This is a genomic window from uncultured Thermosynechococcus sp., from assembly GCF_938074695.1.
In the GTDB taxonomy this organism is placed as follows: Bacteria; Cyanobacteriota; Cyanobacteriia; order Thermosynechococcales; family Thermosynechococcaceae; genus Thermosynechococcus.
Genome location: NZ_CALJEM010000020.1, coordinates 55457 through 113127 on the forward strand (window position 1 = coordinate 55457; position 57671 = coordinate 113127).

The following is a 57671-nucleotide window of genomic DNA, read 5'->3' on the forward strand; positions in this document are numbered from 1 at the left end:
ACATCCCAAAGGCAGGAGTCCGGCTCAAGCCGCAAATAGGAAAGCATCAATAACCGCGTTTCCCGTTGGGTGAGGGGAATACCTGGTAATCGCTCAAACAGACCATCGGGGATACCCGGAGTAACAAATGGCCAAGGATCCGCCGTCATGGAAACTGCCTAAAACACTTAAGCGTTGCTGCTTTGAGCGAGCAGCCGTTCCTTGAGTTGTGCTAAGGCATCTGCCCAGCGAGGATCTGGTTGAGCAGCTTCCGTATCTCCAGAGCCATACTCTGTCGGCGCAGCATTGGCTTGGGTACGCCGCCCATTATTTTTGTTATTTTTGCGATTGTTGCTGCGGTTGCTGGGAGTGGGTTTTTCTGCGGGTGCTTCTTCTTTTTCTTTTTCTTTAACTTCAGATTTGGGCTTGTCGTTGGCCTTCTCAATCTTGAGAGGATTGTCCTTAAAGGTGTAGCCGTTGAGTTTCTCAATCACCTGATCCGCTATTTCCTCAGATTCGACGGTAACAAAGCCAAACCCTCGGCACTTGCCAGTTTTGCGATCGGTGATCAGCTTAGTGGTACCTACTTCCCCCACTTCTTGGGTCAATAGGGCTTCTAGCTCTTCGCGGCTCAGTTCACGCGGCAGATTGCCCACATATAAACGCACGGACATAAAGAAACCTCCCTTAGACAGCTTAAAAACAACACAATTCAAAAATGGACAGTCGGGCGTGAAAAACCGCTCGCAACTGAGGCCTACATCCCACACCGGCACGTAAAGCCCCCGTCTCTATTGGTGGTGTAAAATGACTCATCTGGTTCACAGCGATTATTGCTAATTGAGAACCGTGATAGATGGGGCAGAGCAAAAGCAATGTAAGCATTTAGCTCTTAAGTTATCCCTATTTAGGCTACCACGGTTTCTCCACCTAGAGCTAGAATTTTGCGGAAAAATTTTGCTGTGGCAGGACAAACGCGATATGGCACAATAATCAATGCTGTTTTTGCGATGGGATGCCTGTGACTGCGACTGCTGTACCTCGTCGGCCTGTTTTCCCCTTTGCGGCGATTGTCGGTCAGGACGAAATGAAACTGTCACTGTTGCTCAATGTGATTGACCCCAAAATTGGGGGCGTCATGATCATGGGCGATCGCGGTACGGGCAAATCAACTACAATTCGTGCCCTAGCGGATCTGCTACCCGAAATCGAGGTAGTGGCCGATGATCCTTTTAATAGCCACCCCAGCGATCCCGATCTGATGAGCGATGCTGTGAAGGTGGCTGTGGCAGCAGGTGAACCGATTCACACCATTAAGAAAAAAGTGCCCATGGTGGATCTGCCGTTGGGGGCCACTGAAGATCGGGTGTGCGGCACAATTGACATTGAAAAAGCTCTTGCTGAGGGGGTGAAGGCCTTTGAGCCGGGACTCTTGGCAAAAGCAAATCGCGGCATTCTCTATGTGGATGAGGTCAACCTCCTCGACGATCACTTGGTGGATGTCTTGCTTGATGCGGCTGCCTCCGGCTGGAATACCGTTGAGCGCGAGGGCATTTCCATTCGTCACCCGGCACGCTTTGTCCTAGTTGGTTCTGGCAATCCAGAGGAAGGTGAACTGCGACCGCAACTCCTAGATCGCTTTGGCATGCACGCCGAGATTCGCACGGTCAAGGATCCGGCCCTGCGGGTGGAAATTGTGGAGCAGCGATCGCAATTTGATCAAAATCCCGAAGCCTTTTTGGCCAAATACCAAGCCCAACAGGAAGCGCTGCAAGCCAAGCTAGTGGCTGCTCAAGCCCTATTGCCTAGGGTCACCATTGATCACGAACTGCGGGTGAAAATTTCCCAAGTGTGCGCCGAGCTAGATGTGGATGGCCTGCGGGGAGACATTGTCACCAACCGGGCGGCCAAGGCCTTGGCTGCCTTCGAGGGACGTACCGAGGTTACCGTTGACGATATTGCACGGGTGATTGTCCTCTGTCTGCGCCACCGACTGCGCAAAGATCCGCTCGAGTCCATTGACTCCGGCTACAAGGTACGCAAGGTCTTCCAAGAGGTTTTTGGTGTGGAGATTGCCGCTTAGGCTGAGGATTGCAACCGCTCTAATCCCCACTCGTAGAGCGATCGCGCCACTCCTTTTTGAAGCTGTTGGTCTTGATTGAGAACTTGGCGAAGCATCTCTAGCAACCCTTGATGAATTTCTTGGGGGGATGCCTCTAGGGAAACATTTGCCAGCTTAGTCAACTCTTCAAGGCTGATCGCTCGATTGCAGTGAACAACCCCATTGCGATATTCATTGACGTTCGCCAGTTTTTTGACGAAGGAATCATCCGGCGATCGCTGCTCCACTTTTGCCCATGCCTGCCACAGCACCCCCAATGTCGGATCGCGATAGTTGCCTTTCTGCAAGAGTTCCTCACTTTCACTCAAGTATCCCTGCGTGCGCCAATTTTTCTGTTCACATTGCCAAAACAGAAGCCGTTCAAGCATCTGGGCAAATTGCATAAAGGCTAGGGTGTAGTTCTCCTGCTGTAAGCTCAGATCAATCAATAGCTCAAATTCCCAAATTTTCAAGAACTTGCTAGTGGCCGTTTCACTATTGGGACAATGAAGCTGGTTCCAACAATACTAACGCAAGTTAGCCAATTATCAATGCCGTGGTCAATCCCAAGAGCATTGCAGGCATTCAACGACACAGATGGAGTCTCAGGCCGTTGATAGACATACTCTGCATAGAAGCATCCATTGCGGGGCAATATTCGCACTTCTTTGAGCGAGTTCCAATCCAGGTTGGTTGGCATCGGCAAATGAATCGCATCAAGTCCAAACCAGGCTTTGACTTGATCACCTAATGGAATGCGAATTCCTCTATCTGTTAACTTCAACCATCGAGTCGGGTAAGAGACCGTGAAAAGTCCCTGCTTGCGATATTTGGGTGGGGCTGGTTTAGTTTCCAGCTGTCCAGCCCGCCACAGTTTTTGTAATGCCTTGAAGGATTTGAATGCTTCGGCCACAGCATTGCAAGTTTGTTGAGCCGAAGAAACATACATTGCAGCAAAATGTTTGTTCTTGCTCTTTACCATCTCTGAGCAAAGTTCAGCCCGATTTACGACTCGTTTTGTCTTGAAAAAGACTTGACGGGCGTAGTACAAGGCGCAGTTATAGACTTTGTTGGATTCTTGGCACAGGTACTCAAGGACAGCCTGTTCTTCTGGGTTGGGCGAGAGAAGATTTTGCCGGCAACCAAAGTCCATACTTGTGCACTGATAACATATATCATAACGATCTTCTAGCATCCTCAATTTGAATGTGCAAAGTATAACCACTACAATCACGCCGTTGGAATGGCGGGGGTGCATTATGTTTTTTGCCCGAAACGGCGCAAGAAAGTATTAATCGCAGACATCTGCACTCGACTGTTTCAAATTTGGCAAGAGTTAGCTGTTGAGAAGGGCTGGAACATCAGAGCCTTGGAAATTGCCCCAGACCATGTTCCCATTCATTTGGTTGTTAAAGCGTTCAAAGGTCGCTCCTCCAACTACTTGAGAAAAGAGTTTCCACAACTAACTCGTTTGCCTAGCCTCTGGAGTCGCTCATACTTTTTCTGTACCGCAGGCAATGTTAGTGCTGCCACAATTCAAAAATATATTGAAGACCCACATCACCGGTGATCGCCCTAACGCTTTTCCACCCAGCACTGAAGTACGGGGCTACCAAGCTGTTTTTAGGTGTTTTCACAGTTGTCTCCATTTGCGTTGGGTGCATGGATATTACTGAGGAGGATGCTCAAGGGCGATCGCCCCCAAGTAACCGCGGCGGTAGTCCTGCAACAGGTGTCGTGCCGCCCGTTCTAAGTCCCCATGGTAGCGGCGGTGGGCGAGATCATGCAGATAGGTTTCCCCCGTGTCAGTGACGGCTAAACCATAGCGATCGCTAAGGCGATCGGCGTGTCCTAACCGATGCAGCAACTCCACTAGAATCGGTGCCACCCGGCAGGGATCGTAGGCCGCTTGGCCAATATCATCACAAATGGCCAGTTTTACCGCCGCCTCTTGATTCTTAAAATTCATCGGCAAGACACCGGGGGCATCCAAAAGTTCTAACGTGGGCGACAAGCGCACCCAGCGCAGCTGCCGTGTCACGCCGGGACGGGCGGCACTTTCCACAACCCGCTGCTGTAGGAGGCGATTAATCAGGGCTGACTTGCCCACATTGGGAAACCCCAAGACAACGGCGCGCACCGCTCTTACCTGCATGCCCCGCTGTTGGCGGCGCTGGTTGATTGCTACCCCAGACTGCACTGCCGCCTGTTGGAGTCGGCGAATCCCCTCACCCCGTTGCGCATTGGTGAAAAAGACCGTCTCCCCCTGTGCCTCAAACCATGCCAGCCATTGCTGGCGATCGCGATCGCTAATTCTGTCCATACCATTAAGCACCAAAAGGCGGTGCTTGCCACTGGCCCACTGCCGAATTTGGGGATGGCAACTGGCGAGGGGTATCCGCGCATCCCGCACTTCTAAGATGACGTCCACTTGTTTGAGCTGTTCCTTGAGGGCACGTTCTGCTTTGGCAATGTGGCCGGGATACCACTGAATTATTGAACTCATAGAAATTCCACCCTCTTTCTTTGAAGAACAATAGAGCGATCGCCCCCATGGGTGCTGTTAAATTGATTTAAGGCAATGATTAGTCATTTTTTGATAGAGATCAGACTAGGATTATATCCTTCTGATTAGAAACCCATAAACAATTCTAAAGATTGATAACTCAAACCTATAGAATAATTAAGAATCTCCAAAGCAAAAGTTATTGCATTGGGTATCAACTAAGCTGATGCTTAAGCATAAGACCTACGACAACACTAAAGGCTTGTGGGTGGTTTTATCATCTCGCCGAGTCCCCTATTGCTAAGTTTTGCCCCATTTGGGGGAATCGTAGCGTTCATATTACCCATTGCAAAAGTTGCCCGTAGAGACTGCTCTATCTGGCACACTAACCGTTAAAGAGGAACAACGTCTATGGCCTACACGCAATCGAAATCCCAGAAAGCTGGGTATGAGGCAGGGGTAAAGGACTACCGCCTGACCTACTACACCCCCGATTACACTCCCAAAGATACTGATATTCTGGCGGCTTTCCGTGTGACCCCACAGCCAGGGGTGCCCTTTGAGGAAGCCGCCGCAGCCGTTGCTGCAGAATCCTCCACCGGCACCTGGACCACAGTGTGGACTGACCTGCTCACCGACTTGGATCGCTATAAGGGGCGCTGCTACGACATCGAACCGCTGCCGGGGGAAGATAATCAGTTTATTGCTTACATTGCCTATCCCCTTGATTTGTTTGAAGAAGGTTCGGTGACGAACCTCCTCACCTCGGTTGTCGGCAACGTCTTTGGCTTTAAGGCTCTCAAAGCTCTGCGCTTAGAAGATTTGCGTCTGCCGGTGGCCTACTTGAAGACCTTCCAAGGCCCGCCCCACGGCATTCAGGTGGAGCGCGATAAACTCAACAAGTATGGTCGTCCGCTTTTGGGCTGCACAATTAAGCCCAAGCTGGGTCTGTCGGCAAAAAACTACGGTCGTGCAGTTTATGAAGCACTGCGCGGTGGGTTGGACTTCACCAAAGACGATGAAAACGTCAACAGTCAACCTTTCATGCGCTGGCGCGATCGCTTCCTGTTTGTTGCTGATGCTATTCACAAAGCCCAAGCAGAAACCGGCGAAATCAAAGGTCACTACTTGAACGTGACCGCTGCGACCTGCGAAGAAATGTTAAAACGGGCAGAGTTTGCAAAAGAGCTGGGAATGCCCATCATCATGCACGACTTCCTCACCGCCGGCTTTACAGCTAATACCACCTTGTCTAAGTGGTGTCGCGATAACGGGGTGCTCCTGCACATTCACCGCGCCATGCACGCAGTGATTGACCGCCAGAAAAACCATGGGATTCACTTCCGAGTCCTGGCCAAGTGCCTGCGGATGTCCGGCGGTGATCACATCCACACGGGTACGGTGGTCGGTAAACTCGAAGGGGATAAGGCCGTCACCCTGGGCTTTGTGGATTTGCTGCGGGAAAATTACATTGAGCAAGATCGCTCCCGTGGCATTTACTTCACCCAAGATTGGGCCTCAATGCCAGGGGTGATGGCGGTTGCCTCCGGCGGTATTCACGTCTGGCACGTGCCAGCCTTGGTGGACATTTTTGGCGATGATGCCGTGCTGCAATTTGGCGGTGGCACTTTGGGTCACCCATGGGGCAATGCACCGGGGGCAACGGCCAACCGCGTGGCACTTGAAGCCTGTATCCAAGCTCGCAATGAAGGCCGCGATCTCATGCGCGAAGGCGGCGACATCATCCGTGAAGCTGCCCGCTGGAGTCCTGAACTGGCTGCCGCCTGCGAACTCTGGAAGGAAATCAAATTCGAGTTTGAGGCGCAGGACACAATCTAGGTGGGGTAAATGGGGTTCAATCGAAGCTGTGGCAACGATTTCCCCGCAGGTCTATGGATGTCAAGCACATTGCGAAGCAAACCACCAAAACCCTGATTAGTTACTTAACCTATCAGGCCGTGCGAACCGTGATCGGGCAGTTGGCCGAGACTGATCCACCGCGATCCCTCTGGCTGCACCAGTTCACGAGTCAAGAAAGTATCCAAGATGGCGAGCGCTACTTGGAAGCCCTCTTTCGCGAACAGCCCGATCTCGGTTTTCGCATTCTTACGGTGCGCGAACATCTCGCGGAAATGGTGGCAGACTACCTACCGGAAATGCTGCGGACTGGCATCCAGCAGGCCAATTTACAACACCGCTGTCAACAACTGGAGCGGATGACCCAAGTGTCTGACGCCAATGTTGAGAGCAACAACCGCGAAACTCCTGAATAAGTTGTTAACTGTGTTAATTGTGAACCAATTGAGGAAGCTATGAAGACCCTACCCAAAGAGCGTCGTTACGAAACCTTCTCCTACCTGCCTCCCCTTAGTGACGCCCAAATTGCCCGCCAAATCCAGTACGCCATTGATCAGGGCTACCATCCTTGCGTGGAGTTTAACGAAAGCTCTGATGCAGAAATTCGCTACTGGACAATGTGGAAGCTGCCCCTCTTTAACTGCACCAATGCCCAAGAGGTACTCAATGAGGTACAGCAGTGCCGTTCTGAGTATCCCAACTGTTTCATCCGCGTGGTGGCCTTTGACAACATTAAACAGTGTCAAGTGATGAGCTTCATTGTCTATAAGCCCAATCAGGCCAACAGCGGCTACAGTGGCTATCGCTATTAAGGCTGAGACCTTCTCAGTTCATTGCAGTTGAATTGCAGTTCAGGGGGGCGTTGCCTCCCTATTTTTTGTTTGGGCATCCCGTTCTCGGATCATTTTAATCGCCTCCCCTTTACCGTCATCATGGCACTGCTGGGTTTAAGGATGGACAGTCAGGGACTGGAGTCGGCGTTCGATAATGGTCAGTTGTTGCTGGGCAGCGGCCAGTTGGGCTTGGGCTGTGGCTACTACCTCGGGTTGGGCTTTGTGGACAAAGTTGGGGTTGTTGAGGCGAGCCGTTAAAGACTGGATTTCCCCCGTTAGGCGATCGCTCTCCTTCTGGAGTTTAGTTGCCAAGGCCGCCACATCCACGACCCCCGCGAGGGGAATGAGCACCTCACTCTTGCCCACCACACCACTAAAGACCTGCGAGGGAATTTGCAGTCCGCTGCCAATCGTCAGCGACTCCAGACGAGCCAAATGTTGAATATCGGCAGCCCCGGCTTCAAAAATCGGCTCTTCCTCGGCACTGGCTTCAATCAGAGCACTCACATAGACTCCGGGTTTAATCCCCGCCTCTGCCCGTAGATTCCGAATGGTGCGGATCGTTTCAATTAAAAGGCTAAATTGGGCTTCCAGCTCAGGATCAATAGCGCGGCGGTTTACTTTTGGGTAGGGTTGCACCGCCAAAACTTCACTGTCTTCCACTTGATGCAATGTGTGCCAGATTTCCTCAGTAATGTGGGGCATAAAAGGATGGAGCAACTTCAGGGTGCCATCCAGCACGGTAGCCAGCACCTGCTGAGCGGTGCGCTTGGCCTTGGGGTTTTCTCCTTGCAAACGCGGCTTGACCAGTTCAATGTACCAGTCGCAGAAATCACCCCAGATGAATTCATAGAGTCCCTTAGCGGCTTCCCCAAGGCCATAGCTTTCAATCCGCTGGCGGGTGGTTTGAACGGTCGTATGGTAGCGACTGAGAATCCAGCGATCGCTAGCTGCTAGATCCCGCCGCCGCGGTGTTCCCAACTGGGCGGGGGTTTGTCCCTCCAGATTCAGCAGGACAAAGCGGGAAGCATTCCAAAGTTTGTTAGCAAAGTTGCGGGCGGCCTCGACTGTGGCCGACTCATCGGTCTTGCGATTGTAGGCTAGGCGAATATCCTGACCGGCACCCACCACTTCCTTGACCAAGCTGTAGCGGAGGGCATCGGTGCCGTATTTGTCAATGAGAATGAGCGGGTCAATGCCATTGTTGGCGGACTTGGACATTTTTTTGTTGTTTTCATCCCGCACCAAGCCATGGATATAGACATCGCGGAAGGGGATTTTTCCGGTGAGGTACTGCCCCAGCATGGTCATCCGTGCCACCCAGAAAAAGATGATGTCAAACCCTGTAACAAGGGTGGTGGTGGGGTAATAGCGGCGATAGTCGGGGGTGTCCTCAGGCCAGCCTAGGGTAGAAAAAGGCCATAGGCCAGAGGAAAACCAAGTATCTAGGACATCCTCATCCTGCTGGAGTTGAATCTCCTGGCCAAATTGGGCGATCGCCTTGGCGCGCGCTTCCGTTTCATTCATCGCTACCACAAAGGGAGTGTCATCGCGCACTTCACCGTTGGTTTCACTGACCACGTACCAAGCGGGAATTTGATGCCCCCACCACAGTTGCCGCGAGATACACCAATCCCGCAGATTCACCAGCCAATCGCGATAGACCTTGGCCCAGCGATCGGGGATAAAGCGGGGGGAGTGCTTGTGATCCAGCGCCTTGAGGGCAGCATCTGCCAAGGGACGAATTTTCACAAACCACTGGGTAGAAAGCAGGGGTTCAATGGGCACTTTGCCGCGATCGCTATAGGGAACCGTATGTTTGTAATCCTCCACCCGTACTAAAAAGCCCTCTGCCTCTAGGCGAGCCACCACCTGCTTGCGAGCCACAAAGCGGTCCAAACCGGCAAATTCCCCTGCATTCTCATTGAGGGTGCCATCCTTATTCATCAGGTTAATCATCGGTAGGTGATGGCGTTGCCCCATGAGAAAGTCGTTGGGATCATGGGCGGGGGTGACCTTGACGCAGCCAGTGCCAAACGTCGGATCCACCAACGGATCGCCAATCACGGGAATTTCTCGATTCACTAGGGGCAGGCGTACTGTTTTACCAATGAAATGTCGGTAGCGATCGTCCTCCGGATGGACTGCCACCCCCGTATCCCCCAGCATCGTTTCCGGACGGGTTGTCGCCACCTCCAAATATCCTGAGCCATCCGCCAGCGGATAGCGAAAATACCAGAGATGCCCCTGCACCTCCCGGTTTTCCACCTCCAAGTCCGAGACTGCCGATTGGCTGGCGGGACACCAGTTCACCAAATACTTACCGCGATAGATTAGCCCTGCGTCGTAGAGGCGATTAAAGGCGGTCAGCACTGCCCGCGACAGTCCCTCGTCCATGGTGAAGCGCTCCCGCGACCAATCCACCGATAGACCTAAGCGGCGAATTTGGCTGACAATTGTATTTCCCGATGCCTCTTTCCACGCCCATGCCCGCTGGAGATAGGCCTCTCGTCCAAGGGCAAAGCGGTTGGTGCCCTCCGCCTGCAACTGTTGATCCAAAATAGTGCTGACAGCAATACTGGCGTGGTCTGTCCCTGGCAGCCAGAGGACATTGCGGCCAATCATGCGGTGGTAACGAACCAAGACATCAATTAGGGCATGCTCAAAGGCGTGCCCCATGTGCAGACTGCCGGTGACATTGGGGGGTGGAATGACAATGCAGTAGGGTTTACCAGGACGGTTGGGATCAGCGTGAAAAACACCGCTGTGCTCCCAAAGCTGTTGCCACTTGGCTTCGGTTTGCTTGGGATTATATTGACTGGGAAGGGTAATTGCGTTGGTCATGGGTTGCTGCACTACTCCAAGCCATTTAGGCCATTACCATACCACCATCCACATTGAAGACTTGCCCCGTAATGTAGGCGGCTGCTGGATCCAAGGCCAAAAAGCGCACCATGCCCGCCACTTCCATGGGTTCGCCATACCGCCCCAGAGGAATAAATTTAAGAATTTCTTCGGCTTTTAGACCCGCTGTCATCTCCGTGGCAATAAAGCCGGGGGCAACAGCATTGACAGTAATGCCCCGACTGGCTAACTCCTTGGCAACGGTTTTCGTAAAGCCAATTACGCCCGCTTTGGCAGCACTGTAGTTGGCTTGGCCGGGGTTGCCCATTTGTCCTGCTACAGACGCAATGTTGATAATCCGTCCCCGCCTTTGCTTGAGCATTAACTTACTCACCGCACGAGTACACAGGAAAACGCCGGTCAGGTTGAGGTTAATCACCGCCTGCCAGTCCTCAAGGCTCATGCGCAGCAGCAGTGTGTCGCGGGTAATACCGGCATTGTTGACCAAGACATCCACACGGCCGTAGGTTTCCAGTGTTTTTGCCACTAGGGCATCCACTTGCTCAGGGATAGAAACGTCAGCAGCAATGGGAATGGCTTTTCCCCCTTGTTGTTCAATAGTCTGCACTACTTCAAGGGCGGCCTCAGCCGAACGGGCGTAGTTGACAACCACCGTAGCTCCCTCCTTCGCCAGTTCAAGGGCGATCGCCCGACCAATTCCCCGTGAGGCACCGGTAACAATGGCAACAGCTGCTTCGCTCAAATTCGTTCTCTCCTAAGGGCAAAAATGCTGCACGGATGCATAACCCATCACAAATTTTAACAGTGGATGTTACCCCTCTTGGTGCTAGGGCGCGTCATCCCAATAGATCAGCTAGGTCAACACGTAAACTTTCCACCGACTGAAGTCGGGGCTTTCAGCAGCCCTAGGCAACCTGGCAAGCCAAGAAAACTGAACTCCTTGTCTGCCTTCGGCTCGTTTTCAGTGTGGCGTCCGCTGCTCTCGATGTATTGGCGCACGATGGAAATCGGCGCACCGTCACAACTTGAAGCAACCTAGGACGGCGACCACAGCTTCCGTCGGCATGAAAAGCGCAGTAGGCCATGAGCCGCCTCATTCCCGCATATCGAACCGCGTGGGCGGTGGGAAGCAGGAACTTCTCCGGCTTTCAGGCCGGGAAGGATGTCAATAGGGCTAATAGTCCTCGGAGGTGCGTTCGCCCATGCCTTGCCGTTAAACTAAAACTACGCTATGGCAGCAGTGCCCTTGTGGATTCTTTAATGGCAGCGATTTTTGAACTTCATCCTGTTAACCCCCAACCCCGCGCGATCGCCCAAATTGTTGAGGCTCTCAAAGAAGGGGCAGTCATGCTCTACCCCACCGATACAGTCTATGCCATTGGCTGCGATATGAACCACAAAGCAGCGGTGCAACGGGTACGCCACCTCAAGCAACTCTCCAACGATAAACCTGTCACCTTTTTGTGCTCTTCTCTCTCCAACATTGCCCAGTATGCCTATGTCAGCGATTCCGCTTACCGCCTCATGCGTCGCCTGGTTCCGGGACCCTACACCTTTTTGCTGCCGGCTACTAAACTGGTGCCCCGCCTTGTCCAAAATCCCAAACGCAAAACTACGGGGATTCGTGTACCTAACCACGTCGTAAGCCAAGCGCTGTTGACCGCCTTGGGTAATCCCATTATTTCCACCTCGGCACGGTTGCCCGAGGACGAAACCTATTATGTGAATACCGCAGATCTCTTCGATGTCTTTGACAAACAGGTGGATTTGATTATTGATACGGGGGAGCCGCCGGGACAGCAAACGTCGAGTATCCTTGATCTCACCGTCGAACCACCGCTACTGGTACGCAAGGGACAAGGGTGGGAAGCGCTACCGGCAGAAATGGTGAGTGTTGAGTAAACTCCTCTAGCTCCTCAGCAGGTAGAAACCGTGACACAGGGTCTTATTCAAGAATGAGTTCATCCCAATTGATCGGAAAAGTATATTTGGTGGGCGCAGGGCCGGGAGATGTGGGACTACTGACGGTGCGTGCCAAGACACTGCTGGAATGGGCAGATGTGGTGCTCTACGATGCGCTGATTAGCCCCGAAATTCTTGGCTTGATTAACCCACAAGCAGAAAAAATTCATGTGGGCAAGCGGCGGGGGAATCACACTCTTTCCCAGGCTGAGATTTGTCGCCTGTTGATTGATTTGGCAAAGCGCCATGCGGTCATTGTGCGCCTTAAGGGGGGCGATCCCTTTGTCTTTGGCCGGGGCGGTGAAGAGTATCTGGCATTGGTGCAGGCAGGCATTACTGTGGAAGTGGTGCCGGGGATCACCAGTGGCGTGGCTGCCCCAGCCTATGCGCAGATTCCCCTGACCCATCGGGATTTGAGTTCTTCGGTGGTCTTTGTCACAGGCCATGAGTCTGCGGGCCGCTATCAACCGCGGGTCAATTGGTCGGCGCTGGCTACGGCGGTAGATACGATTGTGATCTACATGGGACTTCACCACTTAGGGGAGATTGTGCCGCAACTGATAGCGGGTGGGCGATCGCCCCAGACCCCCTTAGCCTTGATTGAATCGGGAACCACACCGCAGCAACGGGTGGTGGTGACAACATTGGAACGAGCGATCGCCACCTGCGAGGCAGCAAAAATTCAAACCCCTGCTCTAATTGTCATTGGCGAAGTCATTCACCTGCGCGCCCAGTTAATGGAAAGTCTGCAGCAAATCGGAAGCCACCGGTTCTGAAGGCATAGATAACATTGCTCGCTCTAGGTAGGGCAGTAGCTTACGCCGCGTCTGATCCAAATAGTAGGCAAGGCGAATATCTTCTCTGGTGAGCAGTCCCAAAACCTGTTGCGGGTTGTTGCGATCCACCACTGGCAACTGCCGCAAATCCCGCGCCCCCATGCGATCTAGGGCATCCTTTAGCGGTTCATCCCGATAGGCAAGCAGTAGGTTACGCGTACACACAGCGCCCACCGTTTGCGTCTGATAAGCGGTGGTTTCCTGATCGGCCTCCCAACGGGCAAGCACGCGGTTAACATCCCCCAGCGTGAGAAGGCCAACCAGTTGCTGTTGATTGTCAATCACAAATGAACAGTAGGCTTTTCTTTCAATGAGTTGCAGCCCTGCAACCACCAGAGGAATCGTTTCATTTAACAACAGCACATTGGACTGCATGGCTTCGGCAACCGAAAGATTAGCTAAACTCTCCTCTGGCTCCGCTTCCTGAGACTGAACCCTGACTGCCAATGGCGGCAGTTCCTGCCGTTTTTGAAAACTATTCATTAACCAGACACTTAGACCCACTGCGGCCATCAGGGGTAGGATAATCCGATAGTCCCGCGTCATTTCAAAGAGCAGCAAAATCGCCGTCAAGGGAGCATTGACACTGGCGGCAAGAACCGCTGCCATTCCCACCGTTGCGTAGGCGGCAGGAGTAGCAATACTATCAGCAAACATCGGTAGCAGGAGGGGCAACACCTTACCATAAGCAGCACCCAAGGAGGCTCCCAAAAAGAGAGCCGGTGCAAAGATACCGCCAATCAAACCACTGCCTAAGCTCACCGCCGTCAACACCATCTTGGCCAAGAGCAACACCAATAGGAGCCCCAAGGGAAAGTGGACATCCCGCAGAATGGCTTCTACTGTCTCATAGCCAATTCCTAGTACTTGGGGTAAGTGCAGGGCAACCAAGCCAACACACAGCCCCCCCACAAGGGGACGCAGCGGTAGGGGAATGCGGCCTAAACACTGCAGTGGGGCAATTTTGCCCTGAAAGATCAGGGGTAACCACCGAAGCAACTGAGTATAGGCGACGGCAACACCGTAGGCGAGAAGCCCCAAACCTAGGTACAAAGGCAGCTCTAGGGAACTGCGCACCTCATAGGTCGGCAAATCAAAGGCAGGTTGGGAACCTAGGCCAATCTGGGTAATGAGGGCAGAAATAACAGCTGCTAACAGCACTACACTTACAGCCGTTGTTTCAAACGTGGTTCCTAAAACCACCTCTAGAGCAAAGAAGACGCCAGCGATCGGGGCATTGAAGCCGGCTGCCAAACCTGCCGCTGCTCCTGCACCGAGGAGTAACTTTTGCCGCCCTCGCGAAACCTTCAGCGCTTGACCCAAGAGAATGCCGAGATTGGCGCCCACTTCCACACTGGGGCCTTCTGGACCGAGGGAGGCACCTGTGCCGAGGGAAATCGCCGCCGCAAGGGTTTTGGCAATAGGGCGAATGAAGGGAATTTCCTTGCCAGCTTCTACAGTCCCCATCAGTGACATCAGGTTGGGACTAAAGTCCTGAACCAACCAGCGGATTGTCCCCACCAGCAAGCCCCCAAGCATAGGAATACAGGCCAGGGTCCAAGTGCCCAATTGACCGATGAGTCCCATCAACTTTTCAAGGGCAATGTGATGAATCGCTTCAATCAGGTAACGAAATAGCAACACACTGAGTCCCGCGCTGCCGCCAATCAGTACTGCCAAGAGGAGTACGACGGTTTCGGGGGGCGGTTGCAATTGATTGAAAAGACGAGGAAGGCGAGATTCAGCAGCAGAAGGGGGGAAAGAAAAGAGGGGGGACACGGGTGGAAAAAACTTGCCTGAAACGGGATATCTCTAACCTCAATTATGCGCAATTTCTACAGGAAACGCTAAAAGGGCAAGATTTGAGGGGTGACACGGTAAAAGTAGGGGTGCAGCCACCACAGCAACGCAACAAAAATGGCCACTCCCCCATAGGCGGGGCGCAAAAATTCCTGCCACACCAACTGTTGTTTGCCTTCCCAAATGGCCTTGAAGGGGAGGATTGAGGTGCGAGCTTTCAGGGCGGTAAAAGCCTCGCCATGCCGTGCGTACCAACGGCGATCGCCATGCCAAACGCCAAAGCAGTGGTGGGCAATTAGACCTAGGGAAGTCAACAGGGTAAAGGAGGTCCCCAACCACAGAGTATGGGCCACACACCAGAGGACTTGTCCCCACAACTGCGGGTGGCGGGTAATGCGAATAATCCCCGTTTCATAGAGGTGAATCTCTGGCTTTTGCACGGCGGCAATTTCTAGCAAGTTAAAGGTGGCTGGATAGAGGAAGAGAAACGAGACTGCCGATAAGCTCCACACCAGTGCCCCCATACCCGGCACCCCCTGGAGTTGCCACAGCTGGACGCCGTCGTAGCGATGTGCCAAAAAGTAGAGAATCAAAAGGGTGGCTAAGGGCAAGCTCACAAGGGCAAAAAAAATGCGATAAAGGCGGGCACCCACTCGCTTTTCTGCCCAGGAGCGGAGGCTAGCCAATCCACTGTGGGCGATCGCAAACAAGAGCAACAGACCCACCATGATCCACTGGGAACTGGTTTGCCAACTGTGGTCATCCACGCCAACTTACTCCACACAATTGAGACCCTTATCCTATGATCCCAAAGGTGCAGACCGACTGTAAAGCAAGGGGAATAAAGCCCTTTGGCAAAGTATAGCTGCCTCCCCCAGGGGCTCGGTGTCCGACCCCAATCTTGAGTGGGTTAGCCTAAAATCGGCTGGAGGCCGCACAATTCCCTCTGTAGGCTATAGTCAAGGCATTGCAAGCTTGCTGATGCAATCTATGTTCAATTGGTTCGATCGCCTTGAAAACCGCCGCCTGTGGCGCCTACTTTTACTTTTTGCCCTCGGCTGGATTGGGGTGCAACTGTTGTCCTACTTTGCCTACGTTTTGCTAGTTTTTCTTTTTGCCGCTATTTTGGCGTTTTTGCTCAACTATCCCGTGGGCTGGCTCAAGAGGTATCTCCCCCATGGGGTTGCAGTGACGGTTGTCTTTCTTGGCACACTTGCTATTTTGATCGGGCTAGGAATTACCCTCGGCTTGGCAATCATTGGCCAGTTACAAGAGCTAATCACCAATTTGCCTGAGCAAATTGATCTGTGGATTGAGTCCCTTGAGAACATGCAGCAGTTTCTCCGCCGCTGGAATCTGGACATTAATTTCCAGCAACTGGAGTCAGAATTGCGCAACTTTACGCTTGCGGGCATTCAGTTTGGCTTTGGCAAACTCCAGTCAGTGTTTGGTCTCTTTCTGGGCGGCATCATTATTGCTGTGATTACTTTCTTCATGCTGCTGGAGGGGGAACCCCTGTGGCAGTATCTATTGAGCTTTTTGTCCGAGCCGTGGCGCGAGCGCTTGCCCTTAGCCTTAAGGCGAAATTTTCTGGGCTTTTTTTGGGGGCGTTTTCTACTTTCGCTATTTTTTGGCGCCTCTGTTTTTGTGGTGCTCTTGATTCTCCAGGTGCCCTACACCTTAGCATTGGCAGCCATTGCTGGCAGCTTTGATCTCATTCCCGGCATTGGCGCCACCCTTGGAATTGGACTTGTCTGTTTGGTTTTGCTTCCCAAAGGAGTTTTGCTGAGTTTACAGGTGCTGATTAGCTGTATTGTCCTGCAGCAGGTGGAAGAAAATCTCCTAATGCCGCGAATTATGGGAGATTCTGTGAACTTAAATCCAATTGTTCTATTCTTTGCCCTTTTGGTGGGCGGAACCGTGGGCGGTTTGGCGGGGATTTTTTTGGCCATTCCGCTGACGGGTACAATGGTCAGCCTTTTGGATCTGAAGGCTCTGCAGGCAGGCCGTGAGACTGACCTTCCCTCCTCCCCCTAGGGTTGCGATCGCCCCTATTCTCTTGATACACTAGACAAGCTGATCCAGTTGCCCTCGGCACATCAGTTGATCTTTCGTTTGGTTAGACACCATCATCATTGTAGGTTGGGTATAGTTGCATGGCTCGATATCGTGGCCCTCGTTTGAGAATTGTCCGTCGTCTGGGTGAGCTACCCGGTCTCACCCGCAAAACTCCCAAGCGGAGCTATCCCCCCGGTCAACATGGCCAAGCTCGCAAAAAACGCTCGGAATACGCCCTGCGCCTTGATGAAAAGCAAAAACTGCGCTTCAACTACGGGATCTCGGAGCGGCAACTGGTGCGCTATGTGCGCAAAGCCCGTCGCGTGAGTGGTTCCACGGGGCAAACCCTCCTACAATTATTGGAAATGCGGCTGGATAACACCGTTTTCCGCCTGGGTATGGCACCCACGATTCCAGCAGCCCGCCAACTGGTGAACCATGGCCATATCCTCGTCAATGGCCGCTGTGTTTCCATTCCCAGCTATCAGTGCCGTCCGGGGGATGTGATTACAGTTCGCGATAACGAGCGATCGCGCCGCTTGGTGGAAACCAATCTTCAAAATCCCGGCCTTGCCAATATTCCCAGTCATCTGGAGCTAGATAAAAGTACCCTCACCGGCAGAGTCACGGGCATTGTGGAGCGGCAGTGGGTCGCCCTTGAAGTCAACGAACTCCTTGTGGTTGAGTACTACTCCCGTAAAGTTTAGAGTCTCGCCGTTCTTCCTATGGCAGAAGCCTATCTTTTGGAAAAACTACGCACTGTCGAGCAAACCTTTACGGAACTCACCCGTCGGTTGGCGGATCCCGATGTGGCGGTCAATCCAACAGAGTTTCAGAAGGTAGCTCGCTCCCGTGCTGCCCTAGAGGAAACGGTCAATGCTTACCATGAATGGCAGTCCTTGACTCAGCAACTCGTGGATGCCCGCCAACTCCTGAAAGAGGCGGTCAATGAACCGGAACTGCGGCAAATGGCTGAGGAGGAAGTGGCTAATCTGAGTCGCCGCATCGCCGAACTTGAGGAACGCCTGAAAATTCTACTCTTGCCCCGCGACCCCAATGATGAGAAAAACATCATGCTGGAAATTCGCGCCGGCGCAGGGGGAGATGAGGCAGGCATTTGGGCAGGGGATTTGGTGCGGATGTACTCCCGCTATGCCAAAACGCAGGGGTGGCAGGTTACGTTAGTGAGCGAATCCCTGGCTGAGATGGGCGGCTTCAAGGAGGCAATCCTTGAAATCAAGGGCGATCGCGTCTATAGCAAGCTGAAGTTTGAATCCGGTGTCCATCGCGTGCAGCGGGTACCCGTCACCGAAGCAGGGGGACGAATCCATACCTCAACGGCCACGGTGGCGGTGATGCCTGAAGTGGATGAAGTGGAAGTCGAAATCGATCCAAAAGATATTGAAATTACCACGGCGCGATCCGGGGGGGCAGGCGGCCAAAATGTCAACAAGGTGGAAACGGCTGTTGACCTCTTCCACAAGCCGACAGGCATTCGCATCTTCTGCACCGAAGAACGCAGCCAGTTGAAGAACAAGGAGCGAGCCTTTCAAATTCTGCGGGCGAAGCTCTACGAAATGAAGCTGCGGGAGCAGCAGGAGGCCATTACCTCAATGCGCCGCTCCCAAGTGGGAACAGGCGATCGCTCTGAAAAAATCCGCACCTACAACTACAAAGACGACCGCGTCACCGATCACCGCCTAGGGCAAAACTTTAGTCTCAGTAGTGTCCTAGAAGGCGATCTCGAACCAATTATTCAAGCCTGTATTGCCCGCGATCAGCAGGAACAACTGGCACAACTCGCTGCCGAACAGGCCTAGGAGGATGAAATGACAAAATTTGTGGCTTGGGGACGTTATTGCGAGGATGTCCTTGAGCGACGTGCCCCCTATCGCCAAGCGCATCTTGACGGTCTTGCAGCTCAAAAAGCCCAAGGGATTCTCATCACCATCGGACCCACCAAAGATCTGCGCTACTTTTTTGCCATTTACGAGGCAGATAACGAAGAAAAGGTGCGCCAGCTCATTGAAAACGACCCCTACTGGCAGCACCAAGTCTGGATAGAATACAACATCCACGAGTGGATTCAAGCCCTCTGAGGGGAAAAGCGCAGACAAAACGCACCTAGGGAGCGAGGGCATTACCCCGCATTAGACTGCCGATTGTTTTGGCCGTAATCTTCAACTGCACCAGTGGGTTAGCAGGAACAACTGTTTTGTAGAGGTAGCTATCAAAAGTAAGCTTTTGGACATCAATGTCGCTACACATCTCCACAAAGGCCTCACGGGTAGCATCGGAGCGATAGAAGACTCGTTGCAGCAGGTCTAAAACCAGATAAGTCATGCCGTAGGCTTTATCCCAGCGTTTTAGATATTGCTTTAAGTCAGCTTCTGTAGGGATTCGCCGCCCACCGTTGCTGGTTTCCACAATAGTTTCAGCGCACATGCGCGCTGACTTAGCGGCAAAGTAGATGCCTTCCCCAGAGGACTTGGTGACCGTACCCGCTGCATCTCCCACGAGAGCCACGCGACCGACCACCCGCCGTGGCCGAGGATGCTCAGGAATGGGGTGGGCTTCCACCTTAATAATTTGTCCCCCTGCCAGTTTGGCAGCAGCGCGGGCGCGAATTCCCGCTTGCAGTTCTCGAATGCGGTCCTTGTTAACTTTCATGGTGCCGGTGCCCACGGCCACATGGTCATATTTCGGGAAGACCCATGCATAGAAGTCAGGAGATACGTCATTCCCCACGTACATTTCCGCCAGCTCTTGGTAGTAGGCCATTTTGTCCTCAGGTAGGCGGATGCGCTCCTGATAGGCAATGGCATAGTTGTAATCCCCAGCATCAATTTCCTTGGCAATGCGGGAATTTGCCCCATCGGCTCCAATCACGACATCCACCTCAAGGCTATGGGCAGTACCATCCTCTTGGACATAGTGGAGGGTGTAGGGCTGATCGCCGGTGGCGGGTTGTTCCAGCTTAAAGACGGTGCCATTGATCAAGTGGGCACCCAAATCCGCTGCTCGATTGCGCATATAGCTATCGAGGACTTCGCGGCGGCACATCCCGATATACTCGTGCTCCTTAAGGGTATGGCCAATGTTCACCTCGATATTGGAGGGAGAAATCATTTTCATTTTGCGCACGCGGCGGTCAATAATTTCCGGTGGCAAGTCAAATTCACTGACCATGCACAGGGGGATCGCACCGCCACAGGGCTTGGCATTGTCTAATTTACGTTCAAAGAGATAAGTCTGGATTCCGGCTTTAGCTAAGGTTTCAGCGGCCGAGGAACCCGCTGGACCACCACCAACTACTGCGACCCGAAGTGACAACGGATAACTCCCAATTTTGGCTAACAGACAACAGTTTGGATACTATCATGGCAATTTTTTGTCTTCAAGGATTTAATCCTGAAAAGCCGCATCTGTAACAGTTTTCAACATTTGGCCATCTCTAATCCGCTAGGATAGATCTTCTATTGATTCAGAATTGATTGAGTTTGTGGACTGTAGCGGCAGTAACCCGATTTGTCTCTCGCGGTCGAGAATGGTATCATTTGCGAGGTTATAAAATTTACCTCATTTCCCGGAAAAGTTAAGGTAGGGCATTCACATGGCATCGTCTCCTGTTGCGCCCGTTGTTTTAATCATTTTGGATGGTTGGGGCTATCGCGAAGAAACCTATGGCAATGCGATCGCCAGCGCCAATACTCCTGTCATGGACAGTTTGTGGCAGGTCTATCCCCACACGTTGATTTACACCTCTGGAAAGGCAGTGGGACTCCCCAAGGGACAAATGGGTAACTCGGAGGTGGGACACTTAAATATTGGTGCCGGACGCATTGTTCCCCAGGAGTTGGTGCGCATTTCCGATGCTATTGAGGATGGCAGCTTCTTTACCAATCCTGTGCTGGTGCATCTGTGCCAAACCGTGAAGGAACGCAATGGCAAGCTTCACTTTATCGGCCTGTGTTCCGCCGGCGGCGTACATTCCCACATTGAGCACCTCTACGGGTTGGTGGAACTGGCAAGGCGCCAGGAGTTACCCGCCTGTATCCATGCCATTACCGATGGTCGTGATACACCCCCCCGCGATGCAGCGGGCGTTCTTGAGGAATTGGAGCAACGCCTGAAGACAGTAGGGTGTGGACAAATTGTTACAGTGAGTGGTCGTTACTATGCCATGGATCGCGATCGCCGTTGGGATCGCACCGAGGCGGCCTACCGCGTCATGACGAGCAATGAGAATATTCAACCCCTGCGGGCGGCGGAGGTGGCCAGTAAGTCCTATGCGCAGGATATTGGCGATGAATTTATTGTGCCCACCCGCATTGCGGAGGGTGCAGTTGAACCGGGAGACGGTGTGGTGTTCTTTAATTTCCGTCCCGATCGCGCCCGCCAACTCACCCAAGCCTTTATTGACCCTGACTTTAGCGGCTTTGAACGCAGGCTGATTACACCACTGGAATATGTGACCTTGACACAGTACGATACTAACTTTAACTGTGGGGTGGCCTTCCCCCCGCAAAACCTCAATCATATCTTAGGGGAGGTGATTGCCGAGCATGGCCTGAAGCAACTGCGGGCAGCGGAAACGGAAAAATATGCCCACGTCACCTACTTTTTTAATGGCGGCCTCGAGGAACCCTTCCCCGGAGAGGATCGCATTCTCATCCCCAGTCCGATGGTGGCCACCTACGATCAAGCGCCGGCCATGTCTGCCCTCGCTGTCACAGAAGCGGTTAGGGAAGCCATTGAAAAGCAGGAATATGCCCTCATTGTGGTCAACTTTGCCAATCCCGATATGGTGGGACACACAGGGCAATTGGAGGCCACCGTCCAAGCCATTGAAACGGTGGATCGCTGCGTGGGAGTGCTCGTAGAAGCAGCAACAAAAGTGGGGGGCACACTGCTGATCACCGCCGATCATGGCAACGCTGAGTACATGATTGACGAGGACGGCAACCCTTGGACGGCTCACACCACCAACCCTGTTCCCTTCATCTTGGTGGAAGGGGAGAAACGTAAAATCCCCGGCCATGGTGCGGATGTCACCCTGCGGCAGGACGGCTGCCTTGCGGATATTGCGCCGACCATTCTGGAAATTTTGGAGCTGCCTCAACCCCCTGAGATGACGGGACGATCGCTAATTGCCGATGCCCCCTACGAAATCCGTCTAAATCGTACACCGGTTTCTCTTAAGGTCTAAAGCCGTTCTCAGCCCAAGGGTGACGGCACAAAACTTTAGGATTTCTTAAAATGGGAGCAGTGCTTATCCTGGTTCTATGGCCACCTTTCGCTCCATTTTGGGTTACTATCGCGCCTACCGGGGGATGGCGATCGCCAGTATTACCGCCGCTAGTCTCTGTGAGCTAGTGGATTTGCTCGTACCCTATGCGATTGGCCAAATCCTTAACTTACTTTCGCAACAGCCCCTTGACCCGCCAGTGGTGGCGATCGCCGGCACGCTCCAAGCTTGGACCGGCTGGCAGAATTCCTTTGCAGTCAATCTCACCGTTCTTGGCAGTATTGTTTTTCTGGCAACTGTTGTTCGCGCTCCGATTCAACCGTGGTTAGGTGTTTGGTTTCACTGGTGGATTGCCCTTGCTGCCCGCCGCGATCACACCCGCAAAGCTGTGGAGAAAATTCTTACCCTGCCCCTAGAGTTTTTTGAAGAAAACAACCCCGGCCGCATTGCCAACCGCGTCAATAAGGGAATTTCCAACCACACGTGGAGCTACCCGGAAATTGCCGGTCAACTCATTCCCAAAACGGTGCGCGTCCTTGGCATTGGTGTCATTCTGTGGTGGCTGGACTGGCCAATAGCCTTGGGGTTAATGACTTCCTTTACCCTAATTTTTGTCTTAACCCTGCGCACGCTGCGGCGCCTCATTCAAAAAGAAGAGATTCTTGACAGCCATATTGAGAGCACCGAGAGCCGTACCTCGGAGATCATTACCAACATCAAAACCGTCAAGGCCTTTGCCACCGAAGCCCGCGAGTTGGCTCGTCAAACCCGGCGTCTTGATCGCGAGTTCAAGATGGTGATTGATCGGATTCATCGCGGCTACATGTATTTAATTACTTGGCAAGCAGGTTTGGTGCAATTCTGTCTATTCACATTGTTGGGCTTCTCACTGGCTGCCACAATTGGCGGACGGGTGTCCATTGGTCACTTTATTACGATTTACACCCTCGCCAGCATGGCCTACGCCGAAATTACGCCCCTCTCGCAGGTGTCTGAGGTCTTTGCACGGCGCTATGCCTCCATTTTGCGCTTCCATGAATTTATGGAACTACCGCCGGGGCGCGATGCCATTGACTTAGAGCAAGAAGAGATTCCCACCCTGAAGTTTTCGGGCAAGGTGGATTTTCAGCATGTTTGGTTTAGCTACACGCCGGGGCGCCCCATTCTGCGGGATATTCATTTGCTCATTGAACCCTGCCAAACGGTGGCCTTAGTGGGGCGTTCGGGTTCGGGAAAATCCACGCTAATCAAGCTTCTCTTTCGCTATTTCCAGCCGGATCAAGGACAAATCCTCATTGATGGCCAAGATATTCAAACCCTTGATGTGCGTGCCTATCGTCGTCGTCTAGCCATTGTTCACCAGGAGGTGGATGTCTTTAATGGAACGCTGTGGGATAACTTGACCTACGCCAATCCCAACGTGAGTGCGGATGCCGTCTATGAGGCCTGCGCGATTGCCCGGGTGGATGAATTTGTGCATCAGTTGCCCTTGGGCTATCGCACGATCGTGGGGGAACGGGGGTTGCGGCTTTCCGGCGGACAGCGACAGCGGCTAGGGATTGCCCGTGCCCTCTTGGCGGATCCCGATGTACTGATCTTTGATGAGGCCACCTCCAGTTTAGATTATGAATCGGAGCGGGAAATTCAACTTGCCCTGCGCTCAATTACCGGCACCCGCACAATGATTGTGATTGCCCACCGCCTGAGTACGGTTCGGGATGCCAATCAAATTGTGGTGTTGGATCAAGGCAGGATTTGTGAGCAGGGAGACCATGAGACCCTGCTTGCCCAAGGGGGGTTGTATGCCCATCTCTATTCCATTCAGCGCGATCGCGCCCCCCATTCCTAGCTAAGATCCACACCAAGGAAACGATCCAAAAGCCGATAGCGCCAAAACGTGCGTAACAAGATTACCCAGACGAACACAATTAAGATAATCAATGCCCACAGCCACGCCGAGAGGGGTTCCAACTCCGCCACTGCCCGTAGGGTCGGCGAGCAGCTGATTATCAAGAAGGTGGCCAGTAGGGCTACCACCACCGCAGGATAACGCCAGTTGCCCACAAGGGGGGCACCGCCAACCCATGTCGGATGGGGAGGTTTGAGAAAGAGGACTAAACAGAGGGAGGCCAACATCAGGGTCGTTACTAAGGCAGTGCGGGCGATCGCCACACTTTGACCCAATTCCGAGAGCATCTCACGGTCATTCAAGAGCGCCGGATCGAGCCGTCCTTGCAGGAATTCCATCAGGGGGGTGAGTTCCCGAGCTAAAATCCCGAAGTATATGAAAATGGCCAACAGGGCTAGGCTAAGCGTAGCCGGCACTACAAAGTGCAGCAATGAACGAATCAGCGACCGATGGGGGCGGGGTCTCGGCACTGCCCAAAAAGCTACAGCAAGGGTGGGTAGCCCCACGCCCCACAGAGTTAGCAGGCTATTGTGTTTAATCAGCAGCGGAAAGGCCCGCCCCGCCATAACGGTCACCAGACAGAGCAAACTATAGCTAAAGACCCGCACCAAAAAGAGTTTGGTGACATCCTGAATACCGTTGTAGATGCGCTGCCCCTCGCGAAAGGCTGCCGGTAAGGCCGCAAAGGAATCCGCAAGTAATACGATGTCAGCAACATTACGGGTAATGGCACTGCCACTTTCCATCGCAATTCCCACGTTGGCCTGCTTCAGGGACAGGACATCGTTCACGCCATCGCCAATCATGGCCACTTGATGTCCGAGGGCGCGGAGTCGAGTGACGAGTTTTGCCTTTTGCTCTGGAGTAATGCGACCAAAGACCGTGGCTTTCTCGGCCATCTGATCAAAGCTGGCATCATCCATGGCAGCGAGTTCTGCTCCGGAGATGGCGATCGCCTCTGCATCGAGGCCGACTTGTTTACCGAGGGCCACTACGGTTTCTGCATGGTCACCGGAGATAATTTTGATTTGAATTCCCGCCTGTTGAAAGCGTTCCAAAACATCGCGGCATTGGGGTCGTAGGCGATCGCCCACCCAAATCACTGCTAAAGGCTCGAGGTCTGGGGGCAATAGGGGAATCTGCTGAGGCTCATCCCACGTGGGATCACTGCTACTGCGGGCAAAGAGAAGCACCCGAAATCCCTGCTGCCGTCCCCGCTGGAGCAACTCAGCCACCGCAGGGGAGAGGTTTTCACTTTTGAAAAGGATATCCGGCGCCCCTAAAATGAACACTTCTGAGTCATTCCACGCTGCGGCACTCCACTTGTAGGCAGAAGAAAAAGGAATTTCGAGGCGAAGGGGTTGGGGACTGCCACCAAAACTTTCTGTGAGGGCAACAATTGTGCGGTTCGGAGCACTGACACTGGCAGTAAACATGGCTAAGGCGGCTTTCGTCTTTTCTTCTGCATCAGTGAGGGGGTACCAGCTATGGAGTTCAAGGGCATTAGCCGTCAGCGTGCCCGTTTTGTCAAGACAGAGAATATCCACACCACTGAGGGACTCAATGGCATTCACCTGCTGCACGAGGACATTGGCGCGGGAGATGCGCAGCGCCCCCAAGGCATAGGTGAGTGTAATGGTCAGATACAATCCCACCGGCACCAGACCCGCCACCACTGCCGCCGTTTGCACACTCATTTGTAGAGTGGTCAGTCGCACCAATAGGGAGAGCAGCACCAATAGCCACAGGAAAACCGCAAGGGCAAGAATGACGCGGATAATCAGGTTAATTTCCCGTTGCAGGGGGGTCAGTTTATGGTGGTAGGTCTTGGCGGCCGCAGTCAGTTGATGAGCGGTACTTTCTTCCCCCACCTGCTCGGCCACATAGGCGGCGGCACCGCGCACACAAAAGCTCCCCGAATACAGGCGATCGCCCGCTCGCTTGGAAATGAGATCCGACTCCCCTGTCAGTAACGACTCATCCACTTGAATCTGCCCATCGCCAATTACCGTGCCATCCGCAACGATTTGATCCCCCGGCTCTAAGAGGAGAATATCCCCCTCCACCACTTCTGCTGGATCAATAATCGCTTCTTGGCGATCGCGCAGTACCTTGACACGGGGACGGGTGAGGAGGCTAATTTCATCCAACTGCCGCTTGGCACGAATTTCTTGGAGGATACTAATGATGGCATTGAGAAACACAACCACAATAATGGCGGCCACATCCCCCGGACGGCCCAAAAAAAGCAAAATGACACTGATAAAGGCAAAAACCCCGTTGATAAAGGTCAAGAGGTTTTCCCGCAAGATATCGCCATAGGTGCGATTGCTTTCACTCGCTTGACGGTTAATGCGACCTCTGGCTTGTCGCTCTGCCACTTCCGCCGCCGTAAGACCCGTCAATGGTGCTGCCATACTTCAGGTTTCCGCTGGTTTAACCACAAACACTGAGCAGGGAGCATCAGCAACAACGGCGCCACTCACCGAGCCTTGCACAACTCGCTCAACTCCCGTGAGACCGCGACTCCCCAGCACAATTAGGTCTGCTCCGTAGATATTGGCCAAGCGTAAAATTTCCTCGACGGGGTCACCGGTAACAATTTCAATTTCTGAGTCACAGGGGAGGTAGCTTTGAAACTGTTGTAAGTGCTGCTCAATACTACGGTAGGTGCCCATTTGCGGATGCAACGAGGGGCGATCGGCACTGACCCCAAACCCCAACTCCACCGGTGAAATCACATGGCTAAGAATCACCTGGGCATCGGGCTCCAGATTTAACTGTGTTACCGCGGCCATCACCCGTGCCGATAACTCGCTGGTATCCAGTGCCACTAAAATTGTTTTGAACATGCCTGGGACTCTGTAGTTGCAATCTCTTAGTCTGCCACAAGAGCGCAAGTAGCGGTCAAACAATTCTTCTGGCCAGTTATAGCCATTCCCACAGAAGTGTTGCCTGGAACAAAAGCCGGCATTCTCAGCCAAAAGGAGGTCTAGTTGCCGATCAGCGCTCTAATACTCTAATTGACACCGCTGACTGAATTCTACTGGCAAATATCCTAAATTCTCTAAGAGTTTCCTCGCAAAGTATCCTAATATATCTACTATTGGCGCTATCTTCAAATTGATTGAATTAGTATGAGAAGGGGCGGGCAGCCCTTCCGCCGTGAACAATCTCTGGGGCAGAAAATCCGTTAGGATCAACGTGTTGAAACTTGCAAGGAACGCCCTATGGGAGCAGCAACGGCAGCCAGTGGTCAACGGCTACGCAACTTTGTGATTGCTGTTGTCGCCATTCTCATTACTCTTGCCCTATTTACCGGTCTGCGCGGTAGCAGTTCATTCCTAACGCTTGAAGAGCAAGCCCGCCACGCCACCCCTTGGGAGGAGGCTCAGGTCAATGGCAAGCCTACACTTTTGGAGTTTTATGCCAACTGGTGTAGCACCTGTCGTTCAATGGCCAAGGATTTGGGGGAATTAAAAGCCCAATATCGCGATCGCCTGAACTTTGTCATGCTGAATGTGGACAACACCAAGTGGCTCCCTGAAATTGAGCAATTTAATGTGGACGGCATTCCCCACTTTGTTTTTCTGAATCGGCAATTGGAACCCCAAGCAGTGGCGATCGGCCTTCAACCCAAGGAAGTAATGGCCAAAAACTTGGAAGCCCTCAGCAATGGCCTCCCTTTGCCCTATGGTCAACTGACGGGGGAAATGTCCCAACTCCCCAGCCCCCTCGCCCGCCAGCGCAGTGACGATCCCCGCAGTCATGGGAGCTAGACCGTGGAACCCCAAGACGAGGTGCGCCAGGTCTATGAAGAGACGCAAGCACGGATGGCAGAGCTATACCGTGAGTATGAACAGATCAAAGCTACTCAAGCGCGGTTGAAGGAACGCAATCAAGCAGCCTTAGACCAAGAGCGCGATCGCCTGCAGCAGGAACTGCGGCAACTGGAGGCAGAGTTCGGTCTAACCTTGCTGTTTCATCTGGGGGAGGCGGCACGAAAATCCTGGCGGGAGATTTTAGATCAAGAAAACTTTTGGCAATTTGTGCGCTTTGGCGGCTTGGGGTTTATCCTTGGTCTTGTTGTCAGGAGCCTGATGAGTTAATCTTTAGGGCAGTGCGCCAGAGTCCGGGACGGGAATCGGGAATGGGCATTGCGCCAACGGTCTTCGCGTAGAAAGCCTCTGAGGAGACCCAACCAATAATGGCGTAGGCGTAACCTGCAACACGCATTTGATCTAAGGTTAACTGCAACAGTAGCCGACCAATCCCCCGCCCTCGGTAGGGTTCTGCCACGGCCATGGGGCCAAAGAGGCCTAGGGCGGCTGCGTCATAGCAGGCAAACCCCAATAATTCGCCTCCTTCTACGGCAATGAGTCCTCTGGACGGCCGCTGGCTAAAGGCAACGCCCACTTCACTGCGCCAACCCGCACTAAAGCGATCGCCCACCCATTGGAGAATGGCCTCGACTTCCGATCCCAAAGGCTGGCGATAGTGAATTCCCTGCTGTTGATGCGCCATCACGGCGGGCCAGTCCACCGCCAGATCGTAGAGCTTGACCAGCATGTCGGTCATCGGCTGCTCCCTGTTTTGCCTAGCGGCTCAGACTGACAAGGGGACCTTGGAGCGCCTGCATTAGCTCGTCAAACTGATCGGGAGTCAGGGACTGGGCGCCATCGGAGAGCGCCTTCGCGGGATTGGGGTGCACTTCAATCATCAGGGCATCGGCGCCGGCAGCGACAGCGGCTTTGGCCATTGCGGGCACAAATTCGGCCCAGCCGGTGCCATGACTGGGGTCAACCATAATGGGCAGATGGGTGAGCTTGCGCAGTACAGGAATCGCCCCTAAATCCAAGGTATTGCGGGTATATTCGCGGTCAAAGGTACGGATGCCCCGCTCACAGAGAATGACATTGGGATTCCCTGCTGCCAGAATGTACTCTGCAGCCATCAGCCATTCTTCAATGGTGGCAGACATTCCCCGTTTTAGAAGCACAGGTTTGGGTTGGGCACCTACGCGCTTCAGAAGAGAGAAGTTTTGCATATTGCGGGCGCCAATTTGCAGCACATCGGCCACTTCGGCAATTTTTTCCAAATCTGCTGCATCCATCACTTCGGTAATGATGCCCAAGCCGGTTTTTGCTTTTGCTGCCGCCAACAGATCAAGGGCACTTTCCCCATGACCTTGGAAAGCGTAGGGGGAAGTACGCGGTTTATAGGCGCCACCGCGCAGGAATTTGGCTCCCGCTGCTTTAACCCGTTGCGCGGTTTCAATGATCATGGATTCGTTTTCAACGGAGCAAGGTCCTGCCACAACCACCACTGGCTGCCCCTCGCCGAAAACGACATCTCCGTTGGGAGTAGGCACGACCACTTCACTGGGTTCCCCATGGCGATACTCGCGGCTCGCCCGTTTGAAGGGTTGCTCAACCCGCAGCACATGCTCAATCCAAGGACTAATTTCCTGAATCCGCAGAGGGTCTAATTCCGCTGTTTCGCCAACTAGGCCAATGACAACTTTGTGCTTGCCCACAATTTTTTCGGGGGTCAGTCCCCAAGTGCGCATCTCGGTGCTGACCCGTTCAATCTCTTCAGTGGGGGTACCACTTTTTAGAACAATAATCATCGGCTTGCTGATCCCAACATTTCGGCTTAGGGTTTGATTGTATTGTGCCAAATTGGTTCGGTTCTGCCTATGCTGCGTCGTTCCCCAGCTCTGCGATTTCTCATTTCATTGGCGATCGCTACTGTGGTGGTGGTGTCCCTGTGGGGGGTGATGATCGGTTCTATTCCCCATGGCGATCGCCCCCTTGATCTCAGCCAAGCAGTGCCCATTGATGATCCGCAGTTTGATGCGCCAATGGCATCACCGTCGCCCCCTTCGCTCCCAGAGACTCCTTCATTGCTGCTCCAACCCAGTGACGGCGCTGATTACGATCGCCTCTTTGCCAAAGTGCGGCAAGTCCATCAACAGTGCTCGCTTGCTCCCCCCTGGTATAGTGTGCCCGCCCATCCCACTAATTTTGGCGATCGCTTCCGTACAGATATTCGCGGTCGGGTGGTGAGCAACGCACCCCTAATTGTGCTCCATGAAACCGCTGCCTCTGCCCAAGCGGCGCTGGAATTCTTTCAAACGCCCCATCCCCGCGATGAGGATCAGGCCAGCTACCATGAGTTGATTACCCTCAGGGGCTGGCTGCTGCACTTAGTACCTTGGTCGAAGCGTGCCTATGGGGCAGGTAACTCTGTTTTTGGTCTGGAAGCAGTACAGACTAACCCCCGCCTAGCCCCTTCGGTGAATAATTTTGCCCTGCATTTCTCTTTGGAAACACCGCCCCAAGGTCGCCACCATGGTTCCCAACACGGGGGCTATACCGATGCTCAATACCGGAGCTTGGCTTGGCTGGTGGCACAAACAGCCATTGATCCGCAACGCATCACTACCCATGCTGCTGTCGATCGCTCAGGGGAGCGCATTGACCCGCGTAGCTTTGATTGGGCTAGGTTTAATCGCTATTTGCAGCTCTATCGCGATCGCCCCTGTGAGGATCTCCCCCGCTAGCAGTAGCGATCTAAAAACGTCTCTAGGGACTCCAAGAAAACTTGAAAATAGGCTTGGGCGCGTTTAGTTTCACCGGCAGGGCAAAGACCTTCACAGGTCAACAGTGTCCGCAGTGTCCCAAGACCGGCCTCCAAATCGCCATTCATCCGGCCAAAAAACTGGAGAGCATCCTCAATTACACTGAGAGGCAACGTCATCCCAAAGGGGCGTTTCTTGAAAAAGCGACCGAGGCGATCGGCAATCTCTTGTCGGGTCCAGACCTCTGGATGCGCCCTGCTAAAAATCGCTGGCTGACTAGCTTGACTGGCAATGAGTTTGAAGGGGATAGTCAACCAAATATACACGCTATTGATTGCGTATTTAATTTTGAAGCTAGGGGACATAGCGGAGTACTTTGGGAGAAAACTGTTAGATAAGTTGAAATATTGGCAACTAGAACTCAGTCGGCGATGCTCAATCGTGCATTGGAACGTTGATGGGTAGCCAAAGCTACTTGGGGCTTAGGATGTCAATTTTTTTGCAGGATTTCACACTTTCGCCTCTCGAAATATTGAGAGGGACTGTAGGCGATCCTGCAGCTCTTCAGGGCTTTCTGGGCATTACCAACAAAACTTCAAAGCACCTTCATGATCAAGGATGATGGCACTTTTCCTTGGGGTGTGCGGGGAATTTGAGGTACAGGAATCCACTGTTTGGGGCATTTGTAAGCACTGCACTGCCGTTTGAGCCACGTGCTTAGCTCTTCAGGGGAGAGGTCTCCCACATAGAGGGCAATCACCCGTTCACCCCAAAGGGGGTCGGGTGCCCCGTAAATGTAGATGTCTTGGACAAGGCCACTGTTCAGAAGTAAGGCCTCCAACTCTTCGGGGTAGATATTCTCGCCACCACTGATGATTTTGCGGCTTGTGCGTCCTAAAACGTAGAGGCGATCACCCCGCCATTGAGCGCGATCGTCGGTTGGGAAGATGGTTGACTGAAACAAGTGAGGGTAATAGCCAAGGGCAAGGGAGGCCGCCTGAATCTGAATCTCACCCGCAGTGGTTAAATCAATCTGGGCATGGGGTAAGACTTGCCCGCAGGAGCGATCGCCCATCAAAAATTCTCCCTGCCGCTGGACACAGATCATACCTGCGGTTTCTGTCATTCCATAACTGAGACATAGGGGCAATTGCTGCGCTGCTGCTTCCTCCAATAATTGAGACCAAGTGGGGCCACCGCCAATAAAAATCCCCCTTAATTCCCCTAACCACGGGAGCGGTTCTGTGAGCACCTGTTGCAGTTGCCGAGGCACCAAAGACAGCCACAGATTACGATTGGCAGGCGGTGCTGTTTGCCGTAAATCCCGTAAATGGCTCGCGAGATAGAGTTCTCCCCCTGTCCAGAGGGATCGCACCACGGGCATCAGGCCACTGACATGGTACAAGGGCAAAATACTTAGACAGTGAATTGCTCCTTGCTGTAAATGGCTTTGCAGCCCCCTCACTGCCGCCTGAAGGGTTGCCACCGTGTGAATCGCCCAACGCAATCGCCCTTGAGTTCCTCCGGTGGGAATCAGAATCCAGCCTTGGGGGAATGGTTCTCTAGAGCCTTGAGGGTCTAGGGGAGGCACGGTTCCCCCCGCCATAAAATTCTGGGGTAGGATTGCTGCCACCTGCTGCCACTCTTGGGACTGCCATTGGGGATTGGCCAGTAAGAGGGGCGTGCCTGTGGAAAGCGCCGCCAGAAAACCGCCGAGAAAAGACAGGGGATCGGGTTCTGCCAGGACGAGGAGAGGGGGCTGCCGCTGTTGGAGTTGCTCCCGATAGCCGGCTAATTGCTCGAGGAGGATGGCAGTAGCAGGGTGCCATTGTCCGTTGTGGGGACACCACAGCCAGTGGGGGGCGATGCTTGTAAGGTTTTGTAACAAATTTGTCCTACGCCTTCCTAACCCAATAGGTAAAATCAAAGGATATAAGCAGTGCGTTTGGGAGACAGCAGCCTGATTATTCAACAGATGCAGCGGGTAGCCGCCATTACTGACCCTAGCCTTAAATTAGCATGCACTGCAGCCTATGCTGCCGACGATCGCAAGGGAGTGGATATCTGTCTTTTGGATGTGAGTGGCGTGTCCTACTTAACCGATTACTTTGTCATCATTACGGGACTCTCAAAAACTCAGGTGCGCGCCATTTACCAAGGGATTGAGGAGGCGGCGCTCGAACATTGTCAACGCCAACCCCAACATATCGAAGGCCAAGCGGAATGTTCATGGGTGCTGATGGACTACGGCGATGTGATTGTCCATGTGCAGTTGCCCAAGGAACGCCAATACTACAACCTTGAGGCCTTTTGGGGGCACGCCCAACGCATCCCCTTTGAGTCACTGATCACGACCTAGGCCACTCCCCTTGCTGTGGAATCGGCGCGCCTTTCCCTTGGGGGCTGCCAAGACCCGTGTTGCCTCTAGGCGATCGCCAAGGGAGGAGTTTTTTGTAGCTTCTAGAGGATCAACTTTTCTTAATGAAACTCCTCAATGAAAATGCCCTGTCCCGGAGAGGAGGGGCAGTGCTTTCCGAAGGCGGCAGCAACATGGATCACGATTAAAGCCACAATGAAATATAGTCCCTTGTTTCAGCCAACATGACTTCTTCTTATCCTCCCTCCAACATTGAGCCGCAAGCAGTGTGGCATGCGCTGAGCGCCGATGAAGTCATTCATCGCCTGGGGAGCGATCGCCAGCAGGGGCTAACCCTGAGAGAAGTCCAGCGGCGACAAGCAGAATATGGCCGCAATGAACTGCTTGAGAGTGGCCAACGCCCCCGCTGGCAGATTTTCATTGATCAGTTTCGCAATGTGATGCTGATCATGCTGCTGGTGGTAGCGGCTATCTCTGGCACGCTGGAGATTCTCGAATCCCTTGAAGAAAACACCCTGCCCTTTCCCAAGGATGCAACCGCAATTCTAGTGGTGGTAATTCTCAATGCCATTTTGGGCTACGTCCAAGAATCGCGTGCCGAAGCAGCACTCGCAGCCCTGAAAAATATGGCCGCTCCCAAGGTGCGCGTCCTCCGCGAGGGAAAAGTCATGGAAATTGACTCCCCTGACCTGGTTGTCGGGGATATTTTCTTTTTGGAGACTGGGGTCAAAGTGGCTGCCGATGGTCGCCTCCTTGAGGCGGTGAATTTGCAAATTCGCGAAGCCGCCCTCACGGGGGAAGCAGAAGCCACCAGTAAAAATGCCGAGAAAGTTTTGCCCATTGATACAGAGGTGGGCGATCGCCTCAATCTGGTGTTTGCAGGTACCGAGGTCAGCCAAGGTCGAGGGATAGCGGTCGTTACCGCGATCGGCATGGACACTGAGCTAGGGAAAATTGCCGCTGCTCTCCAAGGGGTGGAACAAGAACCCACGCCGCTGCAAAAACGCATGACCGAACTGGGCAATCGCTTGGTTTGGCTTGCCTTGGTGCTGGTGGGAATTGTGGTGGTTGGCGGTAGTCTCTACGATGTTTCCCTCCTCAGGGAACTGATTGAAGTGTCCCTCAGTATGGCCGTGGCAGTGGTACCCGAAGGCTTGCCCGCCGTAATTACCGTCACCCTTGCATTGGGAACGCAGCGGATGGTCAAACGCCATGCCCTGATTCGTCGTCTACCGGCAGTGGAGACGCTAGGCAGTGTGACGACTATCTGTTCAGATAAAACGGGTACCCTCACCCAAAACAAAATGGTAGTGCAGGCGATCGCCACCACCAGTTATCGGGCAAAGGTGAGCGGCAATGGCTATGACCCCAAGGGGGAATTTTACGACGCGAATACCAACGATGCCTCAGCACTCTACGAGCGGCAACTGCTCCTCTTGGCTGGCGCTCTGTGCAATGATGCGCTGCTCAAACAACACGCAGCCGAGTGGGTAATTCTCGGCGATCCTACAGAAGGCTCGCTCCTGCCCTTGGCCATCAAGGGGGGAATTGATCTCAAGGCATTGCAGGAAAAGGCTGAGCGAGTGGCGGAATTTCCCTTTGATGCCGATCGCAAACGGATGAGTACGTTCTATCGCAGTGAATCCATTCCTGAGATTCCCCCCACGGAACCCTACTGGATGATTACCAAAGGCTCACCTGAGCTGACCCTAGAACGCTGTCAATGGCGACAGGTGGGGCGGGACATTCAACCCCTGACCTTGGCGGAGCGCCAAGAAATTTTAGCTGAAAACGATCGCTTTGCTGCTCAAGGCCTGCGGGTTTTAGGGATTGCCTATCGTTACTGGTCGGCATTGCCACCAGCGGAGAGTGTGGATAGGAGCGAGCAGGACTTGATTTGGCTGGGGCTAGTGGGCATTCTTGACCCCCCTCGGCCAGAGGTATTGGAGGCTGTCGCCACCTGTCGCACAGCAGGGATTCGTCCGATCATGATTACGGGAGATCATCAACTGACGGCGCAGGCGATCGCCAGTCAACTGGGCATCTGTGAGTGGGGCGATCGCGCCCTCACCGGTCGAGAGATCGAAAAACTCAGTGCTGAGGAATTGGATGCCGTCACCCCCACTGTGAGTGTTTATGCGCGAGTCTCGCCGGAACATAAGCTGCGCATTGTGCAATCCCTTCAACGGAACGGTGAGATTGTGGCTATGACCGGGGATGGGGTCAACGATGCTCCTGCCCTCAAGCAAGCAGATATCGGTGTCGCAATGGGAATGACAGGCACCGATGTTACCAAGGAAGCCAGCGATATGGTGCTCTTGGATGACAACTTTGCCACCATTGTGGCCGCTACCGAAGAGGGACGAGTGATCTACTGCAATATTCGGCGCTTTATCAAATACATTCTTGGCTCCAATATTGGCGAAGTGATTACAATTGCCTGCTCACCCCTGGTAGGTCTAGGAGGTGTCCCCCTCACACCCTTACAAATTCTCTGGATGAACTTAGTCACCGATGGCTTGCCTGCCCTTGCCCTAGCCGTTGAACCGGGAGATCCCGATGTCATGAAGCGGCCACCCATTAAACCCAACGAAAGTATTTTTGGCCGTGGCTTGGGTTCCTATATGATTCGGATTGGTTTGATCTTGGCCCTGGTTGGCATTGCCTTGATGGCGTGGGCCTACAGCTACACCTCCAACCATTTAGAAGGGGGACTCGATCCCAGGCGTTGGACAACCATGGTGTTCACTACCCTCTGTTTGGCCCAAATGGGTCATGCCCTTGCCGCTCGTTCCAGTACACGGCTGACGATCGAAATGAACCCCACCTCTAACCTCTTTGTTTGGGGATCGGTCATTTTGACAACAATCCTACAACTATTGCTCATTTATGCTCCACCCCTGCGGCAGTTCTTTGGCACCTATTTGCTCTCCGAGATTGAGCTGGCCGTGTGTATTGGCTTTAGTACCCTTGTCTTTGTGTGGATAGAGTTAGAGAAGCTGGTATTGCGGCTGCTCCCCAGGGGTCACACATTACAATTAGGGGAGTAGTTTGCAGCGGCAAAGCTAACTGTTCTCCTTCGATGCGTATCCTTTTAGTTGAAGATGATCCTGAGCAGTTGGAACCCCTAAAAACCATTCTCTGCCATCAAGGACACCTAGTGGATGGGGTACAGGAGGGTGAAACAGCCCGGTGGCTGCTACAGGAAAAAACCTATGACCTGGTCATTTTGGACTGGATGCTGCCGGGGATAAGTGGCCTAGAACTTTGTCGAAACTATCGGCAAGCGGGAAAAGGGACACCAATTCTACTGCTGACCGCCAAGGATACCACCGGCGACAAGGTCATGGGATTAGACGCCGGTGCCGATGACTACCTAATTAAGCCAGTGGAGGTCATGGAACTTCTAGCTCGGGTGCGAGCCTTGAGTCGGCGATCGCCCCAGTGGTTGGGGGATCAATTAAGGCTAAACGATTTGGTTTTGGATCTCTGCTCAATGACTCTCCAACGGGGGACAAAAGTCATCTCTCTGTCCACTCGTGAATATCAGTTTTTGGAGTTTTTTCTGCGCCATCCCGGCCAAGTGATTCGCCGTGAGCAATTGGAACTTCATCTTTGGGAGTGGGACAATCAGCCTGAAAGTAATGCTGTGAGTACCCAAATTCGCCGCCTGCGCCTGCGTTTGGGGGAATTAGGCTGCGCCGAGTGGCTCGAAACCGTGTACGGCACGGGCTATCGCTTACGGGCACCCTCTTCGTTACAGGGATAACCACTAATGGACAGCAGGCGGAGATTCACATTTCAAGGATGGCCTCAACTTTCCCCCCAACAGCGGGGCTTTCTCATTATTGTGCTGCCAGTGGTCTGCCTTGTGGGCACCGTTGGTATATTTGTCTGGCTCAGCGTGAGCATGAGCGATTACGAAAAGGCGGTGCGCCATAGTCAGCGAGTACAGTTAGAGGCACGGGAGCTACTGAATTCCCTCATTGATGCAGAAACGGGAATACGCGGCTATCATCTCACGCAGCGGGCGAGTTTTCTAGAGCCTTATCACACAGCCCTTGCCCAGTTGCCTTCAACTCTTGAGGAACTAGAAACTATTCTCAGTTACTACCCGCAACAGCTAGCTAATTTTCAGCACTTGAAAGCCCTAGTCCACAGGAGCACAGAGCTTCTAACGGCGCAAATGAACCCTCCCTCCAGGAATCGCCAGCCCCTGATTCAGGAGATTGAGCAGTCAAAGCGGGTAATGGATCAGACCCGGGCAGCCATCAATGCCTTTATCACAGCAGAAGAACGGCTCTTGGTGAATCGCCAGCAACAGTTGGAAAGCCTGCGGCAAATCCATGCGATCGCGCTCATTTTAGCGATTATTGTTGGCTTTATTGGCAGTGGTCTAGCAGTTCGCCTCTTTGCCGAACTATTTCGGGAACTGGAGCGGCAACGTCAGGAGTTGGAAGCCGCCTGTAATCGCCTGTTACAATTTACCGCCAATGCTTCCCATGAATTGCGGGCGCCAATCGCCGCTATTTTAAGCCATGCACAGGTGGGGATTTTACTGGGTCAACAGCAACCTGAACAGGCGCTCCTTCGTTTGGAGAAGGTGGCCAGCTTAGCAAAGTCCATGGGGCAGTTGGTGAATGATTTGCTGTTTTTAGCCCGCCACGAGGGGGTATCACCCCCCGATTTTACCACTCCCCTTGATGTAGGAGCCTTCATCCAAGCCATTGCCCAGGAATGGCGAGAAACCCATGCCCAAACCCATAGGTTTCATCTGCAACTGCCCTCTGTTCCGCTGTTCATCAAAGGCGATCGCGACATGCTTAGGCAAGTGGTGCTCAATCTGCTCAGTAATGCTGAGCGCTACACCCCTGCCGGTGGAACCATTACACTGCAAGTCAGCCAACGGGGGGAGGAGGCAGTGATTGTAGTGGCGGATACAGGTATCGGGATTAGTGCAACGGCGCTGCCGCATATTTTTGACTACTTCTATCGGGATGAGCGGGTGCAGCGACGGGGCATTCGTGGTGCCGGTCTGGGGCTGGCCATTGTTCGACAAATTATCCAACTCCACCGCGGCAGCGTTTTGGTTGAAAGTCAAGAGGATCAAGGCTCAATCTTTACCGTTAAGCTGCCGCTGGCGACCTAGGGGATGTGTCATTCCTCTGTCATTTTTGGTGGGTATGCTTGGGACAGAAGCGGTATAGAGACAACGGTTCTTTAACAGATTTCAATTCTCAAGCCGCATCACTTTTCCCACTGATTTAGGAGAATACCCCTATGCCTCGCCAACACCAATCTCTTTTGGCAGCAACCCTTGTTGCACTGGTGTTACCCTTAACAACGGCGCCAGCAGTTACTGCCCGTCCCCGTGTTCAAGGTTCAGTCGCTGTGGAGCTAGATGCTGAAAAAGCGGTTCGCGATCTGTCTAAAGCTCAGTATGAGGGCATGCGGGCAAAGGCCACGCCCAATGCGGATGGCAATCTCTTGAGTTTGGGCGATCGCCTTCTGGCTGCGGCTCAATCGCTGGAGAAGGGCGGCAACTACTTCAAGGCTAAAGAAACTGCCAAGGCGGCTGCCCGCGTTTATGAAGCAGCCCGCAATCTGGGAGAAGCCCGCAGTGGTCAGGCGCTGCTCTCGCGCAGTTACTACGATGCCCCTTTCCAAGTTGAGCGGGAACGCAGTCGCACGCAGGCAGAAATCGCCTACTTTGGCAAGGAAAACGCGACAGTTCGCCAACTCTTTGACCGTGCCCAGCAACTGGCCCAGCCCGCTCGCTTAGCCGAGCCTGTCAGTTCTACTCCCAATGTGGCTACCCTGGCAACCAATCGCGCGGCCGTCCAACTCTTTAAGGCTAGTCGCCACCTGATGCGGGCTGAGCTGGGGTTTTAGAAGCCCATCACCTTGGCAACCGTTTGCTCCGTGGCTGGAATGTGGCGGTGAAAGCGATCGCTCTCCTGTTTGAGGGCGGTCTCTGGATCCTTGAGACCATTCCCGGTGAGCACACAGACCACTGTAGCCCCCTTGGGCACCTGATCGGCCAATTTTAGGAGGCCAGCCACCGAGGCGGCGCTGGCGGGTTCACAGAAAATGCCTTCCTCAGAGGCAAGCAGATAATAGGCCTGGAGAATCTCCTCATCCGTCACGGCATTAAAAGCCCCTTGGCTGGCTTCTTTGACGGCGATCGCCCGTTGCCAATTGGCCGGATGACCAATGCGAATAGCAGTAGCAATTGTTTCTGGCTGCGGAACCACTTCCCCCTTGACAAGAGGTGCCGATCCCGCCGCTTGAAACCCCATCATGCGCGGCAGGCGATCGCAGCGGTTTTGTTCACGGTACTGACAAAAGCCCATCCAGTAGGCGGTGATATTCCCCGCATTGCCCATGGGGATGCAGAGCCAGTCGGGAGCATTGCCCAGGCTATCCACCACCTCAAAAGCAGCAGTTTTTTGTCCCTCTAGGCGGTAGGGATTAATGGAGTTCACCAGGGTCACTGGATAGGTTGCCGCCATCTGGCGCACAATCTCCAAAGCCTGATCAAAATTACCTTCAATGGCAATGACTTCCGCTCCATAGAGGAGGGCTTGAGCTAATTTACCTTGGGCAACATAGCCTTCGGGCACCAAAACATAGGCGCGCAATCCCGCTCGGCGAGCATAGGCAGCGGCGGCGGCTGAGGTATTGCCGGTACTGGCGCAGATCACAGCTTCCGCCCCTGCTTCCTTGGCCTTGGAAATGGCCATCGTCATACCGCGATCTTTGAAGCTCCCCGTGGGGTTGAGGCCATCGTACTTAACATAGACGGAGACATTGCGGCCAATCCGGGCGGCAATTTGGGGCACCGGAATCAAGGGGGTATTCCCCTCATAGAGCGTCACCACCGGCGTGCGATCGCTCACCGGCAAGAAGTCGCCGTAGGCGTGAATCAGGCCATGCCATGCAGGACGGATGGGGGGAGCAGAGAGTGTTACAGGCACAGGTACGCAGTCAAGAGATAAGAATAAAAATAAATTAATTTGAGGCTGAGGATAGAGCGCAGCCATGCAGTAGGATAATTTTAGCGATCAGGGGTGGCACTTGCCAATTGCTGCCCTGGGGGAGAACCACACGATGCGCCTAATTTTGATCCGCCACGGTGAAGCGGTTGGGAATGCCTTAGGGGTCATGCTGGGACGGCAAGATGTGCCCCTCACCGAGCGGGGGCGGCAGCAAGCCCTTGCCCTGCGGGAAAAACTCCCACCACCGAATGCCATTTACACCAGTCCCCTGCAACGCTGCCGCGACACGGCCACGCTGATGAATCCCTGTCCTGACTTGAAGATTCAAGAGCTAGCGGAGTTGATTGAAATTGATCAGGGAATCTTCACAGGACTCACTTGGGCAGAGGCCCAAGCCCAACATCCCGACCTCTGTGCAGAACTGGAGGAAAGCGATTACCTGATTCCAGTTCCCGAGGCGGAATCCATGGCCATGGCTTGGCAGCGGGCAAAACAAGCTTGGAAACAACTGCGGCGCCACAGCGACGAGGACTGCGTTTGGTGTGTTAGCCATGGCGGCTTTCTACAGTGTCTCATCAGCGTTGTGCTGGGGAGCGATCGCCTGTGGGGAATAGAAATCCCGCCCGCCGCTTGGTTTGACTTTTCCATCCGGGTAGATCTGGATGGTCGCTTTGAGGCCGAAAATATCCACTGGTGGCGCATTAATACCTTCAATGGCTGCCCTTAAAGAACACCACCCCCCGCCGGCAAAGGTTCTGGCGAGTAGAATCATTTCCTTTTCAATTAGGCGCCTGCGGAATCGTTAACCCCCAAGTGATGTTATCAAAGTGTGGTAATTGGGCCTAGAAAATTTGCCAGAGGGAGAGGAGCTGAACTTGTGATGCCGCCGTTTACGCAGAATCTGAGAAATCGGCGGTGGGTCTGTCCCCGGCCTGCCAAGGACTAGCTGGATGCCCCGATGCCTGTCCGTGTTTTCCTCGTCAACAAACGCAAGCAGCATGCCATGGACTGTGGATGGGGGGATAGCAATAGGCTTCCTTATAGTTGCGTGCAAAACTGCGGGGCTTGATATTGACCGGTTCGCCGCCAAATAGATTTTAGGAAGGTAAGGAATGGGGGTGGGTTACCGCGTTTTTAGGCTGTGGAGTACCTGCTCAATATCCACGATAAAGATAGGGGGTAAGTCTTGATCCCCTGGACTCCTGACCATCAGGGAACTGACGTTGTGAATGCTCCCCCAGTGGAGATAGTGACTGGGAATGGGATGAATGGCATCCTGTGGAATTCGCTCAATGACCGGGGGGGCTGTGAGGGGCAGGCCAAGCCATTCTTGCTCCAATCGGGGCTGGAGAATCAGCAAAAATTGGAGCTTCTGCGTTTCTGAGGTGGCGAGAGGATCATCAAAGAGACAGCGGCCAATATCAATCACTAAAATTTCGCGATTCTCATAGGTCACCAAGCCAACCCCCCGCTGCTGTGGATCACCATGAATAGGAGGTAAGGGAATCACCCGATAGGCCTGTGCCATGGGTACAGCAAACTGCTCTTGACGTACGGTAAATGTCAGGAACTGCTCTAAGACAATGGGTTGGTTTTGACGGCGGCGGCGGCTTTTAAGCATGGCGGATCAACTGAGCAAGGGTGGCCAAAAGGTCACTTTCGCGGAAGGGTTTGCTAAAGTAGGCGGCTGCCCCTAAACGTTCTGCAAGCTGACGATGTTTTTGGCCTGTGCGCGAGGTCAGCATCATTACGGGGGTGTTTTGGCACTGGGGAATGCGGCGAATTTGAGTCAGGACACCAAACCCATCGAGGCGAGGCATTTCAATGTCGCAGATAAGGGCGTTGACGTGTAGCCCCCCTTGCAGTTTATCAATGGCCTCTTGACCATCTTTGGCCTGCTCAACCCGATAGCCGGCTTTTTCGAGGGTATTGGCAAGGAAACGGCGCACGTTAACTGAATCGTCAACCACAAGGACGGTGTCTTGGCTGGGGGTAACAGGGGGAGCTGCAGGAGCGCGGGAAGGTTCCTGTGCTAACCAATCAAAGAGGGCAAAGGGGTCTAATAGAGGGACAATGCGACCATTCCCCAAAATTGTGCAGCCACTAAAGCCCTTGGGGAGGGCTAATTCTCCTTCGACCTGGCGAATGGTGACTTCCTGCTCGCTCCAATAGCGATCAACTCGCAGGGCGAGGGCACTGTCCCCTTGACTGACAATCATCAACGTTGGTTGGTTAATCGCCGGTGCTCCCTCCATTTCCATAGGACAATAGGGACGCTGAAAGTGAAAAATTTGGGTCAGGTCAACTAAAGGAACGAGATAGCTTTCCCAGTCAATTAGAGTGGAGCCAAGGGTTTCAATGGGGGGGTAGCGATCGGCCAACACCATTTCTTCAATGTCTTCGGTGGGCACGGCCAAGAGCATACCAGCCGCTTCCACTAGGAGTGCTCGTATCATTGAGAGGGTATAAGGGATGGCAATCGTAAATTCTGTCCCTTGACCGGGGGTACTGTGGATTTGAATGTTGCCGCGAATTTGCCGTAGATTGGTGCGCACAATATCCATTCCCACGCCACGCCCAGAGAGACTAGTCACCTGTGAAGCGGTTGAGAAGCCCGGCTCAAAAATCAGTTGCCAGAGGTCGCGATCGCTGGCTGTTTCTAACCAGTCCCGTGCTAAGCCCAATCGCCGTGCCGTTTGGCGAATTTTCTCTGGATTGAGACCTCGACCATCATCCGCCACAGTGATGACGGTTTGATTGCCGCGATAGGCCGCCTTCAGGGTAATGGTTCCCACTGCGGGTTTACCAAGGGCTTGACGTTCTTCGGTTGGTTCAATCCCATGATCAAAAGCATTGCGGACAAGGTGCAACAGGGGATCCGCCAGCACACTCAACACAGTACGGTCAATGAGAATATGACTGCCCTCGATGACTAAGTTGACCTTTTTGCCATGCTCGCGGCTTAACTCCCTAATCAGTCGAGGATAGCGGTTGGCCAAATCCGCAAAGGGGCGCATCCGCACTTGGGTAAAGCAAGCTTGCAGTTGCTTGGCAGTGCGGTTTAGATCGCGGCTGCTGCGTTCGGTATCCCCTAGGCTCAATTCCAAATCGCTGGTGATTTCCTGCACTTGGACAATGGTTTCCATCACTTCCTGGGAAAGCAGATGCACGTCGGTGTAGCGATCGAATTCAAGAACATCGAACCCATGCTGACTTTGGGGATTGAAGTGATGGGGGGCACTGACACGGTCATACTCTGTGCGTAGGCGAAAGTTGGCTCGCTCAAGGGCGCGCACTTTTTCCTTGAGAGCTGCCAGCAGGTTGTGGAGCCGTTCCCGTTGCAAATCCAAACCATTACACTCAATGAGTAACTCCCCCATCAGATCACTGAGTTGATCCAACTGATGCCCCGGCACCCGCACGGTCATTTCCTTGGGTTCTGGGGTTTGGGGCTGGGGAGCCAAGGGGGTTGGCTCAGCCTCTGGGGCGGAGGTCAATAAATCCTGAAAGGAGAAAGATTCAATGTCAGCACCGGCAAAGTCCTCGACCCCTAGTTCTTGATTCAGGTCTGCCGGCGGTAAATCAATAATGGTTTGCTCCTCGTCACCGGTTTCAGGGGTTTCCAAGCGCGTGGGCAGAGCCTCCAGTTGACCGGTGATCACGAGGGCTTGGCAGCGGCGCCATTGCTGGATAATGTGGGCAGCGGCTTGGCTCACATCACAGTTGGGTTGTTGCAGATAGGCACTGACGGAGGCACAGAATTCAGCAAATTGAGGCAGCTCGAGCATTTGCCCCAGGCCTTCCAGTTCTTGGGCAGCGATCGCCAGCTCCTCCTTGAGGCAAGGCTGTCCGGGGGTTTGCAGCACCGTCTCCAGTCGTTGCAAGCAGGCCTCCACCTCTGTTTCAAAGAGCATGACCCGCATCTGCTGGCCATCATCGCCGCTGAGCAGCGCCAAATCATCCTCCGCCGTGGGATCCCCTAGCCGTCCCTGCAACTCATTCAAAAGCGGCTCCACTTGGGTGCGCCACCAACCCTCATTGGGTTCAACCCCTTGGCGATTGAGGGTAATCATTACTTGCAGTTGATCCACTGCCCGAAGCAGCAGATGTTGCACCTCCCCATCTTCGCAGGGGCGCGCTTTCAAAACCTTGAAGAAATCCTCAAGGCGATGCGCCAGTTCACTGAGGGACATAAAGCCCATCATGGCTGCGCCCCCTTTGATAGAGTGAGCCGCCCGCAGCACGCTATCCATCACTGCCGGCTGGTGAGACAATTGCAGTATTCCTGCTTCGATGGTTTGCAGGTAGTCCTGAGCTTCCTCGAGAAACTGGAGGCGGATGGCTTCCTCGGCACTGGGTTCGGGCATGGTTATCCCTCAGGAGTCACCTTAAAGATGTTGACCGAGTTTTGTAGTTCCTGAGCCATGTCCACTGTGGCTTGCAGAGACTCAGAAATCTGCTTGGACGTAGCAGACATGCCCTCGGAGACCTTGGCAAAGTCTTTCATGAGTGTATTGACGGTGTTGGAGGTGCGGGCTTGGGAGACAGTGGCTTGGGAAATGGACTGCACCAGTTCGTCAATGTGCTGCGACACTTGCACAATTTCTTCGAGGTTCTGCTTGGTTACCTCCACAAGGCGCGTGCCTTCAACCACCTGAGCTGTACCGATTTCCATGGCACTCACTACCTCGTGGGTCTCCTGCTGAATGGTTTCCACGATTTGCTCAATTTCACGAGTCGCGGCTGCCGATCGCGCCGCTAGTTCACCCACCTCTTCGGCAACCACAGCAAAGCCTCGCCCCTCTTCACCGGCACGAGCCGCCTCAATACTGGCATTAATGGCCAAGAGGTTCGTTTGCAGGGCAATTTGGTTAATTAGGGAAATCACTTTTGAAATCTGCTGCGAGGATTCGCCCAATCGCTTCACTTTTTTAGCGGTTTCAGCCACAGTTTCCCGCAGATGGAGAATACTATCTACAGTGGCATCCATTGTTTCACCGCTGGCGAGGGCACGTTCGGCGGCTTTACGCGCCACTTCTGCGGCTTCGTTGGCACTATTGGCCACGGATTCAATAGAAACCGACATCGCCTCAACGGCCTCCAGCATCCGATTCACTTTCTTGGCTTGCCGCAGGGATTCTTCCGCCAGCCCCGTCATGGCTGTCTCATCTGCTAAGAGGGCAGTGTTGACTCTTTCCGTTGTTGCTTTTACCTGGATAACCACCTCCCGCAGACTTTCAATGAGGGAGTTGAAAATGTCGGCAACGGTACCAATTTCATCGGCGGTGATGTCGGCGCGCACCGTCAAATCCCCTTTCGAGGCAGCTTCCACTTCCGTGAGCAGGTTAATCAACTGCATTTGGATGCGTTCAGTGCGTTGCTGTTGCTCTTGGGCCAGGCGTTCCGCTTCTTTTTGAGCCGCAGTCGTTTGCTCAAAGAGCTTATTGCGCTCCAGCACCAGTCCTCCTTGGTTGGCCAACTGGAGAAAGGCATCAATTTCTGACTGTTGCCACTGGCGCGGCTCACTGCACTGATGGGCAATTAAAAGCGCGACCAGTTTTTTCTCTACTAGCACGGGAACGACGAGATTGGCTCGCACCTTTAGGGGGGCGAGTTGTTTGAGGTGGCACTCCGTTAGACCGGCATTCAAAATATCTGGGGTGGCTTGGACGCGCCCTTTGGTGTAGGCGTCAACCCAATTTTGCCGGAAGCAGGGGTCATCAATGACTTTCTCTAGAGCCTTTGGCCAACCCTCGGCGACCGATTCAGCCACCACGCGGCCCACAAAGTTTTCATTAAACTCGTAGAAAATGACGCGATCGCACCCCAAAAGATGGCGACCCTCGTTAACGAGATTATCAAGAATCTGCCGGCGATCGCTCTGCTGGGTTAGGCGGAAGAGACTATCGCGCAATTGATGGGCGCGCTGGGCAGAGAGGTGAGCTTCTGTCAGGGATTGTTCTAACTGCTCAGCCATCTGGTTAATCGTGCGGCTGAGAGTAGCTAACTCATCATCCCCTGCCACCGGCAGGCGGGTTTGTAGATCTCCTTCACCGATTCTCGTCACTGCCTTAGTAGCTCCCAAGAGGGGTTGAATTGCGCGATCGCTAAGATAGATTGCGATTGCTCCGGCAACAACAGCTGCGACAATAACCCCTGATAACAGTGCCCAAGTCAGGTTTTGCAGCGGCTTGAGGGCGTAGGCTTGATCTGTACCAAGAATGATTAAGGCAAACGGCTGTGAAACACTTTTGTAGCTGAGAATCTGGGACTCACCATCGAAGCGGCGTCGCTCTATCAATGCACTAGCTGGCTTATTTTCCCTTTGCTGAGCTAACTTGGGAAAAATCTCTTCTAGAGGCTTTCCATTTAATTCTGGAATTGATGCTGTAAAAATCGTTCCCTCAGGTGTCACGAGGTAAAAACTCTGTTGTCGGTTGCGAGCGTAGACTTTCAGAAATTGCTGAACACTACCTTTCGGTACCCTCAACCGCAGCACCGCTATAATTTGTTTGCTCTGGGGATTAATCAGTGGCACCGCCAAAAACATGCCTAAGGGGCGATCTGGTAGCGAGAGGGTTGGTTCAATCGTTAAAACTACCCCCCGCGTTTGGATCGCGAGCTTAAAGTACTCTTGATTTTGAAGAATATTGTTCGGAAGGCGATTTCCTGCTGAGGATTGAGCGATAATCGTTCCTTGGCCATTATTGGCAATAATTGCTGCACTGTCATAGGCGACATAGGCATCAAGAAACTGATCCAAGACCGCTTGCAATTGGGCGCGATCGCGCCGCTGGATCTCACTGCTGTAGCGATTATTCAAGACAGATGCCAAAACTCGCGCATCCCCTCGCCGATCGCGCAGATAGTTATCAAACTGAAGCGCTGCACTACTGACTTCCTGCTGCTGAAGTTGCAAGACTTGCTCCATCAATTGCCGACGCGCCACTTGATTCGCCGCCAAGCCCACGGCAATCATAGGCAGGGTTGCAAGGGCAACTGCACTGGTAATCAGTTTCGGACGTAGCCCCCACAATTTGCGGCGTGGAGGAGGTGGCGACAAGGGTTGTTCAGGGGATTTGCCATTGGTTGTTGCTTTTTTCTCCTCTACGGGAGGCAGTTGGTAGTTCAATACCGAAGGGGGCAAAGGCGGCAGATCAATTGGCGGTTTAGCAGTAGTCATTGTTTACCTATCCCAGTGGTATGAAGAATCAGTCTAGCGAACACAATTGGCCCAGCAATGCTCGGCGATCGCCTCTCCATCGAGGATATAGAAGATTCCTTCCTCCAGACGACAACAGCCCTTTACATAGGGAACCAGCGCTGCACTCATTGTACCCACAGGCGATTGAATCAAACTCTCAGAAAGACGAGCAACACCGCCCACTTGGGAGAGCGCCAGTGCCAAGTGTCCCTTTGAGGTTTGCAGTACAACAATCGTGAGGAGTGAACTTTCCTGCAGCGGATCGAGATTCAGCAAAAGGGCTAAGTCAAACACCCAAACAACCCGGTTGCGAAAGTTCAGTAGTCCCATGACCACCGCAGGCATATTGGGAATCACCGTCAGCTGTTGCGGCGAAATCACTAACACCTGCCGAATCTCCCCCATTGGCAGCAGAGCCGTCAATTCTCGGTGAAGGATCAAGCGCAGGTAGGGGACATTTTGCCGCTGATCTTGTCTGCGCTCACTCTCTTGCCAAAGTCCTGCTTCTGCCATCATGAGATCACCACCGACTTCACGGCTCGTAGCAAATCTTCACGATTAAAGGGCTTGGTGACATAGGCATCTGCTCCTTGTTTCATTGCCCACAGGCGGTCTAATTCTTGGTTTTTAGAGCTACAGACCACGACCGGTAGTTTTTCCGTTTCCGGATTTTTCTTGAGCGCACGGCACAGTTCAAAGCCACTCATCTCCGGCATTACCACATCGGTAACCACCACATCGGGTTTGTGTTGGCTGACCTTTTCCAGCGCTTCCTTTGCCCCCAGTGCCTCAATGACCGTGTAGCCGGCTTCCTTGAGGAATGAACTGATGAGAGTCATTTCCGAGGGCACATCTTCCACAACTAAAACCTTCGTCATCTCTTCTCCTCGACTTCCGCCCTATTCAGGTTGGTGCGCGCAAATGCCAATATACTGCGTCCTAGCTCAAATAGCGAAAGACCATTTTGAGCAGCGCCTCTTGGGTAAACGGTTTCGTCATGTAGTCCGTCGCCCCCACAAGGCGTGCTCTATCGCGATCAATGAGTCCTGTGTTACCCGTCACCATAATGATGGGTACTGACTTAAAGCGTTCATGGTTGCGAATAACTTTACAAAACTTATAACCGTCAATATTGGGCATCCCCACATCCAGCAGGATGAGATCTGGGTTGAGACGCATCACCTCCATGAGGGCTTTCACAGAATCATTGAGGGCAATCACTTCAAAGGCATCATCCGCCAAAAACCGCTTAATTTCATTGAGCATGGCCGGACTGTCATCAATACAGACAATCCGATAGGTGCGGTTGGGCACTTTGGAAGTGAAGAAGCCACTGCCTAAATCACCACTTTCCTCTGCCACTGCGGGCGCAGTTTCCTGCCACAAACTGGTATCAAAACTGGGCAGCAAATCAAAGGGGTGTTGCGGCTCCCGAACGACTACGGCTCCCTTCTCAATTAACGGCAAAAGGCTACGCACCAAGGTAATTTCATTTTGGTTGAGAAGCACTGCCAAATGGCGAAAGCTAAAACCCCGTAGCATAGACCCCAGGCGTTGCTGCTGTTCTGGGGTTAAATTGAGTTGAGCACTCCTAAAGAAGTACGGGCGCTGGAAAGGAGAAACAATTTTGTGGCCAAGGCTCAGCCATTGCTGAATTTGCGACTTACACTGCTGAATGAGTCGGCTGGGGTCAAAGCGATTGACAATCGGCACCTCCACATAAGGCACTAACTGGTGATGACCACTTTTGAGATATAAAAACGACTCTAGGACTTCAACGATCAGCCCCTCCACCAACTGGCTAAACTGCTCTGGGGTAATGATGTGCTGAGTAAGCAACCAGCACAGACTCTCATACTCATAGATGGGGGTTGGGGTATTGGCCTGTTCCCATCGCTGTTGTACTTGGACACGCAACTCGCGATTGAGGCTAGGAACCGTATAGCTCAGTTGCCGAAGATGGCGCTCAAAGCGATCGCCCGGCTCAATCGTGTGGGTAGCATAAATCAACTTCCCCTGAGCAAAGTAGAGGAACCACTGTTGCTGTTGAACACTAACCTTGAAACACCCTGTCCCTCTCGAAGTGCTAAGTTGCTGAAGCAATGACTCAGGGTGAAGTGTTTCTACCAATTGCGGTGTTCCCCCGGCACTGAAACCGCGATCTGATGTCATCATATCAACCTCCAAGCCGCTACCCCCCCCGAAGCCTCGTGAAACTCCAGCAGCAGCTAGTAATTTTGACAGTCACTAGTTGAGTTCTTGATCGACCCTTAAGTGAGATGTGCTTAAGAATACCATGTACTCATTAATATCAGCGAAAAGATGAAAGAAAACTTCAGAGAAGTTAATGACTTTTACAAAGAATAGTAAAGTCCATAAAAAATCCCCCTCCACTGGGGAGAGGGACTCAAGATCGGGGTGAACTTACTAACGCTAGAACGTAAACGTCGTACGAATCACGCCTTGGAGAATCGGCTGACCGGAGATTACACCACCCCCATTAGTATTATTGGGGTTGATGATTGCCGTAAAGATCGGCGTGATGCTGATGTTGTCACTGATGGGAAATTTGTAGAAGGCCTCTACGTTGACTTGATTAGCATTATTGATGAAGCCCAAATTGGGAGCACTGTTAATGAACGGTGCTCCCGCAGCAACAGCTAGAACAGACCCCGGTACAAGCAGATCTTTGTAGCCAATACCGGCCATGAAATTGTAGGCCGTCATACCAGCATCAGGTACACCAAGAACAGAGTAGGGAAGAGGTGACACACCCGGAAAGTAACCACCTGGAATACTGGCAACACCTGCTCGGCCAAAAATACCTAAGCGATCCAGATTCAGCTCAAAGTTAATCCCCGCTGCTCGAGCTTCAATGCCATAGGTTTTAGAATAGGTACCCTGCAGCCGAACAGCATAACTGTTTTTGCCACCACCAAACTTATTGGCATACTCTAGCTCTAGCGAGGTTTGGAAAGGATCACCGCCAAATCCACCCCCCGGACTTGGTGGAGCAATCCCTGCAGCTGCCCGATCTGCTTCGCCTGCAAGATAAAGGGCACGGACAGTAAAGGGGCCTTCCTTGGGGTTCCATTCAATGGCAGCGCCCGCCCCGCCCAAGTCTTTCAGGGCGTAGGGAACAATGAAGGGGTTATTGAGGAAAAAGTATGTACCAAAGTCACTGGCCTCATCGTTTGCCCAGCTATTCTTGTCAATAATATCACTGGGGTAAAACAGAGACCCTGCGGTGACTGTAATATCTCGAGTAGGCTTGAAGCTGTAGGCCAAACGCTCCAGCTCAACTGTCGGTCCATAACCAGACCAAGCGTAATTACTAGGACTAAAGTAGGGAAGTGGCAAATCAGGGGGATTATGTAGAGTCGAGTCTGTCTGCAATCCTATCTCATAGGTGCTAATGGCATCACGACCCCCATTGCCTGTAGAGAGGCTTGTTTGCAATAGGTCAGTGCCAGTGAAGCTGGTGTTTAGATTCAGAATCGCAGCAGCAATGACAGTGGGGTTTGTGTTAGCAGGAGCAATTCCAACAACAGGACTCACAGAAGGATTCGGACTGCTAGGACGGCCGCCATATTGCACGGACATCACCACTGTGCCTGTTAATTTTGTGGTTGTGGAGAACTGCTGGGCTTCCAGCTTGGCGGTGCGAGCTTCAAGCTTATCCACGCGACCGCGTAGGGTGGTGAGTTCAGCCTTAAACTCATCCATGAGCTTTTGCAAGGTTGCCAAGTCTTCCTTCGTGGCAAAGCGGTCACTAATGACATCCAAGCAGGCATTGAGGGCTGCTGCCATTTCATAACGGGTGGCGGCACGGTTGCCCCGAAAGGTGCCATCGGGATAACCCGCAATGCAGCCGTATTTCTCAACCAGGGAGGCCAAGGCTTGGTAGGCCCAGTCAGTGGGGCGAACATCAGAAAGCTGGGAGACAGAGGTCACTTGCCCCATGGATTCTTGGTTGGCCAAAAGCTGATTAACAGAGGTAATGATACTAGAAGCATCTGCAATGGTATTGGCAGCAGGCGGTGCTTCAGAAACTTGGAGATGTTGTGGTTCAGCAGCAATCAGGTTTTCAAAGTTGGTAGGTTCATTGGCGGTAGCAATATTAGCCCCTACGACTACACCCAGTAGGCTCAAGCCACCCGCTAGCAGGTAAGTCTTTTTCATCACGTTACTCCTCACTTACGAGAGCCTAGGCTAAGTAGGGCGATCAACTCGTTCTACTCTTCACCTAGTATTCAGCTTAACAATACAGCTCAGTGTGTAGGAGTATAGCCATGTACCCCTTGGTTCGTCAAACATTTTGTTTCGATTTGTTGACGCTTAAAATGGCTAGACTGCCTCACTGACAGAGTAGGAACTGTGCCCAAGGAGCCTTTCTGAGAGAGGGCGTGGAAAGCAAGGAGGCATCGTCTAGTCGCTAGAATGGAGAGTACGGCCGCAATCCATAACTTTAGATGCAATGACCTCTCTGCTTGAAGAAAAACTGCGGGCAGCGTTTCCCCCAGAACAGGCACATTTGCTGGCGGAAGTCATCCATGAAGCCTACAACGACTTGGTGAAAGCCAGAGACTTCAGCGAGCTGAAGTCCATCGTTGGTGAACTGGCTCAAGCCCAAAAGCGCACCGAAGAACGGGTTGACCGACTAGCCCTTGCTGTCGAAGAACTCGCTCAAGCCCAGAAACGCACCGAAGAACGAGTTGACCGACTAGCCCTTGCTGTCGAAGAACTCGCTCAAGCCCAGAAACGCACCGAAGAACGAGTTGACCAACTGGCTGCGGCGCAGGAGCGGACCGAACGCGCTGTGAGGCAACTGGCTCGCCAAGTGGGCGGACTCAGTGAAGCCCTTGGTGGCTCCCTCGAAGACCTCGCTTTGGAAGTGGTGCCCGAGATCCTTGAGTATCGCTGGGGCATGGAAATCGAATTCTGTGAGCGGGATACACTGCCCCTCCGCAACGGAGAGTATGAGTTTGACTTAGTGATTCGTGGTCAAGTCGAGAGACGACCAGTACTGGTACTCGGCGAAGTCAAAAGCAACATCACCGAATCAGAGGTGGAGCGATTTTTGAATCTGGTGGCTCAAGTAACAGCGACTGAGGAAATTCGCCCTCTGTTTTTTGGCTATCGCGTTGAACGAGCTGCCAAGGAGTTGATTCGTGAGCGGGGAGCCGTGATGGTCACCACAAGGGGCAAATACTTTCCTGAGTGAATAGGGTATCCATGAGGCTTCTGAGGTTGGAGGAGCTTTCCTGAGAAAATCTGTGAAAACCAAGGAGGCATTGTTTAGTCGTTAGAATGTAGAGTACAGCCGCAATTCACCACTCTAAACGTTCTAAACGTAATGACCTCTGTCCTCGAAGAAAAACTGCGGGCGGCGTTTCCTCCCGAACAAGCGCACCTATTGGCGGAAGTGATCCGCGAGGCCTATGATGATTTGGTCAAGGCCAAGGACTTCAACGAGCTAAAGTCAATTGTGGCGGATTTGGCTCAAGCTCAGAAGCGCACCGAAGAACGAGTAGATCAACTGACGGTGACCGTTGCAGAACTAGCTGAGGCTCAGAAGCGCACCGAAGAACGAGTCGCAGAACTTGCCCAAGCCCAAAAACGCACTGAAGAACGAGTCGAAGAACTGGCGGCAGCACAAAAGCGCACCGAAGAACGAGTAGATCAACTGGCCGCGGCGCAAGAGCGCACAGAACGAGCGGTGAGACAACTCGCACGCCAAGTGGGCGGCCTCAGTGAAGCCTTGGGTGGGTCGCTGGAAGACCTTGCGCTGGAAGTGGTACCCGAAATTCTAGAGTATCGCTGGGGCATGGAAATTGAATTTTGTGACCGAGACACCCTACCTCTGCGCAATGGAGAGTATGAATTTGATTTAGTCATCCGTGGCCAAATTCATGGAGAGCCACTTCTGGTGCTGGGGGAAGTCAAAAGCAATATCACCGAATCAGAGGTGGAGCGGTTTTTGAATCTGGTGGCTCAAGTGACAGCAACTGAGGAAATTCACCCCTTGTTTTTTGGCTATCGCGTTGAGCGTGCAGCCAAGGAGTTGATTCGTGAGCGGGGAGCCGTGATGGTGACTACAAGGGGTAAGTACTTCCCTGAGTGAGCCGTCAACTGAGCGGTAGGAACGAGAAACTAGCAGTGCCTATCCCGCTTTTTGGGTTGGGGCAACGTCTGCGGCATGGTAGGAACTGCGTACAAGAGGACCTGAACGCACATGGGAAAATCCAAGTTCCTGTGCAATATTGCCCAAGGTGTTAAATTCTTCGGGAGTCCAATACTTCACCACCGGCAAGTGATTCAAGGAGGGGGGCAAATATTGTCCCAAAGTCAGGCGATCGCACCCTACCGCTCGTAAATCTTTTAAGGTTTCAATCACTTCTGCCTCGGTTTCCCCTAAGCCCAGCATGAGTCCCGATTTAGTGGGAATATCGGGGTTAAGTTCTTTAACGGTTGCCAAAACCCGCAGTGAACTCTCATAGGTGGCACCCCGTCGCACAGGGCCTTGAAGGCGGCGCACAGTTTCAAGGTTGTGGTTGTAGCAGGCCGGTTGTGCGGCCACAATTTGGGCAATGCAGTCCCGTTGGGACAGCCGACCCCGATCCATGCGAAAGTCAGGGGTAAGAACCTCAATTTCGGTGCCAGGGCAGCGGTGGCGAATCGCCTCCATGGTAGCGACAAATTGACCTGCGCCCTGATCGGGTAAGTCATCCCGTGCCACAGAGGTTAACACCACATAGCGCAATCCCAAGGCAGCCACAGCAGCAGCAATTTTTGCAGGTTCTTCCGGATCAACCGCAGCCGGCGCACGCCCCTTCTCCACTTGACAGAAGGCACAGGCACGGGTGCAGGTAGCACCCAAAAGTAAAAAGGTGGCGGTTTTTTGGGCATAGCATTCACCGCGATTCGGACAGCGCCCCTCTTCACAGATGGTGTGAATGCCATAGTGGCGCACGAGGCGTTGAACCGTAGAGAGTTCACTGGCTTTGCCAAGGGGTTTGCGCAGCCACAGTGGCAAGGGGTGGGAGATAGTCATAGAGTTGGGTTAATCCTGAAAATAGGGGAGAAACAAACTAGATACAAAACTTGATTAACTATCGAGTCTATTTATTAAGTCACTGTAAAGGATCGCGGGGGGTGCAGCTAGGGGGCGATCGCTTCTATGGCAGGATCAGTAGCGACGTTACCACAGGTATGCCACAGAACCTATGAGTGATCAGCCACGCCCAACGGTTATTATTACAGGTGCCTCCTCTGGAGTTGGATTGTATGCCACCAAAGCCTTAGCCAATCGGGGCTGGCACGTTGTGATGGCCTGCCGCAATCTTGAGAAAGCAGAGCAAGCCGCCAAAGACATTCAGCTTCCGCCGGAGGCCTACACGATTTTGCATTTGGACTTGTCCTCGTTGGCCAGTGTGCGCGGCTTTGTCGAGTCGTTTCGGGCATTGAATCGCCCCTTGCGTGCCCTTGTCTGCAATGCCGCCGTCTATTATCCCCTGCTCAAGGAGCCTCTTTACAGTATGGATGGCTACGAACTCACTGTGGCTACCAATCACTTGGGGCATTTTCTTTTAGCCAACCTCCTCCTTGAGGATTTGAAAAACTCCCCCGAAAGCGATAAGCGCTTGGTGATTCTCGGCACGGTGACCGCCAACCGCAAAGAATTTGGCGGTAAAATCCCCATTCCTGCTCCGCCTGATTTGGGCAACCTTGAAGGCTTTGAGCAGGGCTTCAAGAAACCCATTGCCATGATTAACGGCAAGCCCTTTAAGTCTGGCAAAGCCTACAAAGACAGTAAACTGTGCAATATGCTGACGGCGCGGGAACTGCATCGCCGCTTCCATGATTCGACGGGGATTGTCTTTAGCTCTTTGTACCCTGGCTGCGTAGCGGATACTCCCTTGTTTCGCAACCATTTTCCCCTTTTTCAGAAGCTTTTTCCCCTCTTTCAGAAATACATTACTGGTGGCTATGTCAGCCAAGAATTGGCAGGTGAGCGCGTCGCAATGGTGGTGGCAGACCCCGAGTTTCGCCAGTCGGGGGTGCACTGGAGCTGGGGTAACCGCCAAAAAGAAGGCCGCAAAGCCTTTGTCCAAGAACTCTCGGCGGAGGGCAGTGATGAGCAAAAAGCCCGCCGTCTTTGGGAGTTGAGCGAAAAACTCGTGGGGTTGGCCTAAAAGTTAATACCTTCTTCCATTCCTCTGGCTGACCTTGCCGCTATGGTGGAAGTGATCCTTGCCATTGCAGGACGGATGTATGTCACAGCAAGATTTTGGCGTTATTGGCCTTGCCGTCATGGGGGAAAACCTTGCCCTCAACGTGGAGCGAAATGGATTCTCAGTGGCGGTTTACAATCGCACCCCCAGCCGCACCGAGGCTTTCATGGCTGAACGCGCCGCAGGCCGCCGCTTTAAGGCCACCTATAGTCTGGAGGAATTCGTTGCCTCCCTGTCGCGTCCCCGCCGCATTTTGGCGATGGTCAAAGCCGGCAAACCCGTAGATGATCTCATCCAGCAACTGAAGCCACTCCTTGAACCCGGCGACATCCTCATTGATGGCGGCAACTCTCTCTATACGGATACCGAACGCCGCGTTGCGGAAATGGAGGCGGCAGGACTGTGTTTCTTTGGGATGGGGGTCAGCGGTGGTGAAGCAGGTGCCCTCAATGGTCCCAGTCTTATGCCCGGCGGTAGTCGTGAGGCCTACCAAGCCCTTGAACCCATCCTGACCAAAATTGCCGCCCAAGGGGATGATGGGCCTTGTGTTACCTACATTGGACCGGGGGGGTCAGGTCACTTTGTCAAGATGGTGCACAACGGCATTGAGTATGGCGATATGCAGCTCATTGCCGAAGCCTATGACCTACTGAAAAACCTCCTTGGCCTCAATCATCAGCAACTCCATGAGGTCTTCAAAAGTTGGAATGAAACCCCCGAACTCAACTCATTTTTGATTGAAATTACCAGCCAGATTTTCACTTATATTGATTCGGAAACCCATCTGCCCCTTGTGGAGGTGATTGTGGATGCCGCTGGTCAAAAGGGAACCGGTCGCTGGACGGTGGAAAGTGCCCTAGAAATGGGGGTGGCTATTCCAACCATTGCCGCTGCTGTAAATGCCCGCATTATGTCGTCAATCAAAGCCGAACGGATGGCGGCTGCCCAAGTCCTTTCCGGCCCTGCGGTGCACTTTGGCGGCAATACCGAAGAATTCATCGGCAAAATTCGTGATGCCCTCTACTGCTCAAAAATCTGCTCCTATGCCCAAGGGATGGCTCTGATTGCCAAAGGCTCGCAGGAACTGTTTGACAACCAACTCAACCTGAGCGAGATTGCCCGCATCTGGAAGGGGGGCTGTATTATTCGGGCTGGCTTCTTGGATAAGATCAAGCGGGCCTACAGCGAAAATCCCCAACTGGCCAATCTACTGCTGGCGCCCGAGTTTCGCCAAACAATCCTCGATAAGCAGGCGGCGTGGCGGGAGGTCTTGGTGGAGGCGACCCGTGCGGGGATTGCCGTGCCGGCCTTTGGCGCATCGCTGGAGTACTTCGATAGCTATCGGCGCGATCGCCTGCCGCAAAATCTCACCCAAGCGCAGCGGGACTTCTTTGGGGCGCACACCTACGAGCGAATTGATAAACCCGGAACCTTCCATACCGAGTGGGTACCGATTCAGGAGGCAGGGAAAGCCTCCGTTTGAGATGCAGGAAATACGGTCGGGTGGGCAACTCTCCCAGGGAGCAATTCTTTAGCTTATCTTAAGAATTAGGCAAGTCAACCGCCTGCCTGCAATCATCCTGCACTTTGGGGAGGCCAAGAAGCCTTGCATCCATTTCTACGACTTCTGAAGCACAGCCAACGCTACCAACGCCAAGTGGGGCATGCCTCCCTTTACTCCGTTCTGAATAAAATTTTTGATCTTGCTCCCCCGGTTTTGATTGGCATTGCCGTGGACTTAGTGGTGAAGCGGCAGGATTCCCTCTTTGCCCGCTGGGGGCTAAGAACCTTTGAGCAGCAACTGTTGGCCTTGGCGGGTCTTTCGTTTGTGATCTGGAGCTTGGAGTCGCTCTTTGAGTATGCCTATGCCCGCAGTTGGCGCAACTTAGCCCAGCAGATTCAACACGATTTGCGCCTTGAGGCCTATGCCCATGTCCAGGAAATGGACTTGGCCTTTTTTGAGGAGCGCAGCAGTGGGGTGTTGCTCTCGATTCTCAACGATGACATTAACCAACTGGAGCGATTTTTAGACGGCGGTGCCAATGAAGTTCTACAAGTAACAACCACAGTTCTTGTTATTGGCGGGATTTTCTTTTATTTAGCGCCAAGTGTGGCTCTCTGGGGCATGCTGCCCATGCCTGTGATTCTTTGGGGATCAGTGCTCTTTCAGCGGCGGCTTGCCCCTCGCTATGCCGATGTGCGGGAAAAGGCGGGACGCCTCAATGAACGCCTAGCCAACAATATCACGGGGATTCAAACCATCAAGAGCTTTACTGCTGAAGCCTATGAATTGGAGCGCCTGCGCCGAGAGAGTGAAGCCT

At 53.1% G+C, this 57671-nt stretch carries 51 protein-coding genes and 1 pseudogene (2 of these 52 running past the window's edge); 27 read left to right on the forward strand and 25 right to left on the reverse strand.

Going from position 1 to position 57671, the window contains the following annotated elements; translation table 11 throughout:
- Together cbiT and Q0683_RS03040 are read right to left on the reverse strand one after the other, a co-directional pair.
- Positions 1-149: the 5' end (the start) of a precorrin-6Y C5,15-methyltransferase subunit CbiT gene (gene cbiT / locus Q0683_RS03035; protein WP_298614384.1), read on the reverse strand. 454 nt of this gene lie to the left of the window's left edge; only the first 149 of its 603 coding nucleotides appear in the window; it begins with the start codon at positions 147-149; its stop codon lies off the left edge, out of view.
- An 18-nt stretch (positions 150-167) separates the two neighbouring features.
- Positions 168-653, reverse strand: a complete 486-nt coding sequence (locus Q0683_RS03040) for an RNA-binding protein (protein WP_298614386.1) — start codon at positions 651-653, stop codon at positions 168-170.
- A 347-nt stretch (positions 654-1000) separates the two neighbouring features.
- On the opposite strand from Q0683_RS03040, the gene bchI reads away from it, so the two are divergent.
- Positions 1001-2062 carry a magnesium chelatase ATPase subunit I gene (gene bchI / locus Q0683_RS03045; protein WP_366142722.1) on the forward strand — a complete coding sequence of 354 codons (1062 nt, stop codon included), beginning with the start codon at positions 1001-1003 and terminating at the stop codon, positions 2060-2062.
- On the opposite strand, the gene Q0683_RS03050 is transcribed toward bchI, so the two are convergent.
- Together Q0683_RS03050 and Q0683_RS03055 are read right to left on the reverse strand one after the other, a co-directional pair.
- Positions 2059-2553, reverse strand: coding sequence for a hypothetical protein (locus tag Q0683_RS03050; RefSeq protein ID WP_298614390.1), 495 nt, complete (start codon positions 2551-2553; stop codon positions 2059-2061). The two genes, bchI and Q0683_RS03050, sit on opposite strands and share 4 nt — an antisense overlap.
- A complete protein-coding gene (locus tag Q0683_RS03055) occupies positions 2550-3233 on the reverse strand; it encodes a transposase (protein ID WP_298976231.1) in 684 nt (227 codons plus the stop codon). Before Q0683_RS03055 ends, Q0683_RS03050 begins: the two co-directional genes overlap by 4 nt.
- A gap of 63 nt (positions 3234-3296) precedes the next feature.
- Between Q0683_RS03055 and tnpA the strand changes: the two are divergent.
- Positions 3297-3650: pseudogene (gene tnpA, locus Q0683_RS03060) on the forward strand (IS200/IS605 family transposase); the annotation flags it as partial.
- Positions 3651-3749: 99 nt separating this feature from the next.
- Here tnpA and ylqF read toward each other — a convergent pair.
- On the reverse strand, positions 3750-4586 hold the full coding sequence (gene ylqF / locus Q0683_RS03065; RefSeq protein WP_298613541.1) for a ribosome biogenesis GTPase YlqF: 837 nt from the start codon (positions 4584-4586) through the stop codon (positions 3750-3752).
- A 411-nt stretch (positions 4587-4997) separates the two neighbouring features.
- Here ylqF and Q0683_RS03070 point away from each other — a divergent pair, with 411 nt between their 5' ends.
- The 3 genes from Q0683_RS03070 to Q0683_RS03080 are packed head-to-tail and all read left to right on the forward strand — an operon-like array spanning position 4998 to position 7255.
- The gene (locus Q0683_RS03070) at positions 4998-6425 is read left to right on the forward strand and encodes a form I ribulose bisphosphate carboxylase large subunit (RefSeq protein ID WP_298976233.1); all 1428 of its coding nucleotides are present in this window, start codon (positions 4998-5000) and stop codon (positions 6423-6425) included.
- A 53-nt stretch (positions 6426-6478) separates the two neighbouring features.
- Positions 6479-6859 (forward strand): RuBisCO chaperone RbcX, encoded by a 381-nt coding sequence (locus Q0683_RS03075; protein ID WP_298613536.1) that lies wholly within the window; start codon positions 6479-6481, stop codon positions 6857-6859.
- 39 nt (positions 6860-6898) lie between these two features.
- Positions 6899-7255 carry a ribulose bisphosphate carboxylase small subunit gene (locus Q0683_RS03080; RefSeq protein ID WP_250683123.1) on the forward strand — a complete coding sequence of 119 codons (357 nt, stop codon included), beginning with the start codon at positions 6899-6901 and terminating at the stop codon, positions 7253-7255.
- Between the two features lie 135 nt (positions 7256-7390).
- On the opposite strand, the gene Q0683_RS03085 is transcribed toward Q0683_RS03080, so the two are convergent.
- Entirely contained in the window at positions 7391-10120 is a 2730-nt protein-coding gene (locus Q0683_RS03085; RefSeq protein WP_298976234.1) for a valine--tRNA ligase, read from the reverse strand.
- Positions 10121-10145: 25 nt separating this feature from the next.
- The gene (gene fabG / locus Q0683_RS03090; RefSeq protein ID WP_298613526.1) at positions 10146-10883 is read right to left on the reverse strand and encodes a 3-oxoacyl-[acyl-carrier-protein] reductase; all 738 of its coding nucleotides are present in this window, start codon (positions 10881-10883) and stop codon (positions 10146-10148) included.
- Positions 10884-11401: 518 nt separating this feature from the next.
- Here fabG and Q0683_RS03095 point away from each other — a divergent pair.
- Both Q0683_RS03095 and cobA read left to right on the forward strand, forming a co-directional pair.
- Positions 11402-12043 (forward strand): L-threonylcarbamoyladenylate synthase, encoded by a 642-nt coding sequence (locus Q0683_RS03095; protein ID WP_298976235.1) that lies wholly within the window; start codon positions 11402-11404, stop codon positions 12041-12043.
- 53 nt (positions 12044-12096) lie between these two features.
- Complete coding sequence (cobA, locus tag Q0683_RS03100) at positions 12097-12879, forward strand: uroporphyrinogen-III C-methyltransferase (RefSeq protein WP_298613520.1); 783 nt, start codon at positions 12097-12099, stop codon at positions 12877-12879.
- Here cobA and Q0683_RS03105 read toward each other — a convergent pair.
- Together Q0683_RS03105 and Q0683_RS03110 are read right to left on the reverse strand one after the other, a co-directional pair.
- Positions 12838-14718: a chloride channel protein gene (locus Q0683_RS03105; protein ID WP_298976239.1), complete on the reverse strand. Its 1881-nt coding sequence runs from the start codon at positions 14716-14718 to the stop codon at positions 12838-12840. The genes cobA and Q0683_RS03105 overlap by 42 nt on opposite strands.
- 68 nt (positions 14719-14786) lie before the next feature.
- The gene (locus Q0683_RS03110) at positions 14787-15506 is read right to left on the reverse strand and encodes an NnrU family protein (protein ID WP_298613514.1); all 720 of its coding nucleotides are present in this window, start codon (positions 15504-15506) and stop codon (positions 14787-14789) included.
- Between the two features lie 223 nt (positions 15507-15729).
- Between Q0683_RS03110 and Q0683_RS03115 the strand changes: the two genes are divergently transcribed.
- The 4 genes from Q0683_RS03115 to Q0683_RS03130 all read left to right on the forward strand — a co-directional run bounded on the left by Q0683_RS03115 (position 15730) and on the right by Q0683_RS03130 (position 18896).
- The gene (locus Q0683_RS03115; protein ID WP_298613511.1) at positions 15730-16776 is read left to right on the forward strand and encodes an AI-2E family transporter; all 1047 of its coding nucleotides are present in this window, start codon (positions 15730-15732) and stop codon (positions 16774-16776) included.
- Between the two features lie 119 nt (positions 16777-16895).
- A complete protein-coding gene (rpsD, locus tag Q0683_RS03120; protein ID WP_298613508.1) occupies positions 16896-17504 on the forward strand; it encodes a 30S ribosomal protein S4 in 609 nt (202 codons plus the stop codon).
- Between the two features lie 18 nt (positions 17505-17522).
- Entirely contained in the window at positions 17523-18617 is a 1095-nt protein-coding gene (gene prfA / locus Q0683_RS03125; RefSeq protein ID WP_298613505.1) for a peptide chain release factor 1, read from the forward strand.
- A 9-nt stretch (positions 18618-18626) separates the two neighbouring features.
- Complete coding sequence (locus tag Q0683_RS03130; protein ID WP_298613502.1) at positions 18627-18896, forward strand: YciI family protein; 270 nt, start codon at positions 18627-18629, stop codon at positions 18894-18896.
- A 25-nt stretch (positions 18897-18921) separates the two neighbouring features.
- Here the strand turns inward: Q0683_RS03130 and chlP are convergent, their stop codons facing one another.
- Positions 18922-20130 (reverse strand): geranylgeranyl reductase, encoded by a 1209-nt coding sequence (gene chlP, locus Q0683_RS03135; RefSeq protein WP_298613499.1) that lies wholly within the window; start codon positions 20128-20130, stop codon positions 18922-18924.
- Positions 20131-20410: 280 nt separating this feature from the next.
- Between chlP and gpmI the strand changes: the two genes are divergently transcribed.
- Positions 20411-22006 carry a 2,3-bisphosphoglycerate-independent phosphoglycerate mutase gene (gene gpmI, locus Q0683_RS03140; RefSeq protein ID WP_298976242.1) on the forward strand — a complete coding sequence of 532 codons (1596 nt, stop codon included), beginning with the start codon at positions 20411-20413 and terminating at the stop codon, positions 22004-22006.
- A gap of 76 nt (positions 22007-22082) precedes the next feature.
- Positions 22083-23894 carry an ABC transporter ATP-binding protein gene (locus Q0683_RS03145; protein WP_298613493.1) on the forward strand — a complete coding sequence of 604 codons (1812 nt, stop codon included), beginning with the start codon at positions 22083-22085 and terminating at the stop codon, positions 23892-23894.
- On the opposite strand, the gene Q0683_RS03150 is transcribed toward Q0683_RS03145, so the two are convergent.
- Positions 23891-26371: an HAD-IC family P-type ATPase gene (locus Q0683_RS03150; protein ID WP_298976244.1), complete on the reverse strand. Its 2481-nt coding sequence runs from the start codon at positions 26369-26371 to the stop codon at positions 23891-23893. The genes Q0683_RS03145 and Q0683_RS03150 overlap by 4 nt on opposite strands.
- A gap of 3 nt (positions 26372-26374) precedes the next feature.
- Positions 26375-26806, reverse strand: coding sequence for a universal stress protein (locus Q0683_RS03155; protein WP_298613488.1), 432 nt, complete (start codon positions 26804-26806; stop codon positions 26375-26377).
- A 378-nt stretch (positions 26807-27184) separates the two neighbouring features.
- Here Q0683_RS03155 and Q0683_RS03160 point away from each other — a divergent pair, with 378 nt between their 5' ends.
- Together Q0683_RS03160 and Q0683_RS03165 are read left to right on the forward strand one after the other, a co-directional pair.
- Positions 27185-27733, forward strand: a complete 549-nt coding sequence (locus Q0683_RS03160; protein WP_298613485.1) for a thioredoxin family protein — start codon at positions 27185-27187, stop codon at positions 27731-27733.
- A gap of 3 nt (positions 27734-27736) precedes the next feature.
- The gene (locus Q0683_RS03165) at positions 27737-28063 is read left to right on the forward strand and encodes a hypothetical protein (RefSeq protein ID WP_298613480.1); all 327 of its coding nucleotides are present in this window, start codon (positions 27737-27739) and stop codon (positions 28061-28063) included.
- Here the strand turns inward: Q0683_RS03165 and Q0683_RS03170 are convergent.
- Positions 28044-28532 (reverse strand): GNAT family N-acetyltransferase, encoded by a 489-nt coding sequence (locus Q0683_RS03170; protein WP_298613477.1) that lies wholly within the window; start codon positions 28530-28532, stop codon positions 28044-28046. The genes Q0683_RS03165 and Q0683_RS03170 overlap by 20 nt on opposite strands.
- Before the next feature lie 19 nt (positions 28533-28551).
- Positions 28552-29583 (reverse strand): 3-deoxy-7-phosphoheptulonate synthase, encoded by a 1032-nt coding sequence (aroF, locus tag Q0683_RS03175; protein ID WP_298613474.1) that lies wholly within the window; start codon positions 29581-29583, stop codon positions 28552-28554.
- 69 nt (positions 29584-29652) lie between these two features.
- On the opposite strand from aroF, the gene Q0683_RS03180 reads away from it, so the two are divergent.
- Entirely contained in the window at positions 29653-30519 is an 867-nt protein-coding gene (locus Q0683_RS03180) for an N-acetylmuramoyl-L-alanine amidase (protein WP_298613471.1), read from the forward strand.
- On the opposite strand, the gene Q0683_RS03185 is transcribed toward Q0683_RS03180, so the two are convergent.
- Positions 30516-30863 (reverse strand): hypothetical protein, encoded by a 348-nt coding sequence (locus Q0683_RS03185; RefSeq protein ID WP_298976248.1) that lies wholly within the window; start codon positions 30861-30863, stop codon positions 30516-30518. The genes Q0683_RS03180 and Q0683_RS03185 overlap by 4 nt on opposite strands.
- A 269-nt stretch (positions 30864-31132) precedes the next feature.
- Entirely contained in the window at positions 31133-32425 is a 1293-nt protein-coding gene (locus Q0683_RS03190) for an AMP-binding protein (protein WP_298613464.1), read from the reverse strand.
- 51 nt (positions 32426-32476) lie between these two features.
- Here Q0683_RS03190 and rsfS point away from each other — a divergent pair, with 51 nt between their 5' ends.
- The 5 genes from rsfS to Q0683_RS03215 all read left to right on the forward strand — a co-directional run bounded on the left by rsfS (position 32477) and on the right by Q0683_RS03215 (position 38806).
- Entirely contained in the window at positions 32477-32896 is a 420-nt protein-coding gene (gene rsfS, locus Q0683_RS03195; protein ID WP_298613461.1) for a ribosome silencing factor, read from the forward strand.
- 242 nt (positions 32897-33138) lie between these two features.
- On the forward strand, positions 33139-35964 hold the full coding sequence (locus Q0683_RS03200) for a cation-translocating P-type ATPase (protein WP_298613457.1): 2826 nt from the start codon (positions 33139-33141) through the stop codon (positions 35962-35964).
- 32 nt (positions 35965-35996) lie between these two features.
- Entirely contained in the window at positions 35997-36683 is a 687-nt protein-coding gene (gene rppA / locus Q0683_RS03205; protein ID WP_298613453.1) for a two-component system response regulator RppA, read from the forward strand.
- Positions 36684-36689: 6 nt separating this feature from the next.
- Complete coding sequence (locus Q0683_RS03210; RefSeq protein ID WP_298613450.1) at positions 36690-38063, forward strand: cell wall metabolism sensor histidine kinase WalK; 1374 nt, start codon at positions 36690-36692, stop codon at positions 38061-38063.
- 131 nt (positions 38064-38194) lie between these two features.
- Complete coding sequence (locus Q0683_RS03215; RefSeq protein WP_298613447.1) at positions 38195-38806, forward strand: hypothetical protein; 612 nt, start codon at positions 38195-38197, stop codon at positions 38804-38806.
- Here the strand turns inward: Q0683_RS03215 and thrC are convergent.
- Complete coding sequence (thrC, locus tag Q0683_RS03220) at positions 38803-39891, reverse strand: threonine synthase (protein WP_298613444.1); 1089 nt, start codon at positions 39889-39891, stop codon at positions 38803-38805. The two genes, Q0683_RS03215 and thrC, sit on opposite strands and share 4 nt — an antisense overlap.
- A gap of 133 nt (positions 39892-40024) precedes the next feature.
- Between thrC and Q0683_RS03225 the strand changes: the two genes are divergently transcribed.
- Positions 40025-40639: a histidine phosphatase family protein gene (locus tag Q0683_RS03225; RefSeq protein WP_298976253.1), complete on the forward strand. Its 615-nt coding sequence runs from the start codon at positions 40025-40027 to the stop codon at positions 40637-40639.
- A gap of 396 nt (positions 40640-41035) precedes the next feature.
- Here Q0683_RS03225 and Q0683_RS03230 read toward each other — a convergent pair whose 3' ends face one another.
- From Q0683_RS03230 to Q0683_RS03260, 7 genes are all read right to left on the reverse strand, one after another.
- The gene (locus Q0683_RS03230) at positions 41036-41533 is read right to left on the reverse strand and encodes a chemotaxis protein CheW (RefSeq protein ID WP_298976255.1); all 498 of its coding nucleotides are present in this window, start codon (positions 41531-41533) and stop codon (positions 41036-41038) included.
- A complete protein-coding gene (locus tag Q0683_RS03235) occupies positions 41526-44279 on the reverse strand; it encodes a hybrid sensor histidine kinase/response regulator (protein ID WP_298976257.1) in 2754 nt (917 codons plus the stop codon). The genes Q0683_RS03230 and Q0683_RS03235 overlap by 8 nt, the downstream gene beginning before the upstream one ends.
- A gap of 2 nt (positions 44280-44281) precedes the next feature.
- The gene (locus Q0683_RS03240) at positions 44282-47095 is read right to left on the reverse strand and encodes a methyl-accepting chemotaxis protein (RefSeq protein ID WP_298976260.1); all 2814 of its coding nucleotides are present in this window, start codon (positions 47093-47095) and stop codon (positions 44282-44284) included.
- A gap of 33 nt (positions 47096-47128) precedes the next feature.
- Positions 47129-47632: a chemotaxis protein CheW gene (locus Q0683_RS03245; RefSeq protein WP_298613977.1), complete on the reverse strand. Its 504-nt coding sequence runs from the start codon at positions 47630-47632 to the stop codon at positions 47129-47131.
- Positions 47629-47994 (reverse strand): PleD family two-component system response regulator, encoded by a 366-nt coding sequence (locus tag Q0683_RS03250; protein ID WP_298613979.1) that lies wholly within the window; start codon positions 47992-47994, stop codon positions 47629-47631. The genes Q0683_RS03245 and Q0683_RS03250 overlap by 4 nt, the downstream gene beginning before the upstream one ends.
- A 61-nt stretch (positions 47995-48055) precedes the next feature.
- Positions 48056-49291 carry a response regulator gene (locus Q0683_RS03255; protein WP_298976262.1) on the reverse strand — a complete coding sequence of 412 codons (1236 nt, stop codon included), beginning with the start codon at positions 49289-49291 and terminating at the stop codon, positions 48056-48058.
- Between the two features lie 258 nt (positions 49292-49549).
- The gene (locus Q0683_RS03260; RefSeq protein WP_298976264.1) at positions 49550-51298 is read right to left on the reverse strand and encodes an iron uptake porin; all 1749 of its coding nucleotides are present in this window, start codon (positions 51296-51298) and stop codon (positions 49550-49552) included.
- A 295-nt stretch (positions 51299-51593) separates the two neighbouring features.
- Here Q0683_RS03260 and Q0683_RS03265 point away from each other — a divergent pair, with 295 nt between their 5' ends.
- Both Q0683_RS03265 and Q0683_RS03270 read left to right on the forward strand, forming a co-directional pair.
- On the forward strand, positions 51594-52340 hold the full coding sequence (locus Q0683_RS03265) for a hypothetical protein (protein WP_298976266.1): 747 nt from the start codon (positions 51594-51596) through the stop codon (positions 52338-52340).
- Between the two features lie 132 nt (positions 52341-52472).
- The gene (locus tag Q0683_RS03270) at positions 52473-53240 is read left to right on the forward strand and encodes a hypothetical protein (protein WP_298976268.1); all 768 of its coding nucleotides are present in this window, start codon (positions 52473-52475) and stop codon (positions 53238-53240) included.
- Between the two features lie 39 nt (positions 53241-53279).
- On the opposite strand, the gene lipA is transcribed toward Q0683_RS03270, so the two are convergent.
- Positions 53280-54170: a lipoyl synthase gene (gene lipA / locus Q0683_RS03275; RefSeq protein WP_298613988.1), complete on the reverse strand. Its 891-nt coding sequence runs from the start codon at positions 54168-54170 to the stop codon at positions 53280-53282.
- A gap of 172 nt (positions 54171-54342) precedes the next feature.
- On the opposite strand from lipA, the gene Q0683_RS03280 reads away from it, so the two are divergent.
- The 3 genes from Q0683_RS03280 to Q0683_RS03290 form a co-directional block, all read left to right on the forward strand.
- Positions 54343-55311 (forward strand): protochlorophyllide reductase, encoded by a 969-nt coding sequence (locus Q0683_RS03280; protein WP_298613991.1) that lies wholly within the window; start codon positions 54343-54345, stop codon positions 55309-55311.
- A gap of 79 nt (positions 55312-55390) precedes the next feature.
- Positions 55391-56833, forward strand: a complete 1443-nt coding sequence (gene gndA / locus Q0683_RS03285; protein ID WP_298976271.1) for an NADP-dependent phosphogluconate dehydrogenase — start codon at positions 55391-55393, stop codon at positions 56831-56833.
- 123 nt (positions 56834-56956) lie between these two features.
- Positions 56957-57671, forward strand: the 5' end (the start) of a protein-coding gene (locus tag Q0683_RS03290) for an ABC transporter ATP-binding protein (RefSeq protein ID WP_298617002.1). Its footprint extends 1049 nt past the window's final position; the window shows 715 of its 1764 coding nt (coding positions 1-715); the start codon lies at positions 56957-56959; its stop codon lies beyond the right edge, outside the window.

Bases quoted from the DNA above. Each gene is read 5' to 3' on its own strand.
- Q0683_RS03040 (WP_298614386.1), bottom strand. From the start codon at position 653: ATGTCCGTGCGTTTATATGTGGGCAATCTGCCGCGTGAACTGAGCCGC.
- Q0683_RS03055 (WP_298976231.1), bottom strand. From the start codon at position 3,233: ATGGACTTTGGTTGCCGGCAAAATCTTCTCTCGCCCAACCCAGAAGAA.
- ylqF (WP_298613541.1), bottom strand. From the start codon at position 4,586: ATGAGTTCAATAATTCAGTGGTATCCCGGCCACATTGCCAAAGCAGAA.
- Q0683_RS03070 (WP_298976233.1), top strand. From the start codon at position 4,998: ATGGCCTACACGCAATCGAAATCCCAGAAAGCTGGGTATGAGGCAGGG.
- Q0683_RS03075 (WP_298613536.1), top strand. From the start codon at position 6,479: ATGGATGTCAAGCACATTGCGAAGCAAACCACCAAAACCCTGATTAGT.
- Q0683_RS03080 (WP_250683123.1), top strand. From the start codon at position 6,899: ATGAAGACCCTACCCAAAGAGCGTCGTTACGAAACCTTCTCCTACCTG.
- Q0683_RS03085 (WP_298976234.1), bottom strand. From the start codon at position 10,120: ATGACCAACGCAATTACCCTTCCCAGTCAATATAATCCCAAGCAAACC.
- Q0683_RS03095 (WP_298976235.1), top strand. From the start codon at position 11,402: ATGGCAGCGATTTTTGAACTTCATCCTGTTAACCCCCAACCCCGCGCG.
- cobA (WP_298613520.1), top strand. From the start codon at position 12,097: ATGAGTTCATCCCAATTGATCGGAAAAGTATATTTGGTGGGCGCAGGG.
- Q0683_RS03115 (WP_298613511.1), top strand. From the start codon at position 15,730: ATGTTCAATTGGTTCGATCGCCTTGAAAACCGCCGCCTGTGGCGCCTA.
- rpsD (WP_298613508.1), top strand. From the start codon at position 16,896: ATGGCTCGATATCGTGGCCCTCGTTTGAGAATTGTCCGTCGTCTGGGT.
- prfA (WP_298613505.1), top strand. From the start codon at position 17,523: ATGGCAGAAGCCTATCTTTTGGAAAAACTACGCACTGTCGAGCAAACC.
- Q0683_RS03130 (WP_298613502.1), top strand. From the start codon at position 18,627: ATGACAAAATTTGTGGCTTGGGGACGTTATTGCGAGGATGTCCTTGAG.
- gpmI (WP_298976242.1), top strand. From the start codon at position 20,411: ATGGCATCGTCTCCTGTTGCGCCCGTTGTTTTAATCATTTTGGATGGT.
- Q0683_RS03145 (WP_298613493.1), top strand. From the start codon at position 22,083: ATGGCCACCTTTCGCTCCATTTTGGGTTACTATCGCGCCTACCGGGGG.
- Q0683_RS03150 (WP_298976244.1), bottom strand. From the start codon at position 26,371: ATGGCAGCACCATTGACGGGTCTTACGGCGGCGGAAGTGGCAGAGCGA.
- Q0683_RS03155 (WP_298613488.1), bottom strand. From the start codon at position 26,806: ATGTTCAAAACAATTTTAGTGGCACTGGATACCAGCGAGTTATCGGCA.
- Q0683_RS03160 (WP_298613485.1), top strand. From the start codon at position 27,185: ATGGGAGCAGCAACGGCAGCCAGTGGTCAACGGCTACGCAACTTTGTG.
- Q0683_RS03170 (WP_298613477.1), bottom strand. From the start codon at position 28,532: ATGACCGACATGCTGGTCAAGCTCTACGATCTGGCGGTGGACTGGCCC.
- aroF (WP_298613474.1), bottom strand. From the start codon at position 29,583: ATGATTATTGTTCTAAAAAGTGGTACCCCCACTGAAGAGATTGAACGG.
- Q0683_RS03180 (WP_298613471.1), top strand. From the start codon at position 29,653: ATGCTGCGTCGTTCCCCAGCTCTGCGATTTCTCATTTCATTGGCGATC.
- Q0683_RS03200 (WP_298613457.1), top strand. From the start codon at position 33,139: ATGACTTCTTCTTATCCTCCCTCCAACATTGAGCCGCAAGCAGTGTGG.
- rppA (WP_298613453.1), top strand. From the start codon at position 35,997: ATGCGTATCCTTTTAGTTGAAGATGATCCTGAGCAGTTGGAACCCCTA.
- Q0683_RS03210 (WP_298613450.1), top strand. From the start codon at position 36,690: ATGGACAGCAGGCGGAGATTCACATTTCAAGGATGGCCTCAACTTTCC.
- Q0683_RS03215 (WP_298613447.1), top strand. From the start codon at position 38,195: ATGCCTCGCCAACACCAATCTCTTTTGGCAGCAACCCTTGTTGCACTG.
- Q0683_RS03225 (WP_298976253.1), top strand. From the start codon at position 40,025: ATGCGCCTAATTTTGATCCGCCACGGTGAAGCGGTTGGGAATGCCTTA.
- Q0683_RS03230 (WP_298976255.1), bottom strand. From the start codon at position 41,533: ATGCTTAAAAGCCGCCGCCGCCGTCAAAACCAACCCATTGTCTTAGAG.
- Q0683_RS03235 (WP_298976257.1), bottom strand. From the start codon at position 44,279: ATGCCCGAACCCAGTGCCGAGGAAGCCATCCGCCTCCAGTTTCTCGAG.
- Q0683_RS03240 (WP_298976260.1), bottom strand. From the start codon at position 47,095: ATGACTACTGCTAAACCGCCAATTGATCTGCCGCCTTTGCCCCCTTCG.
- Q0683_RS03245 (WP_298613977.1), bottom strand. From the start codon at position 47,632: ATGATGGCAGAAGCAGGACTTTGGCAAGAGAGTGAGCGCAGACAAGAT.
- Q0683_RS03250 (WP_298613979.1), bottom strand. From the start codon at position 47,994: ATGACGAAGGTTTTAGTTGTGGAAGATGTGCCCTCGGAAATGACTCTC.
- Q0683_RS03255 (WP_298976262.1), bottom strand. From the start codon at position 49,291: ATGATGACATCAGATCGCGGTTTCAGTGCCGGGGGAACACCGCAATTG.
- Q0683_RS03260 (WP_298976264.1), bottom strand. From the start codon at position 51,298: ATGAAAAAGACTTACCTGCTAGCGGGTGGCTTGAGCCTACTGGGTGTA.
- Q0683_RS03265 (WP_298976266.1), top strand. From the start codon at position 51,594: ATGACCTCTCTGCTTGAAGAAAAACTGCGGGCAGCGTTTCCCCCAGAA.
- Q0683_RS03270 (WP_298976268.1), top strand. From the start codon at position 52,473: ATGACCTCTGTCCTCGAAGAAAAACTGCGGGCGGCGTTTCCTCCCGAA.
- lipA (WP_298613988.1), bottom strand. From the start codon at position 54,170: ATGACTATCTCCCACCCCTTGCCACTGTGGCTGCGCAAACCCCTTGGC.
- Q0683_RS03280 (WP_298613991.1), top strand. From the start codon at position 54,343: ATGAGTGATCAGCCACGCCCAACGGTTATTATTACAGGTGCCTCCTCT.
- gndA (WP_298976271.1), top strand. From the start codon at position 55,391: ATGTCACAGCAAGATTTTGGCGTTATTGGCCTTGCCGTCATGGGGGAA.